The organism is Maricaulis maris, assembly GCF_036322705.1.
Lineage (GTDB): Bacteria > Pseudomonadota > Alphaproteobacteria > Caulobacterales > Maricaulaceae > Maricaulis > Maricaulis maris_B.
Genome location: NZ_AP027270.1, coordinates 1,340,492 through 1,395,927 on the forward strand (window position 1 = coordinate 1,340,492; position 55,436 = coordinate 1,395,927).

Sequence of the window (55,436 nt, forward strand, 5' to 3'; positions counted from 1 at the left end):
CGCGAGAATGGCGAGTTCACACTGCGCCGCGGCTTCGAGCTGACCGAACAGGACAAGGTGCTGGTGGTGGAGGACATCGTCACCACCGGTCTGTCGTCGCGCGAATGTATCGAGGCGATCAACAAGACCGGCGCCCGTGTCATCGCCGAGGCCTGCCTGGTCGACCGCTCGGGCGGCGAGGCCGATGTCGGCGTACCGCTGATCGCGCTGACCGAATACAAGGTGCCGGCCTATCCGGCCGATCAATTGCCGCCGGAGCTGGAAGCCATCCCCGCGACCAAGCCGGGCAGCCGCGGCCTCGCCTGAGGCCCTCAGGCAAACACATAGGAGCAGGCCGGTGAGCATTCGTCTCGGCGTCAATATCGATCACGTGGCCACGATCCGGAACGCCCGGGGCGGCGATCATCCGGATCCCGTGCGCGCGGCCCGGCAGGCGTCTGAGGCAGGCGCCGACGGGATCACCGCGCACCTGCGCGAAGACCGTCGCCATATCCGCGACACGGATATCGACCGGCTGATGGCCGAGATCGACCTGCCGCTCAATCTGGAAATGGCGGCAACGCCGGAAATGCTCGACATCGCCCTGCGTCACAAGCCGCATGCGGTCTGCCTGGTGCCGGAAAAGCGCGAGGAGCGCACCACCGAGGGCGGGCTGGATGTCGCCGCCGGTCACAATGTGATCGCGCCCTTTGTGCGTCAGCTGCGCGAGGCCGGCAGCCGCGTCTCGCTCTTCATCGAGCCCGACCCGGTCCAGATCGCCGTCGCCGAAGCCATGGGCGCTGCCGTGGTGGAGCTTCACACCGGCGCCTATTGCGAAGCCTGGCTCGCCGGCGATACGGCCCGGCTCGAGCATCACCTCAAACGCCTCCAGGCGGCCTCCACGATCGCCCATGAGCGCGGGCTAGAAGTCCATGCCGGGCACGGCCTGACCTACGACACCGTCAAACCGATTGCCGCCATCCCGGAAGTGATCGAGCTCAATATCGGCCATTTCCTCATCGGCGAAGCCATCTTCCGCGGCCTGCGCGAAGCGGTCGGGACGATGCGCGGGCTGATCGAGGAAGCGCGGGCGGGGCAGGACTCGTGATCAGTTGGCGTGACATATTCCCTTCCCGCGAAACATGGGCAAGGTTCAGCACTCTTGGAGGTGTCGCGGCGATCCTGATCGCGATTGTGTCCGCTTTGGGTCTGGCGGTTCTGCGATATGGGGCCGAGCAGCTCGCCTGGGCTGGCCTTGCGATCGTTTTGATGGCCTGTTTGTATCTGGTCTGGCGGACCCACTCCTTGGGTTTTTCGGTGACTGGCGCTGTCCTGCTGGTTGGAGTCGCGATGCATTTGGCGTTCGGTACCAATTTCGGCGACATTTTCGTCCAAGTGATTGCTGCCATCTACGTATTGCAGGCGGCTTGGTACGCGCGCTTCCTGCCACAGCGAAAAATGCGACTATGATCATCGGCCTCGGCTCCGACCTGATGGATATTCGGCGTATCGAGAACTCGATCGAACGCTTCGGGGACCGCTTCATCCAGCGTGTCTTCACCGAGATCGAGCAGGCCAAGTCGGACAAGCGGCGGATGCGGGCGGCCAGCTATGCCAAGCGCTTTGCCGCCAAGGAGGCCGGCGCCAAGGCGTTGGGTACCGGGATTGCGCGCGGGGTCTCCTGGAAGGAGATCGGCGTTGTCAATCTGCCCGGCGGCAAGCCGACCTTGGAATTCAAGGGCCGGGCGCTGGAGCGCGCCCTGGCGCTGACCCCGCCCGGCCATGAGCCCTTTGCCCATATCACCATCACCGATGACCATCCCTGGGCCCAGGCTTTTGTCGTGCTGGAAGCGCGGCCGCTGGGTCACCATCTCGACGGGCTCGCTCATGGCTGATCCGATCGCCCAGCTGGAAACCCGGATAGGCTATGTCTTCACCGACAAGAGCCTGATCGAGCGCGCCCTGACCCATGGCAGTTTCGCCGAGGGCCGCAAGACCATCCCGACCTATGAACGGCTCGAATTTCTCGGCGATCGCGTGCTTGGCCTGATGACCGCGGAAGCGCTCTTCAAGTCCTTCGACAAGGCCGATGAAGGCGCCCTCGCGCCACGGCTGAACTCGATGGTCCGCAAGGAGACCTGCGCCGATGTGGCGCGTGCGGTCGATCTCGGCGCGGCGCTGCGGATTGGCCGTTCGGAAGAGAAGGGCGGCGGTCGCAACAAGAATTCCATCCTCGGCGATGCCTGCGAGTCGCTGATGGCGGCGATCTACCTCGATGGCGGCCGCCCGGCGGTCCAGGCCTTCTTTGATCATCATTGGGGGCCGCGCATCGAGGCGCTCAAGGCCAAGCCGCTGGACGGCAAGTCGGCGCTGCAGGAATGGGCCGCGAAGACCGGCCATGGCGTTCCGCGCTATACACTCACCGAACGATCCGGGCCGGATCACCGCCCCGTTTTCACCGTGCAGGTCACGGTCACACCCCTTGCGCCCGAGACGGGCGAGGGCAGTTCCAAGCAGGCGGCCGAGCGGGCCGCCGCCGAGGCGCTGCTGAAACGCGAAGGACAGCATGTCTGATACTCCCAAACGCTGCGGCTTTGTCGCCGTCATCGGTTCGCCCAATGCCGGCAAGTCGACCCTGGTCAATGCGCTGGTCGGCGAGAAGGTCACCATCGTCACCCACAAGGTGCAGACGACCCGCTTCGCCGTGCGCGGCGTGGCGCTGGCCGGTGAGGCCCAGATCGTCCTTGTCGACACGCCCGGCGTGTTCGCGCCCAAGACCCGGCTCGACAAGTCGATGGTGGCGGCGGCCTGGACCGGAGCCGGTGAGGCAGACTCGATCATGCATGTGGTCGATGCCGGCGCCCGTGCCCGCATGGAGCATGGCGGCTCCAAGAGCGGCGATAGCCGCATGGTCGAAGATGATGACCGCGTCACCGAAGGCCTGCGCAAGAGCCAGCAGAAGGCCATTCTCGTGCTCAACAAGGTCGATCTGATGCCGCGCGACCAGCTGCTGGCGATGTCGCAGGACCTCTACGAGACCGGCGTCTATTCCGAAGTCTTCATGATCTCCGCCAAGACCGGCTCTGGCGTGCCGCAGCTGCGCGCCTTTCTCGCCGACCTGATGCCGGAAGGCGTCTGGCACTATCCGGCCGACCAGGTCGCCGACCTGCCGGCCCGGATCCTCGCGGCCGAGATCACCCGCGAGAAAGTCTATCTGCGCCTGCACGAGGAATTGCCCTACGCCTCGATGGTCGAGACCGAGGTCTGGAAGAAGCTGCGCGACGGTTCGCTGCGCATTGAGCAATCCATCATCGTCGAGCGCGAGACCCAGAAACCCATCGTGCTGGGCAAGGGCGGCAGCGCCGTGAAAGCCATCGGCGAAGCCTCCCGCCGCGAACTTGAAGAGGTGCTGGGCTGCAAGGTCCACCTCTTCCTCAATGTGAAAGTCGACGCCAAATGGATGGCGCGGCGCTCGCACTACAAGGATGTGGGTCTGGATTTCGACGTCTGATCGGTGCGCGGCCTGGTTATCAAGGGCTTGATACTCAGGTTTCCAAATGTCAGGCGGCAAAAATATCTGTTTCCAGTAGACGGTACACATTCATCTTCGGAGTGATGAGCGGAGCTAATGTTCGTTGCATAAACTTTCGGGCTGAGTTTCCACACTTTGTAAGTGCTAGTTTTCGTTTCACTTCGGTGTAAATCAATCCGGAAGCTGCTTTAATGTCGTCGGGCGCCTTCTTGCGGCTGTGTAGACCAGCCACCGCTGTATCAAAGGCTGCATGGACTTCGTCCACCTTTTCGGGCGATCCGACGTGTTCGCAAAGTGCAGAAAGTACCTCTTTGTCGAATAAATATGATTCAATATTGCGCATCGATAGCACGTTTATTCATTCACGCTTCTTCTCAGCTACATCTTCTTTGCTGTGGTCGTCTCGATCAATGAGCCGGATTATTCTTGATCCTGCAAGTAGTACGCTCAAGCCGTATAGGAAGCTTTGTCGATCGCCCTCTACTTCGTGACAGTTCCCCACGCCAAGAAATTTGATCGACGGATACTTGGAACAAAATATTGCTTCGTAGCATGAAGCATCAAATCCCGCGTCGGTTCGGGACATCTCGCCTTCGCACAATACGACTGTTTCTGGCGCCACGAGTGAAGCGAAATCGTCGAGCGCAACATTTAGAACCTCGTCCCAAAATCTTCTGTCTGGCACTTCGGGTTCGAGCGTTACGCTGGAGTCAAAATCGCATTTGCCAAAATCCAGAAAGACAACCTGATCTGAGTTTTCTTTATATAAGTCACGTGCTCGCCGCATCATCCCAATGGAGTGGGTGGCGAGCCATAGTTGGCTGCGATCTGGTACAAGCTTGAACAACTCTTCTAGCAGCTTCGCTTGTAACCTCGGGTTCATGTGCGCCTCGGGCTCGTCAATGCAATAAACCGTCTCGTTAAATGCTTTGCGTTTCACGATAATGTCGAGGATCAAGTCGAATGCGGCTTTCTCGCCACCGGAGAGGTTCTGATATGGAAATCTTTTGCTAGTTCCTTTATCAAAAAAGAAGGTGCCGTCTTCGAGCGGGTCTCCAAAGTCATTCAGAGTTAGGTCGCCAAACAGGCGCTTCATTGACGCTCGAATGTCGCCAATAGTCTTCCGTCTAAATTCACCAATAGTTGTGTCTTCGCTTTCATCCTTGTAAACGGATGCAAAGACCTGTGAAATCATTCGGCTGTAATTCTTTGATACTGTCGCATCATTGTCGCTGAACCTGTTAATACTATTTTCGTCTAAGGGGGAGCCTAGGTGTGAACTCTCATAAGGTTGTTCATCGGGATTGAGTCCTTGAGACTGGTTGTTGCGACACAATCAGCAGGAGGATCGCCCCCGATGAACAGCCATAGAAATGCCAGAACCACACCGTTTTCGCGAGCCCTGATTGTCGAACGCCGACTGTCGGGCGAGAGTGTTGAGGTGATTGCCGCCTCTTTGGGCATCTCCGTCCGCACCGTCTACAAGTGGATTTCGCGTCACCGCGAGGGCGGGTGCGCGGCGCTTGAAGATGGCGCAAGCGCGCCCGCCCGGCCTGCCGGGGCTTACGATAACTGGTGGGTTGAGGCGGCCGCGCAGCTGCGCCGGGATTACCGCATGACGGCGTCCGAGATCGCCGAGCGGCTGCGGCTGGCGCGCTCGACCGTGGCCCGTTGGCTCAAGCGGCTCGGCCTGGGCCGGCTGGGCGCGTTGACACCGCGTGCGCCGGTAATCCGCTATCAGCGCGAAAGGCCTGGCGAGCTCATCCATCTGGACATCAAGAAGCTGGGACGCTTCGAAAAACCGGGTCATCGCGTCACCGGACAGCGCAAGGGCAACCGCAATCGCGGTGCCGGCTGGGAGTGTGTCCACGTCGCCATCGATGACGCGACCCGGCTGGCCTATGTCGAGGTCCTGCCCGACGAGAAACGCGCCACCACGACCGGCTTCATGGTCCGGGCGCTGCGCTGGTTCAAGGCGCGCGGCATCATCGTCGAACGCATCATGACAGACAATGGCAGCCCCTACGTCTCGCGCCTGTTCGCAAAGGTGCTGGGCTGGCTCAAGATCCGCCACATCCGTACCCGGCCTTACACCCCGCGCACCAACGGTAAGGCCGAGCGCTTTATCCAGACCCTGCTCAGAGAATGGGCTTATGCCATCCCCTACCGCTCATCGGACAGCCGAAATCTCGATCTCCAGCGCTATCTCGACTGGTACAACACCGCCAGACCGCACTATGCTCTCGCCAAGCAATCGCCAGCCAATAGGCTCAACGACCTGCTGAACAACGTCTTGAGAAACGACAGCTAGGCGATTCAACGAAGTTACTTGGAAAGCGGGATCGTTTCGGTAGGCAGACCTCGCGTAAAAGGCTTTCTTCCGATCATCTTGCTCCGTTGGGATACTGTCATGTAGTTCAACGTCGATGCCGCGTTGGACCGCTTGGGTTACGTTTTGGCGCATAACAGCAACGTCGGCGTCATCAGCTGCGGCAATAGACTTTACGTAGTAGGCTGGATCCCAGTTCACGCCATTGCCCTTTATTTTTGTTCGGAACCAAACGTTCAAAGCTTCAAAGAATGACGACTTCCCGCATCCGTTAGGCCCGGCAATTACCACTAAACGCGTCTCTGCAGGTATGTTCATCACCTGAAAATCAGTGAAGCGTTTGAATTTCTTTATTCTTATGTTGCGAATTTTCATGTCAGACCTCACCGTAGCGACCCGGGAAATAGTTTTGGCTGTCAGTTGGTCGCTAGATTCTTCCCAGACCCGAATATAAGACTACAACTTAACCGAGAGCGTTGGAAAGGCATCCGGCTCACCCACGGTGTCCCGGGAACAAGACTCACCTACAACCGCCCGCATGGAATGGCGTGATCAAGGCATAATCCTTGCCGTGCGGCCGCATGGCGAGACCTCGGCGATTGTCGAGGTGTTGACCCGTGAGCAGGGCCGGCATGCCGGGTTGGTGCGTGGCGGACGGTCTCGCTCGATGCGGCCGATCCTCCAGCCAGGCAACCAGATCACGGCGAATTGGCGGGCGCGGCTGTCGGAACATCTCGGCATGTTCCAGATCGAGGCCGACGACCTGACGGCCGGCCTGGTGATGGAAGATCGCACCGCGCTGGCCGGTCTCAACGCCGCCCGGGCCATCGCTGTCATGTCGCCGCCCGAAGGCGAGGGTCACCCGCAAGGTCCATGCAGGCTTTCATCTCCTGCTGAACGCCTTCGACAATTTGCGCGTTGAGCTATTTTGGGGTCCCGGTGCCCGGCGAGACGAATTGCGTGCCATCGCGACCCGGCCCGGCGATGGCCGCCTGATAGGACTCTTCGGTCGGCCAAGCGAGCAGGCTGCGTTGATGCCCGTCCGCAGTCGGGAAGAGGCCGCTCATCGAGCTTAGGTATTGCGGTTCAGGTCGCGCGATTCCACCTGTCAGTTCGGCGATCCATTCCGCGAGCTCGTAATAGTCGTCGAGATTGGCTTCATCGCCCGAGAAAACCTGGCAACCAGGCAGGTCCATGAAGCTCGTGCATTCCTCCGGGGTATGCTCGCTGAGGGAAAGATCCAGCAAGCGCTCGGTTTCATCTTGCAGATGGTCGATCTCGGTGATCAGCCGCGGTATGGCGATCTGGGTCAGGGAATGCTGCACCTGGGTCCATGTGCGCAGACCTCTGAGCGTTTCTTCCGCATTTGCCAGCGCGCCATCCCCGAGCATTTCCAGGTCGAGGCCCACGGCAAAGAATGACACCTGCTGCATCATGGCCATCATTTCCCGGGGCATAGTGGGGCCGCCTCCGGGGCTGTTTGTCTGACTGGCCTGAAAGCCCCGCTCGAGAACCTCTTCAACGCTGCCGGCCGACCACATCAGTTCGGAAATGTCCACGCTGCCCCGGGTCAGCGGCGGATTGGAGGCATAGGCCCGGGCCCATGCCTGCACCATCAGGTCAGTGCCATCAAGAAATCCGATGGAGCCCTGCAATTGCTCGATATAGGTCGTGTAGAGATCTTGCCACAGGTCGATATCGGACTGGTCATGGGGCGGAGAATTGACCATCATCCCGATGGAGACGGGTTCACTCAACTGGGTCAGGAAATAATACTGACCGCGTCTAGCCTCGATCAGGGCGACGCCTGACTCAGCTCCCTCCTGGAGCGTCTGTCTTCGTTCACCGGCGAGCTCTTGCATGCAGACCAATTGATCGGAGAAGTACTCGCGTACGCGGGTAACGTCTTCGGAAAATTCGCTGGCGAGATCGGTCAGCTCGGCCGGCGTCATGCTCGGGGTGATGGTTTGTCGCAGATTGACGATCTCGAAGTCCGGGATTGCCGTCATGCACGGCCCGGAACCGCCCAGGTCCAGCGTGACCGTTTCCAATTCCATCGGTTCACGTACCCGCAGGTAGTACTCGCCAACCGTTGGTCCCCGCGTCCAGAGGCTGGTTTCGTAGGCTGGCCGGAGGGTAAGGATGTAGTCATCGCCCGGATCCCAGTCATAGTCGGAGACATCCAGAACCACCTGGGTATCGCGCCAGCTGATCACGCTCTCAAGGGCTCGGTGCCGACCGATCCCGGGCGGTTCGGCCATGACGAGTCCGGGCTGATCCCCAAAATCGCGGCCGTTCAGGATCAGCCGGTTATCGTCGACATAAAGAACGGCGGCGACGTTTTGATCTCGCAGCTCCGGATCATCCAACAAAGTGATGACAGGGACGCGTGCGCACCAATTTGTAACCGCAGCGTCGTCGGTGAAGCGGGGTCGGTGACTTTGTCGCGTTGCGTCTGAAGGCACATATCCCTGGTCGAGCCAGTAGGGGTTGTCCGGGTCATCGATTTCGTCTGATTCAACACCGCTGCCAGAGATCTGGCACATCGAGCGTACGGGGACGGACTGAAACTCCCGTTCCCGGGAATTGCGCCCGCCATAGCTGGGGTGAGTCCCCTGATACATGCGTCCCGCCATGACTTCACACAGCTGGCGATTGCGGTCAGTGGGCTCGGCGCGCAGTTCTCGCAGCACGTCACGGTGCTCGCACCAATAGTCGGATCGCGCACCCGTGAAGGCACCATAAAGCGTCTGGATATCGCGCCCTCGGACATCCGTTTCCGCTAGCGGCGCTACCGGCCCGCCATCGCTCTCGGCGATCAATCCGACCGGTTCGACATAACTGGGAAGGCCATACGAACCGCCTTCCTCAAAGCCCCAGACGGTGTTGGGATTGGCCAGGTCTTCCTGACCGAACAGGCTCGCGAGGCTGTGCGCGAATGAGATCATCTCGCCGCGCGCGACCTGTGTCCCGTCGGGTTCATCGCGGCCATAGAGCCATAGCCGGGCCGCATAGGCGACCAGTTCCGCGCGATCACCGAGAGCCTGGGTGGCGCTCGAGATTTGGTATTCCGCCAGGGTCGGGCCGTCGAGGGGAACAGCAAAATCCACGGCGGCAATGAAGGCGAGCGAGCGCTCGGGATTGGGACCCAACAGACCGATCATCATCGACTGGTTGGTTGCCCACATATTCCAGCAATCCTCCCGGTCGATGACGGCAAAATCCGGTGCGGACGCCGAGAGCGGGGCCTGATAAATGCCAAAGCCGCCCGCGTCATTGGGTCCGAGGGCGCGGATCACCTCTGACCACCCGGCGCCGGCGCACTGCCGCAGTCCCGCCAACTGGGTTGGGACATCCAGTGCCTGATCGGACGCGCCGGCAGCGTAGCTGCTCAGGCTGAAATTTCTGTCCAAGGCGTCCTGGAAGCGCTCATCCCCGATGCCCGGGGTGACGGGGCCGGCCTCGTCGGCACCGACGTGACGGTATTGCATCGGCACAGCAACATCGCCCGGCCCGGCAACGGGTGAGGACATGGGGTCCGCCCGCGTCAGGAGTATTTCCATCCAGCGGTGTTGGTTTACCAGGGATTCAGAGCCGTGGATGAGCCCGGCGAGGCCGCCGATCACGATGTGCTCTGGCAGGCTGGCGGGCTCCTGCTGTGGGTCTGGCGCGTTCCAGCGCTCCCACATGTGACCGATCGCCCAACGGTCCTGGAGGAAGTGCTGAGCATAGCCTTCATAGGCCAGTGCCAGCAACTCGGCCTCTTTCAATTCGTTGGAAAACTGGTCGCGCTCAGCGTCGGTCATCGTTTCGCGCATCTCGCGGGCCCGCCGGGCGAGTGCGAGCGCATTGCGATGGTGATGCGCGTACATCTCGGTCGCCTGCGATCCGAAATGGACCGAATTCAAGCCTCCCAGCCAGCCGAAAAACTCATGGCAGCGCGACGTGTAGGACGAATCCTGGAAGGCCGGACAGGTCGTGTTCTTGTTGAGCCAGTCATAAAGTCCGTAGCTATAATCGGGCAGGCCGGCGAAGTGCCCCGGCGGCGGTATCCGGCGCTCTTCGACGGCGGTCTCCGGATCATCCCCGGCGCGGGCCGTGTCGGCCATCTCATCCGCCCGGAAGTAGCTGGCATTGAGATCCACCACATCCAGAGTCGCGCTGCCGCCTCGCCCGAACAACCGGCGCAATTCACCGGTCGGGTCGAGATGATCAAAGGTCACGTCGCTGACATGGCTGTGTTCCGGCAAGCTCGCAGACGGCGCCTCCTGATAGATCGACATCCAGGGATGGCCGGTGATGACGCGGGTATCCCAGGCCGTCAGCGCAAGTCCGATTGCGGCTGCGACGGTCAGCGTTGCAAGTTTGCGGTTCATGGCTGACCGTCCTCGGGGCGACAGGGGCCTCCCGCTGTCAAGAACACGGCATCAAAGGCCGCCAGCTCATCGGCGAGCCCGGACAGCCGGACAAATTCATCCTTGCAGGATTGTTCGACGGCTGCCGCTGCGACGCAGGCGCCGAGCGTGTTGCCGCCATCGGCGCAAGCGACGATGCCGCCCAGAGCGTTGCCCCAGCGGACGACCGCGTCATTGCGTTCCGGGTCATAGTAGATCTCGATCCCCGGTGCCCCATGCCCGCCGGAGATTGATCCCGCATTCACGCAAGTCGGTGATCCGCCACAGGGTTGGCGTGGTTCCACGGTGGGAAGCGACCCCACGGTCATTCCAGCCGGAACGGGCAGGGCAGGATCCATGGTCGCCGGGGCGGTTCCGGCTTCAGTCCGGTCAGGCGACTTGCCAGGCAACAGCGTTTCTTCCGGTTCAACCGGCGCCGGCAAGGCCGTGTCCCGTCCGAGATCAGCTTGCTGTTCAATCTGCGGAGGGGGAAGTTTGTCGGCGATTTCTGTCTCTTGCGTGTCGTCGCCACCACCGCAAGCCATCAGAAAACTGGCCAAGAGTCCGACAATGGCAGGCCGGATTTTGCCTGATGCAGCCATGCGTTCCCCCCAAGTTTTCAGGCCAAACACTAGCAGCAGGCGTGAGTAGTGCAAGCCAGAGGCGAGGGCGGTGTTGAAAGGCTATGAAACTATAGAGCTTGCCGTGCGCACGCTGCGCCGCTTAGAATTGCGATGATCTACAAGATTGCTGCCGGTCAGGTCGCGGCCTGTCTCAGGAATACTGACTAAACATTTTGATTGAAGACACGGATGGGACGCATGGCTGATTTTTCATTGACGGGATTTCTCAAGATAGCAACGTCTACGCTTTTTGCAGTGACGGCTTCTGCCTCGGTCATGGCCCAAAGTGCCGACCCGAAGGCGACTGAGGATGACATGCTGAGCGCCCAGGTGATTGAAGCGCTCATCCTCGCCGGCGCCGATCATCCCATCGATCTGGAGGGCTCAGACTATGTCGGGGTTCTCGAAGCACAGGGGCTTTCGCCCAGCCTGCCCGGGGTGTTGGCGAGCCTGTTCGGATCGCTGCCAACGGCCAGCGACGGGGCAGGTGCCCCCAATCATGCCGAACTGATGGATAGCTGTGAGAGCGCGTCGGGGGAGTGCAGTCTGAGTGTTCTCTATATCGACATGTTTGACGGCGAGAGATCAGAGTCCGCCGTGATTCTGACCTTCACACTCCTTGATGGACGGTTGGCGCCGGGCGTCCCCGTTCGACTGGATCTGGCGGGCTAGAATTCAGGCCGTTTCGACTGTCCGGCCTGTTTTAGATGGCGTGTCGACACGGAAATACCGCTCCGGTCCGACATTTGCCGGATGCGGCTTTGCCAAGAGTCACCTACAACCGCCCGCATGGAATGGCGTGATCAAGGCATAATCCTTGCCGTGCGGCCGCATGGCGAGACTTCGGCAATTGTCGAGGTGCTGACCCGTGAGCAGGGCCGGCATGCCGGGTTGGTGCGTGGCGGACGGTCTCGCTCGATGCGGCCGATCCTCCAGCCAGGCAACCAGATCACTGTGAATTGGCGAGCGCGGCTGTCGGAACATCTCGGCATGTTCCAGATCGAAGCCGACGACCTGACGGCCGGCCTGGTGATGGAAGATCGCACCGCGCTGGCCGGTCTCAACGCCGCCTGCGCCATCGCGGTCATGTCGCTGCCCGAACGCGAGGCCCACCCACAGGTCCATGCCGGCTTTGAGCTACTGCTGAACGCTTTCGACAATCCCGATATCTGGCCAGCGCTCTATGTGCGCTGGGAGGCGGGTCTGTTGTCGGATCTCGGCTATGGGCTCGACATGTCGGCCTGTGCCGTTACCGGCGTGACCGAGGACCTCACCCATATCTCCCCACGCACCGGCCGCGCTGTCTGCCGCGAGGAGGCCGCGCCCTACGCCCCCAAACTCCTGGAACTCCCGCCCTTCATGGCAGGCTCTGGCAAGATCGAGGATGGCGACATCGCCCGCGGTTTGGCGCTAACCGGCTATTTCCTCGAACGCCGGGTCCTCTGGCCGATCGACAAGCAATTGCCGGAAGCGCGGGGAAGGTTGATGGCGGAGCTGGAACGGGTGGGGCGGTTGTGATGGCAGTGAAATGGAGCCGCCTTCCATACACGCCTGACCTTGTCCTGTTTGAGACAGGCGTCGGATGTGTTTCGCTTGATCCTCCCAATATCGCATCCAAGCTTGGCATGTCGTGTGATTCCGGGCTCGATGAGCTTGATCATTTTCAGGTTCTGGTTTTGGAACGCGATGGTGAGCGGATTGGCTTTCTTCGTCACAGTGGAACTCCTCGATTGGAATTCAGCACGGTCTGCGACCTAGGTGTGAACTCTCATAAGGTTGTTCATCGGGATTGAGTCCTTGAGACTGGTTGTTGCGACACAATCAGCAGGAGGATCGCCCCCGATGAACAGCCATAGAAATGCCAGAACCACACCGTTTTCGCGAGCCCTGATTGTCGAACGCCGACTGTCGGGCGAGAGTGTTGAGGTGATTGCCGCCTCTTTGGGCATCTCCGTCCGCACCGTCTACAAGTGGATTTCGCGTCACCGCGAGGGCGGGTGCGCGGCGCTTGAAGATGGCGCAAGCGCGCCCGCCCGGCCTGCCGGGGCTTACGATAACTGGTGGGTTGAGGCGGCCGCGCAGCTGCGCCGGGATTACCGCATGACGGCGTCCGAGATCGCCGAGCGGCTGCGGCTGGCGCGCTCGACCGTGGCCCGTTGGCTCAAGCGGCTCGGCCTGGGCCGGCTGGGCGCGTTGACACCGCGTGCGCCGGTAATCCGCTATCAGCGCGAAAGGCCTGGCGAGCTCATCCATCTGGACATCAAGAAGCTGGGACGCTTCGAAAAACCGGGTCATCGCGTCACCGGACAGCGCAAGGGCAACCGCAATCGCGGTGCCGGCTGGGAGTGTGTCCACGTCGCCATCGATGACGCGACCCGGCTGGCCTATGTCGAGGTCCTGCCCGACGAGAAACGCGCCACCACGACCGGCTTCATGGTCCGGGCGCTGCGCTGGTTCAAGGCGCGCGGCATCATCGTCGAACGCATCATGACAGACAATGGCAGCCCCTACGTCTCGCGCCTGTTCGCAAAGGTGCTGGGCTGGCTCAAGATCCGCCACATCCGTACCCGGCCTTACACCCCGCGCACCAACGGCAAGGCCGAGCGCTTTATCCAGACCCTGCTCAGAGAATGGGCTTATGCCATCCCTTACCGCTCATCGGACAGCCGAAATCTCGATCTCCAGCGCTATCTCGACTGGTACAACACCGCCAGACCGCACTATGCTCTCGCCAAGCAATCGCCAGCCAATAGGCTCAACGACCTGCTGAACAACGTCTTGAGAAACGACACCTAGGGGGTGGCGCTGGCAACGGGATTGAAGAACGCTTGGCGAGTGTTTTGCCGGAACTCGCCCAATCTTTCGTGAGGTATTCAGAGCGCTGGTGAACGTATTGGAGTCTTGACTTTTTGTCTGTTCTCCGGTACGTCGTCCTACTATCCGATGAGGTGGGAACAGCCACCCCACACACCCGAAAGGGTAGAGGCTTCGAGCCGAGAGATCGCGGTTGGCAACGCGCTCGGATATGCATGGGGTCGCGCAATGCGCGGCCCTTTTTCTGTTTCCATTTCAGGCGATCCATAGATGGCCCGCTGCGCGATACCGTTGGATGTCGGTGTGCGAGACAGTGTAGGCACTGCGCAGGTTATAGGTCCCATGCTTGTTGAGCCGGATCCCGATGGCGACAAGGACAGAACTGTCCAGGCCCGGGACATTGCGGACAAGGTAGAAATTGTCCGCATTGCCAGGCTTTTGCCCGATGTATCCCGGGTCTTCGATCACCAGGCCAAGGTTGGCCACGACGAGGTTGTAGTCATCAGGATGATCGACAGCGAAATGGCGATGGGCGGCCTTGCTTGCCCAGACGTCTGCATCGACAAGCTCGGTTCCCAACCGCCGATTGATTTCAGCAGTTTTCAACAGTCCGATGCGGATGGCCTTGTATCTCATCGATCTCCTGGGGCGGGTCGTTTGATTGATTGTGGATATTATAGGTTGTGTTAGCACAATTAGAAGGCGAGTTGTCTGCACCCCCATTCCCCACAGCTAATCCTGTGTCCGGCCCCTGCGCAGCTCGCCAGCCCTGCCTATACTGATCCAAACGCGAATCAGTCAGGTGGGCTTCATGGGCGATCATTTTGATCCCGACGGCGGGCATATCATCGAGGAGAAGTTCGACGAGGCGCTGTCGCGGCGATACCTTGCCTACGCGCTTTCGACGATCACCCAGCGGGCCCTGCCCGATGCCCGCGACGGGCTGAAACCGGTCCACCGGCGTCTCCTCTACGCCATGCGCGAGCTGAAGCTGAACCCGGACCAGGCCTTCAAGAAATCGGCCCGTGTCGTCGGTGACGTGATCGGTAAATACCACCCGCATGGCGACCAGTCGGTCTATGAAGCGCTGGTCCGCCTGGCCCAGGATTTCGCCTCGCGCTATCCGCTGGTCGAGGGGCAGGGCAATTTCGGTAACATCGACGGCGATGGCGCCGCCGCCATGCGATACACCGAAGCGCGCCTGACCAAGGCGGCCGAGTTCCTGCTTCAGGACATCGACCAGGGTACGGTGGATTTCGAGGAAACCTATGACGGGTCCGAGCGCGAACCGCTGGTCCTGCCGGGCGCTTTTCCGAACCTTCTGGCCAATGGTTCGACGGGGATTGCCGTGGGCATGGCGACCTCTGTGCCGCCGCATAATGTCGCCGAGATCTGTGCCGCCGCGATGGCGCTCATCGACGAACCGGAAACTCCCACCGCCGCCCTGCTGACGCATATCAAGGGCCCGGACTTGCCGACCGGCGGCACCATCGTCGAACCCGCCGAAGCAATCCGCTCGGCCTACGAGACAGGACGCGGGGGCTTCCGTGTTCGCGCGAAGTGGGAAAAGGAAGATATCGGCCGAGGCATGTGGCGCATCGTCGTCACCGAGATCCCGTACCTGGTGCAAAAGTCAAAGCTGGTTGAGCGCATTGCCCAGCTGATGGACGCCAAGCGCCTGCCGCTGCTCGACGATGTGCTCGACGAGAGTACCGAGGACATCCGTCTGGTTCTTGAGCCGAAGAGCAAGCTGGTCGATCCGGACATGCTGATGGAGAGCCTGTTCAAGCTGACCGACCTTGAAACCCGCATCTCATTGAATCTCAATGTTCTTGACCCGAATGGCGTGCCACGGGTGATGGGCCTGCGCGAAGTGCTGCAGATCTGGCTCGAGCACCGCCGTGATGTTGCGGTTCGCCGGGCCATAACGCGTCTGGCCAAGGTCGAGGACCGCCTCGAAGTGCTGGCCGGCTATCTGATCGTCTATGCCGATCTCGACGAAGTGATCCGGATCATCCGCTTCGAGGATGAGCCGAAGGCCAAGCTGATGGCGCATTTCGAGCTGTCGGAGCGCCAGGCCGAAGCCATTCTGAACATGCGCCTGCGCGCCTTGCGCAAGCTGGAAGAGCTGGAAATCCGCAAGGAAGACACCAATCTCCGGGGCGAACGCAAATCCCTGCAGGCGCTGATCGGTTCGACCGCGCTGCAATGGGACAAGGTACGCGGTGAAGTCGTCCACCTTGGCGAGGTCTATGCCGAGACGACGCCGCTGGGCAAGCGCCGGACCGTGTTCGGCGACGCGCCGGATATCTCGGGCGATGCACCGATCGAGGCTTTCGTCGTGCGCGAGCCGATTACCGCCGTCCTGTCCGAACGTGGCTGGGTCCGCGCCTTGAAGGGCCATATCAACGACGTCACCGAATTGAAGTTCAAGGAGGGCGACAGGTCGGCCTTCGCGGTCAAGTGCGAGACCACTGACAAGCTCTTGATGTTCGCCACGGACGGCAAGTTCTACACGCTGGAGGCCTCCAAGCTCCCCGGCGGGCGCGGTCATGGCGAGCCGGTGCGCCTGCATGTTGATCTGCCCGACGATGCCGCACCGATCGGCCTGTTCAAATTTGATCCCGAACGCACCCTGCTGGTCGCGTCCGACGGCAATTCCGGCTTCCGTATCCAGGAAAAGGACTGCGTCGCCATGAAGAAGGGCGGCAAGCAGATCCTCAACCTCGCCGAGGGCGACGAGGCTTTCCTGTGCATTCCGGCAACCGGTGACCGCGTGGCCCTGATCGGCGAAAACAAGAAACTGCTGGTCTTCGAGCTTGAGGAAATCCCGGTCATGAGCCGTGGCAAGGGTGTCCGGCTCCTCGGTGGCAAGGGAGCCAAGCTGGCCGATGCCACGGTGTTCAACGCCGAGGACGGCCTGACCTGGCTCGACGGCGCCGGTCGGCGCTTCAACCTCGATGATTGGCATTTGTGGACTGCCAAGCGGGCGCAGGCCGGCAAGATGGCACCGCGCGGATTCCCGCGCTCGCTGCGCTTTGCGCCGCGCGGCTCGGAATTCCTCGCTTCACAGGCGAAAGCGGGATAGGTAGTGATTTGAACGGGCACCACCCGACCGGGCGGTGAACCCAACCCAGTTTTGCCCCCTCAAGGAGAGACAGGCATGGATACCGGCGTCATTCTTCTGATCGTGATCATCGCCCTCGGCGTATTTCTGGTCATGGTCTACAACCGCCTCGTCGCGCTGCGGCAGACCTGCAACCAGGCTTGGGGCGATATCGACGTCCAGCTGAAGCAGCGGCACGACCTTGTGCCAAACCTCGTCGACACCGTGAAGGGCTATGCCAGCCACGAAAAAGAGACGCTTGAGAACGTCGTCAAGGCGCGCCAGACCGCGATTGACGCCACCTCCGTCAAGGATCTGGCCGGGGCCGAGAACATGCTGTCCGGTGCGCTGCGTCAGCTGTTTGCCCTGTCGGAAGCCTATCCTGACCTGAAGGCCAACCAGAACTTCATGCAGTTGCAGTCCGAGCTCGCCGATCTGGAAAACAAGATCGCCGCCGCTCGCCGCTTCTTCAACAATGCGGTCAATGAGTACAACACGTCGACCGAGCAGTTCCCGGCCGTGGTGATTGCCAATTCGATGGGCTTCAAACAGCGGGAATATTTCGAGGTTGGCGATGCCGAGCGGGCTGCCCCGAAGGTGCAGTTCTAGGTCATGAGCTGGGGAACGGCCGGGCTCCGCACGCATATCTGGAACAATAATCTGCGTTCCATTGTGCTGCTGGCCTTCTTCCCTGTTCTGCTGGTCGGCGTGGGATACGCGCTGACGATCCTGCTCACCGGGTTCACGGATCCGGCGCAGCTGGTTCCGGTCAATACGGGCGGCAGCTTTTCCGTGGGCCCGATCTGGGCGGCGGAATTCGCGCGCCTGCCCCAGATCGGTGTCTGGTCCCTGATCATCGCCGGTATCTGGTTTGTCATCGCCTGGTTCTTTCACCAGGCGATGATCAATGCCGCAACCGGTGCCAGGCCGGTTGCCCGCAAGGATGAGCCGGAACTCTATAACCTGCTGGAAAACCTGTGCATCTCGCGCGGCCTTCAAATGCCCAAACTGGCCATCATCGAGAGTGAGGCGCTGAATGCCTATGCCTCGGGTGTACGCGAGGGGCAGTATACGGTGACGGTCACGCGGGGCTTGATGCAACGCCTCGACACGGCGGAACTCGAAGCGGTGCTGGCCCACGAGCTCTCGCATATCCGTCATCAGGATGTCCGCCTGCTGGTGGTCTCGATCATCTTCGTCGGCATCATCTCCTTTGCTGCCGAGATCGTCTTCCGCCGGATATTCTGGGTTGGCATGCGGGCCGGCGGCGATCGTCGCTCCGGGGGACGCAGTGGCGGGATGGTCATTGTCGTCGCCCTGGCCATCCTGGCCATCGCCTATCTCCTGGCCATCGTCATCCGTTTCTCGCTGTCGCGGCAAAGAGAATACATGGCTGACGCCGGCGCGGTGGAACTCACCCATAACCCGGACGCAATGATCGGTGCGCTCGAGAAGATTTCCGGCCATTCGGACCTCAAGAACGCGCCGGAAGAAGTCCGTGAGATGTTCATCGACAATCCCGCAACGGGGTTCATGGGCATGTTTGCCACCCATCCGCCCATCGAGAAGCGTATCGAGATGCTGGTCGAACACGCCGGCGGCCGGCTGGTGGCCCGGGGCACGAGTGTGCCGCAAGTCTAGCATCCCTCGCGCCTGACGCCTTATTTGCCGGCTGCCATGGTTCAACCCGGGCCTGCGGGGTAGGCTGTCGACCAGGGGCAATGATTGCCTCGGGGGAGACTGCCATGAAAAACCTGTTCCGGACCGCCGCGCTGGCCTCGTTATGCGGGCTCGCGGCCTGTTCCACGCCGGGCTATCGCAGCCTTAATCCGAGCTGCCTGGAGGCCAATGGCCAGCCGAAATATCAGCGGGATGGTCACCAGGATACGACCTATGTGATCGCCCGGTTCGCCGGTCATTCGGACGAGGACGCGGCGCGGCTGGCGTTTTTCAATCAGGCGGCGGACGATCTCGCCCTGCGCTATGCGGCGCCACAGGTCAGCGTCTGGGGGCTGGTCGGGGGCTGGTCCTATCGTCACCGGATCAATGCGGTCCTGCACTCCTTGCATGGCGGAAACCCCGAGGCGGTCGCCCAGCGCCGACTCGACCTCGCCGAGCTGATCGAGCAGCGAAATCGCACCACGCCCCGTGCGGATTGGCAGACTGGCTTTCTCATTCACGCGCTTGGCGACAGCTATGCCCACACCAATCCGGCGGGCGAAGCCTATGGTGAGCTTTACGGCCACGTCTTCGACGGGCACTGGCCGGATCTCGTCGGCAATCGTCGGGAGCTTTACATCGATTACATCGAAGCCCTCTTCGATGCGCTGGAGATGCCGACCGCCAGCGACCGCATGGCCCTGTCGCAATTGAAGCGCTCGCTGCGCGCCGTGCCGGATGGCGATATCGAAGGCTTTCGCACGGCCATATTGGCGATGCGGGACTATTATTCCGGCACCCCGCGTCTGGAATGTGATGCGCTGGCACGAACGCTCAACATGCGCGATGTCAGCCGCTTCCTACGCGAGGTCGAGGCCGGGTTTACCCGCGAGCCGGCCGGCAGCTAACCCGCCGGCCTAGTGCGACGGGTCGGTGTCGGTTGCGGGTGGGGCGCTGTCTTCTGCGTCGGCCGGAGGCGGCGTGCTGCCCCCATTGTCGCCGTCATCCCCGGCTTGCGTGTCTTCTTCTTCCTCGTCTTCCAGCAAGCCGGCAAAGCTTTCGCGGAAGATAAACCACACCGATGTGAAGAGCGCGGCGATGACCGGGCCGATGATGATGCCGACGGCGCCAAACAGTGTCAGCCCGCCGAGCGTGGAGATCAGCACCATCAGGTCGGACATCTTGGCGTCCTTGCCGACGAGGACCGGTCGCAGGAGATTGTCCGAGGTCGAGATCACGATCACGCCCCAGGCGGTCAGTCCGACCGCGGGAATGAGATGCCCGGTCGCGCCAAGCCAGATGGCCGCGGGGACCCAGATCAGCGGCGGCCCGATCATCGGGATGATGGAGAGCAGCGACGCGACCGCAGCCCAGAAGATGGCCCCGGGAACGCCGGCGGCGAACAGGCCGATCCCCGTCAGGCTGCCTTGCACAAGGGCGATCAGGAAGGAGCCCTTCACGGTCGCGCGAATGGTCGAGACAGCCCGTTCGGCCAGCAATTCGCGCGCTTCGGTCGTCATCGGCAGCAGGCTGACGGCCGAGCGCGCAGCCTTGCGTCCGGTCATGAGGAAGAAGAAGAGCGCATAGACCAGTATGAAGAAGTTCAGCGTCGCGATCAGGAACCCGCCGGTTCCGGCCCGAAGCGAGTTGACCAGGACCCGCCCGACCGTGCCCGCCAGATTGCCGATCTGGGCCGTGATCGTGGCCTGGTACTCAATCATCTCGTCGCGGAAGGGGAGCCAGTCTGGCAGACCGTCCAGCCCGTTCTGGCGGATCTGGCTGACCTGCTCCTGGACCCAGGGCGTGACCATTCCGGTCACCTCGATCGCCTGCTCGGCGACGAGGCCAAGCAGGATGGCCGCGGGGATCACGAAAGCGAGGACAGCCACGGTGACCAGAAGGCCCGCGGCCAGTCCGCGTCGCTTTCCGAGGCGCGCCGTCAGCCAGTCATGTGGCCGCGCCAGGAAGAGCGTCACGACGGCAGCCAGGAAGAGCGCGGCCAGATAGTCGCGGATCATCCACAGGAAGATGGCGGAGATGAACAGCGCCAGCGCGGCAATGAAGGCACGCTGCAGCTCGAGTTTGCGGTGGGGGCTCATGATCTAGCCATAAAGCCAGTTCGGCAGCCCGGTGGCGAGCCATGGCAGGGTAGCCACGGCGATGATCGCCAGGATCTGGATGATCACAAACGGGATGGCGCCGCGATAAATGTCGGTCGTCTTGACCGATTTGGGGGCCACGCCGCGCAGATAGAACAGCGCGAAGCCGAAGGGTGGGGTCAGGAAGCTGGTCTGCAGGTTCATGGCCATCAGCACACCGAGCCACACCGGGTCCACGCCCATCATCAGAAGGATTGGCGCGACGATCGGGACAACCACGAAGGTGATCTCGATGAAGTCCAAGAAGAAGCCCAGGATGAACATCACCAGCATGACCACCGCGACCGCTCCGAACACGCCCCCGGGAACGGCCTGCAGAGCCGCGGCGACCGTATCGTCGCCGCCCAGCTCCCGGAAGATGAGCGAGAAGAGTGAAGCCCCGATCAGGATCACGAAGACCATCGCCGAAATGGTCGCGGTCGAGGTCATGACGTCATCCAGCACGCCGGAGCGTTTCAGGCGGAGAAGGCTCCAGCCTGTTCCCAGGAGGGTGAGTGTCACCAATGCGCCGGCAAACACGCCGCCAAGGGTGCCCAGTTCGGTGACATAGAGACGTCGTTCGGCGCCGATATTGGCAACCACCACGAGGGCAATCAGGCCAAGCAGCGCGGCCAGACCCAGATAGCTGACCAGCTGGCCGAGCTTTGGATTGCCCTGAGCGCCGGCATTGCGGGCACCGGCGATGAAGGTCGCACCGACGGCGCCAACGCCGGCTGCTTCGGTCGGAGTCGCCAGACCGGTCAGGATGGAGCCAAGCACGCCGATAATCAGGGCGAGGGGCGGGATGAGGGCGTGCAGAAGTCCGCCGAGGCTGACCGTCCCTTCGGCCGGTGCTGCCGGTGCGCTGTCGGGACGCAGGATCGCGACGACGATCTGATACCCGATATAGAGGCTGACCAGCAGGATGCCCGGAATCAACGCGCCAGCGAACAGGTCCCCGACCGAAACGATATCGGGCGAGAAGATGCCCTGCGCGCGCTGGGCTTCCTGATAGGCGTTGGAAATCTGGTCCCCGAGCAGCACGAGGACGATGGAGGGCGGGATGATCTGCCCGAGTGTACCCGACGCCGCGATCGTGCCGGTCGCAAGGGCCGGGTCATAGCCGCGCTTGAGCATGGTTGGCAGCGACAAGAGGCCCATCGTGACAACCGTGGCGCCGACAATGCCGGTCGACGCGGCGAGCAGGCCACCGACGATGACAACGGAGATGCCGAGGCCGCCGCGCATGGTCCCGAACAGCGCGCCCATCGCTTCCAGCAATTCCTCGGCGATCTTCGACTTTTCCAGCATCACTCCCATGAAGACGAAGAGTGGTACGGCGACGAGAATCTGCCGGTCCATCTCCATCAAATTGCCGTAGATGCGCTGCGGAAAGGCGCGGAAATGGATCGGGTCAAACTCGCCGATTGCCATGCCGATCAAGGCAAAGGCGAGGGCAACGCCGGCCAGGGTGAAGGCGACCGGGTAGCCGCGCAGCAGGGCTGCGAAAGCCGCGAGAAACATCAGGAAGGGCAAGAGTTCGATGAAGTGGGTCACGGCTCAGATCTCCCCCTCGATCACGGTTGGCAGCGGCGGCGGGTCTTGTCGACCCAGCGTCATCGCGGCCCGTGCAGCCATCGAGAAGCCTTGCAGGATCATCAGGATCGCAAAGAGTGGAATGGCGGTCTTCAAGAGGAAGACGAAGGCAAGCCCGTCACTCTCGCGGGAGCTCTCGAGGATCCGCCAGCTCGACGAGAGATAGCCGGTCGAGGACCAGAGGATAAGCGCACTCATCGGCATGAGCGCGAAATAAGTGCCAAGCAGGTCGATCCAGGCCCGGCCCCGCTCTGTCATTCGGGCAAAGAAGACATCCACCCGGACGTGACCACCATGCAGGAGCGCCGCGCCCGAGGAGAGCAGGAAGAGGAGCGCGTGCATGTAGATCACGCTCTCGGCCAGCTTGGTCGAGGCGTAACCGAAGACATAGCGCTGGATCACGATGATGGCGGTGGCAATCACCAGGCCGAGGGCGAACCAGCGCGCTGCGCCGCCAATGCTTTCGGTGATCGCGTCAAACAAGCGGATTGCGTGACGCTGGAGTGACCAGACCGGACCGGGCAAGCCGATGAACCGTCCTGTCAGACCGCTGATGAGGGGTAGAAGCAGGAGTGGCGACAGCCATAGACCCGCGCGCCCGAGCCATGTCCCGATCGCTTGGGCGATACCGGGCAAGTGAGCGCCCGACCAGTCGGCAACACCGCCGCCGGTTATCATGTCGATCACTAACAGGAAGACCGACAGGACCAGTATGACCGCGAGTAGCCCGTCCCCCTTGCGCATGATCAGCCGCCCAGAACGCGTTCGCGCTGCACCATGTAGGGCATTTCCGAGATCCGGCCCCAGCCGCGCATGGTGTCGCGCGCGGCGAGATAGCTGTCATAGACGCGGCGTGTAAACGGATCGGCATTGCCTGTGTCCGCTACGACCTGCTCGGAGATTTCACCGATCCGGGTCCAGATCTCGTCCGAGAACTGGCGCAGCTCGACACCGTGCTCATTGACCAGCACATTGAGGGCAAGGCCATTCTGGTACTGGAATTCCGCAATAGAGATATTGTTCGCGGTCCGGCAGGCCGAGGCGATGATCGCCTGATGATCGCTGGCGAGCCCATCCCAGACCGTCTTGTTGATGCCAACCCCGAGGCAGGAGCCCGGCTCGTGGAAACCCGGACCATAATAGTAGGGTGCTTCGCGATAAAAGCCGAAGGCGAGGTCATTCCACGGGCCGACCCACTCGGTACCATCAATCGCTCCGGACTGGAGCGCGGGATAGATCTCGCCGCCCGACAGGGTCACCGCGGCGCCGCCGAGCTCGCGCAGGACGTTACCGCCAAGCCCGGGAATTCGCATCCGCAAGCCCCGAAAATCTTCCAGCGTGTTGATTTCGCGTTTGAACCAGCCGCCCATCTGGTGGCCGGAATTGCCGGCCTGGAACGGCTTGATGTTGAACTGGCCGGACAGCTCGTCCCACAACATCTGACCGCCACCGGCTTCGACCCAGCCCATGATCTCATAAGCGGTCATACCCATCGGGACGGCGGTAAAGAAGTTGAAAGCCGGTGACTTGCCTTGCCAGTAGTATTCGGCTCCGTGGTACATGTCGGCCGTGCCCTCGGACACGGCATCGAAGGCCTCGAAGGCCGAGACGATCTCGCCCGCCGCATAGACGCGGACTTCCAGCGATCCGCCGGACATGCGGTTGATATAGTCGGCGACATTATTGGCGGCAGTCCCCAGGCCGGGGAAATTCGCCGGCCAGGTGGTCACCATGCGCAGGCGTTTGACGCCGCGATTGACTGCCGGTGCGGCCGGACCGCTGGCCGTGTCCTGTCCGGTTTCACCGCAGGCCGTGGCCACCGTCGCCGCAGCGACGGCACCGCCGCTGATGAATGTGCGTCGATCCATATCTATCTCCCCCAGAGATCCCGCCAAGCATCAGGGCTCACGCGAAATCGTCGTATTCCTCATTGTCGTCATGGTTAGCGAGTTCGGCATAAGGCTGCCAGCCCGAGGGCGTCAAAACTTGCAGCGGCTGATACTGCGCCTTGTAGCTCATCTTGCGGCTCTTGCTCACCCAATAGCCCAGATAGACAAAGGGCAGACCGGCCAGTTCAGCCTGCCGAATGGCGTCAAGGATCATGTAGGCGCCTGGGCTGCGGCGTTCCCAGTCGGGATCGAAATAGCTGTAGATGAGCGACAGGCCGTCCTTGAGCACATCGGTCAGGGCCGCAGCGCGGAGCACGCCGTCGCCGTCGCGATACTCGGTAACATGGGTGCGCTGGGCCCCGTCCTCGACCATCATGACGTATTCCCCGAAGGACATGCCGACCATGTCGCCGTCACCGTGGCGGCTGTCGAGATAGCGCGTCAGAAGATCGAACTGCTCCATGGTCGCGGTCTGGGCGTCGATCGAAACGTGCCAATCACGGTTGCGGTTGACGATTTTCCGCCAGCGCCGCTTCCAATCAAAAGCTTCCGCGTCGATGCGGACGGACTTGCAGGCATCACAGGCTTCACAGGCAGGGCGGTAAAGCACGCCCTGGGAACGTCGAAAGCCGGCATGCGTGAGCGCATCGTTGAGAGCCGGGCCTTCGCCGACCTCGATCCGCGTGAATACCTTGCGCTCGAACCGTCCGGGCAGGTACGGGCACGGCGCGGACGCCGTGAGGAAGAAGGGAATTTGCTTGGTTGCAAACGGGTGGGTCACGCCTTTCGCCTCATTCCTTGCGTCCGGATCTTGCCGTAGCAGGGTCTCACACTCAAGCGAGACCCAATGCGTAAAGCAGGCTGACATAGACCGTGTAGGCAATCCAGAAGAGAACCACCATCGGCGAGCCGGCGCGCAGGTAGTCGGCAAAATTGTAATGCCCCGGGCCCATCACGAGCAAGTTGGTCTGATATCCGATCGGTGTGGCAAAACAGGTGTTTGCGGCAAACAAGACCGTCATTGCGAACAAGGTCGGGTCGGCACCGATCTGGTTGGCAGCCCCCACCGCGATCGGGGTGAACAAGATCGCGGTCGCACTGTTGGAGAGCACGTTGGTGAGGATTGCCACCAGCAGGAAGAGCGCTGACATCAGGACCACAGGCCCGAATGGCGCAAAGACCGACACAACGCCTGTCGCCATCAGATCGGCCGCGCCGGTCACCTGCATGGCGGTGCCCAGCGCGATGGCCGAGCCGATCAGGAGATAGACACGCATGTCGAAGGCGCGTGCGGCCTGGCGGGTATTGAGACAGCCCGCCATGATCATCGCCACAGCTCCGAGGAAGGAAGCCAGTACAATCGGCAGCAGACCCGTGGCCGCGGTCAGGACAACACCGCCAAAAATGGCCCGGGCAAAATTGGAGCGCCGCGGATCGGCGATCGAGGTCGTTGCCCAATCCATCACCAGCAGGTCGCGGTCGGCTCGCAGTCCCCGCAGAGAGGCCGAGGCGCCGAACAGAAGCAGGGTGTCGCCAGCCTCAAGCCGAATCTCACCCATGCGTGAGCGGATCATCCGGGAACGGCGCTGGATCCCGAGCACGATACACCCAGTGACATGGCGAAAGCCGATCTGCCGGATGGTGCGCCCGATGAGGCGCGACCCCGGCGCAACAACGGCCTCGGCCATGACCAGGCTATCGCCCGGCGTCGGGTTATCACCCGGTCCCGAGGCTTCCAGCATGCCGCGCATGAAGTCGGCCCGCTTGGCCAGGAGATTGGTCAGGGTTTGACGGGTCGCGGCGACGATAACGAGATCGCCGGCTTTCAGCTCGATCTGGTCGAAGGGCGGAAGCAGCGCATGTTCGCCGCGCTGAATCATCCGCACGGTCATGTCGGGCAGGTCGGCAAACATGCCGGCGACCGGCTTCTTGCCGATCAGCGGGTGGTCGCTCGTGACGTCCAGCTGGGCGATGTATTGCTTGCCGCCGCCGCCCGCGATCTCGGCTTCCATCGACGCTCGGTCGGGTAGCAGGTGCGGGAGGATCACGATGATATAGACAATCCCGACGGCGGCCAGAAACAGCCCGGGGATCGACGGGTCGAAAAAGCTCAGTTGTTCCCCGGTGACGCTCATCAGCGTGTCGGCGACAAGCAGGTTGGTGGATGAACCAATCAGCGTCGTCATCCCGGCAAGGATGCACATATAGCTGAGGGGGATCATCAGCTTGGACGGGCTTTTTTCCATCCGTTTGGCGATCGCCACCAAAATCGGCACGAACATCACCACGACGGGCGTGTTGTTGATGAAGGCGCTGATCACGAAGACAAAGGCGAACATGCCAATAAGCGTCGCCTTGGGGTGCTGGTCGTAAGCGTCGAGAAGGCGCTGGGTCGGACCCTCCATGGCGCCGGTCTGGAATATGCCCTGACCGACAATCAGCAGGCACAGGATGGTGATCAGGGCCGGGTTGGCAAAGCCCGCGAGCAGGTCAGCCGTCGTCGGATTGCTCGCTTCCAGCGGGAAGAGGTGGAAAAACGCCATCAGGATGGCGACAATCGAGGCCGAGACGATCTCGATCGGCACCCGGTCCCAGACATAAAAGACAATCGCCAGCGTCAGTCCGCCGAGGATTGCCCACATTTGCCACACATCAAGTGACGCTGATTCAATCATCGCAAGATTCAGGAAGCCGTGGATCCGATACATCCACAGCAAACGCTAGCATGCAGGATATCGGCTTGCGAAGCCTTTGTGTCGGTTCGACCGTGGAAAGCGCGAGGGCGATGCGGCCTGGTTAGAGCTCGTGGCCGCTCGGCATGACAGGGGCTTCCCGCAGCAGCACGACCGAGATGCGCCGATTGCCCGGCATGTAGGGATCGTCGGGATAGAGCGGTTCGGAACCCGCCTTGCCGCGCACCTCATAAATCCGGTCGTCACTGATCCCCGCGCGCTGGAGAACGGCGCGGGCCGCGTTGGCGCGGTCGGCCGAGAGTTCCCAATTGGTATAATCCGCACCGGGCGAGGAGGGGGCACTGTCGGTATGGCCGGCAATCGAAAGCCGGTTCGGGAGGCGTTCGGCGATCCGTGCGACGGCGCGCAGCAAGGTAATCGCCCGCTCATTGGGGACGACAGCGCCCGGGTCAAACATCGGACGGCCCTCCTGGTCGACCAGCTGGATGCGCAGACCTTCCGGGGTTTCGTCAATCAGGACGTGGTTGGAGAGCTCCGCCAGTTCCGGCATTTCCTGCATGGCCTGACGCAGGGACATGGCGGCTGAATGAAGTTCTGCGGCGTCGCGGCGTTGTTGGGCCTCGGCCATCGCGGACGCCGTGATCTCGGACTCCGACTCGATTGCTTCCGGTGACCCTTCCGGGGCTTCCTGACGGTCGCGGTCATTGAGTTGCGGCGCGCTTGGGGCGAGGCGCTGGCGCATCGAGCTGTCACCGGAACCCTGCACGCCATCATCGCCCGGCGACGTGCCGGCAAGCGGCGCGCCCGATCCGGAATTTGACGGCGAGACGCTGGCCGGGGCGAAATAGTCAGCGATGCCGCGTTTTTGTTCGGGGGTTGTGGTGTTGATGAGCCACATCAGCAGGAAGAAGGCCATCATCGCGGTCACGAAGTCGGCGTACGCGACCTTCCAGGCACCGCCGTGGTGTCCGCCACCGCCGCCCTTGACGACTTTCTTGATGACAATCGGCCGATCAGAGGCTGCCATGTCCACCCACCTTGTTTATCTGCTACTGCCTCTAGTAGACCCTTATCCTTAAGGTCCGGTTTCGAAACCCGGACTCCTCCGTTCAAGAGAAGGACATGCCTTGGCCGACAGCCGCAGATTCCGTGACGCGCTCGGGCGCTACCCGACGGGTGTTGCCATTGTGACGACCTTTGCCGATGGCAAGGCACTCGGCATGACGGTGAATTCCTTTGCCTCGGTCTCGCTTGATCCGCCACTTGTGCTGTGGTCGGTCGAGAAAGGATCGGACCGCCACGGACTGTTTACGCGGGCGACACATTGGGGCGTGAATGTGCTCGCTGCGGACCAGTCAGAGCTGGCCAATGCCTGCGCCATGAAGGCCGATATCGAGGCCTGCGGCGGTCTGTGGGGCGGCGATGCCGTGCCGTTGCTTGAGGGCGCCGTGGCCCGGTTCACCTGTCAGGCCGAGGCGGTTCACCCCGGTGGCGATCACGACATCCTGGTCGGACGCGTGATCGCACTCGATACACCGCGTGACGCGCCGTCACTGGTGTTTCACCGTTCGTCCTATTCCGAGGCTGGCTGAAGCGTCAGCACGTCGAGGCCTGCCGGGGCATCGTTCAGGGTCCAGCCCGTGGGGATGCTGATATACTCGCCGCGGCCCCACATCGGCGCCAGGTCATCATAGTGACGTGACATGACATTGCCGGACTGGCCGGTCGTGATCATGAAGCGGGACGTATCCGGATCGGCCATGTCGTAGAGCGCCCGGTAGGAGGCGCCATGGCGAACGTCATAGCCCGGCCGGCGATAGGAATGGTGGGCAACATTGACGGTCGACCCGTCGCCCGGGACCGGCGTTGTGATCGTGAACCAGTCCGAGAGAATTGGGAAATCCGAAAACGGACGGTGTGCGTGGCGGGCCTGGTGGACATCGCCCCAGCGCCAGCTTGCGAAATCCTGGCCATAAGCAGCCGTGCTGGCCGCCATCGCCCGGTCTAGGGCCGGGCCGGTCAGGTCCTGGCATGTTTCCACGCCCTCGGTCGTGATGTCATCGCACCAGTGGCCGAGATCACCGGTCAGAGCATCCATCATGAAGACCCGGCGGTCGCCGTGCCAGGCCGGAAGCAGATCGCCAAGCTCGTCGCCATAAATCGCGGCGGACAGTTCCTCCATCCAGGCTGAATAGATCAGCGGTTCAGGCCGGTCGACAGCCATGTCGGCATTCCAGCGGGCCAGAAGCGCCAGTGCACCATTGGCGGCGTCGGTCTGCGGCTCGGCCCGGATCAATGTCGGCAGAAGCCGCAAGGCGGTATCACTGACCGTATCGATCTGCAGGGCCTGCATGCTGTCCATGTCATGGATGGGTTGCGCATCGATGCCGTCATAGATGCGGCGGATCCGGGAAACACCATACCATTCCGAGGTGATGTAATGCGGATACGCGTCCGGCACGATCTTGTTGTTGGCCGTCGCGACGAAGCCGCGATCCGGGTTCAGCGTGTGTGGCAATTCCTCGAACGGGATCGTCGAGACCCAGGCGCCGGTCTCGTCGCGAACCGGAATCCGGGCTGGTGCGTAGAAGCCGATATCGCCATCGCGATCGGCAAAGACCATGTTCTGTTGTGGTGCGACAAAGCCGCGGATCGCCGAGACAAATCCGTCCCAGCCATCGGCCTCGATGATGTGCAGGCCGACACCGGTGGTGGCATCATCAGGCTCGTCGAGCATCCATTGCAGGGCAAAGAAGTCACTGCCCTCCGGGACGGGGTAGTCAAAATGCTTCGGGTCCAGCACTGGCCCGGTCGCGGTCTCGCGACGCAGGATGATGACGTCCTCGCCAAAACGGACACGGATATGCTCCTCGCGTTGCCCGATTACGTCGGCCTCGGAGACCGGGTGCAAGTCGCCGACATCCGGCCCCGTATTGGTAAAGCCCCAGGCGATCTCGTCGGTACGGCCCAGGGTGACAAAGGGTGTTCCCGGAAGGGTGGCGCCGACAACGGAGCCATTTGGCGTGGTCAGACGAGCCAGATACCAGATCGCCGGAGCAGCCAGACCCAGATGCGGGTCATTGGCGAGGATTGGCAGGCCGCTCGCCGTCCGCGAGCCGGACAGGACCCAATTATTCGAGCCGTCCCGGCCCGTGTCTTCCGGGCCGATCGAGGGCGGGATCACCTCTGCCGGCGGCAGGGAGGAGGCCTCGATGCCGATATCGGCCATGGTCAGCGATCGGGGGGCGTCGTCGGGATAGCGGCCAATGAACTCGGCTGTGCGTTGGGCGCCGAGTCGTTCGGTCAGCGCCGCCATGCTCGATTCCTCGAAGGCATTGCCGAACAGGTCGAGCGCAATCGCCTTGTAGACGACGACCGTGTCGGCGGGTTGCCACGGCTCGGGCTCGAACATCAGGATCTGGAATTCCGGCGGCGGCACAAAGCCGGGCGCAGAGATCACGGCATTGATGCCGTCGGCATAAGCTTGCAAGGCATCCTGAACATCCGCGGGCAGGTTCGAAACAGCTGTGTCGGACGCCGGGCCCAGACCCATGGTCCTGAAGAAGATATCGGTGGAGAGACCGGGCTCGCCGAGAATCTCGGCCAACCGTCCACGCAGGGCGCGGCGGGTGATTTCCATCTGCCAGAGACGGTCCTGCGCATGCGCCACGCCCATGGCATAAAACCCGTCGCGATCACTCTGCGCGAAAATGTGCGGCACACCGTTCGCGTCACGCGCAATGCTGGCCTCGGCCTCGAGTCCGGCGAGCTGTATCGTACCCGTAGTCTGGGGCAGCGAGGCGTAGAGCCGGTTGGCAAAGACGAGGGCGCCGACAAGGACAAGTGCGACAAGTCCTCCGACCGCCCAGCCGAGATAGCGCAGAATACGATTGATCATGATGACTTGCTCCCCAATCGTGACGAGACTAGCAAGGGGCGAACGAATTGGGGAGAGCGCAATGGCACGCTGCACGTTTTTGGGATTGGGTGTGATGGGCTTTCCAATGGCGGGCCATCTTGTCTCTGCCGGCCATGAGGTCACCGTTTGGAATCGGACAGCGAGCAAGGCGCAGGACTGGGCAAGCCGACATGCCGGGACGGCTGCCGATACGGTTGAGTCTGCTGTGGCTAACGCCGACTTCGTGCTGATGTGTCTGGGCGATGACCCTGATGTGCGTCGGGTGGCAGAGCAGGCGATTCCCGCGATGAAGCCGGGTTCGGTCCTGGTCGACCATACGACGGCGTCGGCCGAGCTGGCCCGCGACCTGGACATCGAGGCGCGTGACGCCGGAATCGGATTTGTCGATGCGCCGGTGTCCGGCGGGCAGGCCGGAGCCGAGAACGGTCAACTGGCGATCATGTGTGGCGGCGAGGCGGACACGTTTGCCGCGGCAGAACCGATCATGGACAGCTATGCCAAGGCGATCACGCTGATCGGTCCGGCCGGCTCCGGCCAGCTCTGCAAGATGGTCAACCAGATCTGCATCGCTGGCGTCGTCCAGGGCTTGTCGGAAGGGCTTCACTTTGCCCAGCGGGCCGGTCTCGATCCGGCGCTGGTGATCGGGGCGATCTCGAAGGGGGCGGCCCAGTCCTGGCAGATGGAGAATCGCTGGGAGACCATGGTCGCCGGGAAGTTCGACTACGGTTTCGCGATCGACTGGATGCGCAAGGATTTGCGGATCACCTTGGACGAGGCGCGGCGCAATGGCGCGACCCTCCTGGTCGCGGCGCAGGTCGACCAGTTCTATGCCGACGTCCAGGCGATGGGCGGCAATCGCTGGGATACGTCGAGCCTGATCGCGCGTCTCGAGCGTCCGAAAGACGGAGCCGACACGTGAGTGAACCCAGGGGCTCGATCGCCAATGACCCGATGGTCATGGATGTCTGGAAACGGCTGACCAAGCTGTTTGCGGTGTGGCGGCTGATCGTGATCGCGGGCTTCACGCGTCGGGTCATGAAGCAATACTCCAATGATCAGATGACGACCTTGATGCGGTCAGGGCATTGGAAGATCGCGCTGGGCCTGCTGGGCGGGCTGAGCGATGCCCAGGTCGAATTTCTCGCGGTCTGGGCCCGGCTGAATGCGGAGCGGTCCGAGCGTATTTTCCGCGCGACCGCCCTGATCATGGTGACGATTCCTGTCGCCGCAGTGTTCGGCCTGTCCGAGCTTGATCCGGAGATCTGGGTCCGATTTGGTTTTGAGAGAGTGGATATGCTTCTCGTGGTTCTCGGTGTCTGGATGGTGGCCTGTGCGATCATGATGGCCGCTGCCTGGAGGGCACGTGACCTGTCGGATCTGCTCGAGCTCGAGCAGGGGCGACGGGCGCTCAAGCGGGCCAAAGCCGCCCTTCAACGCCCGTGAGTATAGAGCTCCTCTTTGTCATTCTGGACTATGCCGGAATCGGCTTCTTTGCCTATTCAGGCGGCATGCTGGCAGCGCGCAAGGGACTGGATCCCTTCGGCGCCGTGATCATTGGCGCCGTGACGGGCATGGGCGGCGGGACCCTGCGTGACATCCTGCTTGGCTCGCTGCCGGTCTACTGGATAGCCGAGCCGAAATACTTGCTGGTCGCTGTCTTTGGCGCCTTGCTCGGCTATTTCACCTCGCCCTGGGCGCAGGCCATTGCGACCCGGCGGGCGGCACTGATCTGGGCGGACGCGATCGGACTGTCGGTGTTCTGTGTAATTGGCGCCCAGGCAGGGCTCGCGGCTGGCGCGCATTGGACCATCGCACTGCTGACCGGAATGATGAGCGCAGCTTTCGGCGGCCTGCTGCGCGATATCATCGTCAACGACGTGCCTCTGGTCTTGCGCGAAGACATTTATGCCCTGGCGGCCCTGGCCGGAGCGGCGGCCTATGTCGGCGGTATCACGCTGGGCCTGAATCCGAGTGCTGTGACCCTCGGCTCGGCCTTGCTGGCCCTGGTCCTGCGGGGCTGTGCCATCCAGTTCAAATGGTCCCTGCCGGCGATCAAGCTCTCGGACTGACCGATCTGGCAGCCAGCTCCGTTCCGGGCATCTGTGCCCGGAACGGAGCCTGCCGGTTCCGTGCTGGCTAGCCGAGGCTCGCCGGCCGCGGCTTGACCAGATGGATCATGGCGATGCCGTGATCTTCGTCCTCGAACAGGCGGTCGTCGAGCCAGCCGTGCTTGGCATAAAAGCGACGGGCCTGGTCGTTCTGGCGGAAGCAGTCGAGCCCGATCCGGTCAGCTGCTGCGAACAGCTTGCGCTCGCCATCGGCCAGGAGCAGGGCTCCGACGCCCGAGCGGTGGTGGTCGAGATCAACCATCATCAAATCGATCCGCGCCGGCTGGATGGCGCAAACACCGATCCGGATGCCGGCATGTTCAGCGACCGTCAGGGTCGCGACATGCTGGCGGTAATAGGCGCCAATGGCCCCGGATGCGATGTAGCCTTCGACCGCGTCTGTACCGAGGATCGCCGGGTATTTGACCCTGATGGTTTTCGCCGACAGGGCTTCAAGCGGGTCGGCATCGTCCAGGGTTGCCGGCCGAAGTGATACGTTGGACAAATGTTTCAATGTCTTGTTCCTGATAAAGAAAAACTGTTCGCGCGCGACGCGGGTCGCGGGCGGTGTTTCAATCAAGCCAGCCGGCCCGCTTGTAGGGGCGGGCTGGCTGTATCAGGACGTCGAAACGAGGCGCATAAACGCTCCAGCTGAAACAAGGCGTTCCGGATAGGTCAGTTCGCGGCTGCGGCCAACTGACGAATTTGTGAGATCAGCCAGTGGCGGCCGCGAGGGCGGCGCGGATATCGTCCAGCAGGTCGCCGGCATCTTCCAGCCCGACCGAGAGGCGGACCAGATTGTCCGGTGTCGGGCTTTCCGGGCCCTCGATCGGTTTGCGGTGCTCGACCAGGCTTTCCACCCCACCCAGCGAGGTCGCCTGGATGAAGAGCCGGGTGCTCGCCGCAAACTTCGCCGCCGCCGGATAACCGCCGGCGATCCGAAGCGAGAGCATGCCGCCGAAACCATTGGTCATCTGTCCCGCCGCGATGTCGTGGCCGGGATGACCGGCTAGTCCCGGATAGAGGACCGCGTCAATTCCGGGCTCGCCCTGAAGCGCGTTGGCGATCGCCAGGGCACTCGCACTCTGGCGCTCGAAGCGAACCCAGAGCGTCCGCAGGCCACGCATCAGCAGCCAGGTCTCGAAGGCGCCCGGGACCGCACCGGTCTTGGAGTGGATCTCGCCGATCTCGGCCCAGCGCTCATCAACGGCCCGGGTCGCAAGGACCCCGGCCAGAACGTCGGAATGACCATTGAGATACTTGGTGGCGGAATGCATGACGATATCGGCGCCGAGCGCCAGCGCCTGGGTGGTGCAGGGCGGAGCGCAAGTCGAATCGATCCCCAGCGTCGCGCCAACGGCATGGGCGATATCTGCTGCCTTGGCGATGTCGACAATCGCCCAGGACGGGTTGGCCGGGCTCTCGATCCAGATCAGATCGGTCTCCGGTCGCGCCGCTGCGGTGAGGGCGTGAAGGTCACCGGGTTCGACCAGGTTGAGCGTGATCCGCTTCTTCGCCGCGGCCCGCTGCAGCAGGAGTTTCGCGCCGTAATACATTTCGGTCTGCGCGATGACATGACCGCCGGTCGGCACGCTCTCGACCACCGCCGCGATCGCCGCCATGCCGGAGGAAAACAGCTTGGCCTCCGGAGCGCCTTCCAGCATGGCGAGGACCCTGGCCGCCTGAAACTCCGTCGGCCCTCCCGGACGGCGATAATCGGTCTCGCCGATCAGCTGATTATCCGAGCCACGGGCATAGGTTGTCGCTGGATGGATCGGCGGGATGACCGCCCCGGTCAGGCGGTCGATCTCATGCATGGCCTGGACGGTGAGGGTGGTGCGGGAGGCGTTAGTCATGCAGCGCTATCGCCGCCCGTTTCGCGAAATACGTGATGATCCCGGCTGCACCGGCCCGTTTGAACGCCAGCAGGCTTTCCATCATCACCCGCTCGCCATCAATCCAGCCATTGGCCGCGGCGGCCTCGATCATCGCGTACTCGCCGGAAACCTGGAAGGCATAGACCGGCACCGGGAAGGTGTCGGAGAGGGCGCGGACGATGTCGAGATAGGGCAGGCCCGGCTTGACCATCACCATGTCAGCCCCCTCGGCGATGTCGAGTTCGACCTCGCGCAGGCATTCATCGCGATTCGACGGGTCCATCTGGTAGGTCTGCTTGTCGCCCTTCAGCGCTGCCGCCGAGCCGATCGCCTCGCGATAGGGACCGTAAAAGCCCGAGGCGTATTTGGCGGCATAGGAGAGGATCATCGTGTCGTGATGGCCGGCAGATTCCAGCGCCTCACGAATGGCGCCGATGCGGCCATCCATCATGTCGGACGGCGCCACAACGTCGCAGCCGGCGGCGGCTTGCAGAAGCGCCTGCTCGATCAGACGCTCAACGGTCGCGTCATTGGCGATGCGGTCACCATCCAGCACACCGTCATGGCCGTGTGTGGTGAAGGGGTCGAGGGCGACATCGCAGATCACGCCCACATTCGGCGCGGCATCCTTGATGGTCCTGATGGCATTGGGCACCAGCCCGTCGGGATTCAGGGCCTCGGAGCCGGTATCGTCTTTGCGGGCCGGATCGATATGCGGGAAGATCGCCATCGCCGGAATTCCCAGAGCCTGGGCCTCTTTCGCCGCCTTCGCCAGTGCGGAAAGCGACAGGCGTTCGACACCCGGCATCGCTGCGACGGGCTCGACCGGATCGGCGGTATCGGAGACCACGACCGACCAGATCAGGTCATTCACCGACAGGGCATTTTCGCGCACCAGGCGGCGCGACCAGTCGGCCTGTCGGGTCCGGCGAAGGCGGGTGTTGGGATACATGGCGGCCTCTGGTCTTTTGCGATTGCAATGACATATCAAACTTGCCGCCGCGGCAAACCCGCGTTACGGCTCCGGCCAAAGCCGTCGGACAAGATTTGTCCGTCAATCACACGATTAGCAACAGGAGTACTGCTGTGGATTTCGCTCTCACAGAAGATCAGGCCCTGATCCGCGACATGGCGAGAAAATTCGCCGATGACCGTTTGAAGCCGCACGCGGCCGAATGGGACGAAACCAAGCATTTCCCCGTCGAGGCCATGCGCGAAGCCGCCGAGCTCGGTTTTGCAGGCATTTACACGCGCGAGGATGTGGGCGGTTCCGCGCTGTCGCGGCTCGATGCTGCAATCATCTTTGAAGAATTGTCCCGTGGCTGCGTTGCCACGGCGGCCTTCCTGTCGATCCACAACATGTGCGCCTGGATGATCGACACATGGGGCAGCGAGGAACAGCGCCAGCGCTTCCTGCCGTCGATGATGACGATGGAAAAGATCGCCTCCTATTGCCTGACCGAGCCGGGCGCCGGCTCCGATGCCGCCAGCCTTCGCACCAAGGCGGTGCGCGATGGTGATCATTACGTCCTCAACGGTGCTAAGGCGTTTATTTCGGGTGCCGGCACGTCGGACTATTACATTGTCATGTGCCGCACGGGCGGCGACGGCCCCAAGGGCATCTCCACCATCGTGGTCGAGAAGGACACGCCGGGCCTCTCCTTTGGCGCCAATGAGAAGAAGATGGGCTGGAATGCCCAGCCGACCCGCGTCGTCAATTTCGAGGATTGCCGCGTTCCCGCCACCAACCTGCTGGCGGAAGAGGGGATGGGCTTTACCCTGGCGATGAACGGTCTCAATGGCGGCCGCATCAATATCGGTGCCTGCTCGCTCGGTGGTGCCAGCGAAGCCTTCGACGTGGCCAAGGAGTATGTCGGAACGCGCAAGCAGTTCGGCCGCGAGATCGGCCAGTTCCAGGTTTCCCAGTTCAAGCTCGCCGACATGGCGACCGAGCTGGAGGCTTCGCGCCTGATGCTCTACCGCGCTGCCGCTGCGCTGGACGCCAAGGACCCGTCGGCGGCCAAGTATTGCGCCATGGCGAAGCGGTTCGCGACGGATCAGTGCTTCGATATCGCCAACCAGGCGCTGCAGCTGCATGGTGGCTACGGCTATCTGAAGGATTACCCGCTCGAGCGCATCGTCCGCGATCTCCGCGTCCACCAGATCCTGGAAGGCACGAATGAGATCATGCGCGTGATCATTGCGAAGGATGTGATGAGGTAGGAGCGCTCTGGGCTTTATCCAATCACAAACACGACGAGGACATCAGGAATCCACATGACTGACGAACCCGAAATCATCGCCCGCAAGACCGGCCAGGTTGGCCGCATCACGCTCAATCGTCCCAAGGCGCTGAATGCGCTGACCCATGGCATGTGCCTGTCGATGATCGAGGCGCTGGAGGCTTGGCGCGAGGATGACGGCGTGCAGGCCATTGTGGTCGACGGGGCCGGGGAGAAGGGCTTCTGTGCCGGCGGGGATATCCTCAAACTGCATGACAGCGGCAAGGCCGGTGATGATCAGGCCTGGCTGTTCTGGCGTGACGAATATCGCCTCAACACGCTGATCCACCACTATCCCAAACCCTATGTCGCGCTGATCGACGGCATCACCATGGGCGGCGGTGTCGGGGTCTCCGTGCACGGCTCGCACCGGGTGGCCGGCGACCGGACGATGTTCGCTATGCCGGAGACCGGGATCGGCTTTCACCCGGATGTCGGCGGCGCCTATTTCCTGCCGCGCCTTGCCGGCGAGATCGGCACCTGGATGGGGCTGACCGGCGCCCGTCTGAAAGCGCCCGACTGTGTCGCATCCGGGCTGGCCACGCATTACTGCCCGTCCGGTCAGTACGAAGCGCTCATCGCGGCACTGGAGACGGCGGATCTGACTGGCGAGGACGCGCTGGAAGTCCTGCTGGAGGAATTCTCCGGCGATCCGGGTGACAGCGACCTCTCTGTGACCCGAGGCCTGATCGATGCCGCCTTTGCCGGTGACAGTGTCGAGGCCATTCTCGATCGGATCGCGGCAGCGGGAGACGACTGGTCGGCCAAGCAGGCCAGTATTCTCGCCAGCAAGTCACCGACGGCGTTGAAGCTCACCTTGGCTTGCCTGCGCAAGGGCGCTGACCTCTCCTTCGAGGACGTGATGCGCCAGGACTTGCGGGTTTCGAGCTGGTGCCTCACCGGCAAGGATTTCTACGAAGGCGTGCGGGCTGTGATCATCGACAAGGACCACTCGCCGAAATGGTCACCTGTCGCGGCTGACAGCGATATCGCCAAGGCGTTTGCGCCTCTCGACGAGGCCCATGAGATGAGCTTTCTCGACGACGCTTGACGGACAGCTCACACAGACCACCAACAAGACGCCACAAAGACCACCACTATCAACGGGGAGAAACACCATGGCCCGCATCGCTTTCATCGGACTGGGAAATATGGGCTCCGGCATGGCCGCCAACCTGATCAAGGGCGGTCATGAGGTGCATGCCTTTGATTTGAGCGCCGACGCTGTCGCTCATGCGGTGGAGCAGGGCGCGGTCGCTGCTGCCTCGGCGGAAGACGCGGTCACCGGCGCTGACGCCGTTGTTACGATGCTGCCGGCTGGCAAGCATGTGCGGGCCGTCTACGAAGGACAGATTTTCGGCGCTGCGGCGCCCGGCACGCTGTTCCTCGATTGCTCGACGATTGATGTCGACAGCGCCCGTCATGTTGGCGGTCTTGCTGTCCAGAGGGGCTTTCGCTTCGTTGATGCGCCGGTTTCCGGTGGGGTCGCTGCGGCGTCCGGCGGAACGCTGACCTTCATGGTTGGCGGGTCGGAAGACGATTTCGCGGCGGCCGAGCCGATCCTTGACGCCATGGGCAAGGCGGTGATCCGCGCCGGTGATGTCGGCGCCGGGCAGGCCGCGAAAATCTGCAACAACATGCTGCTGGCGATCACCATGATCGGGACCTGCGAGGCCTTCGCCCTGGCCGAAAAGCTTGGCCTCGATGCGCAGAACTTCTTTGAGATCGCCTCGAAGGCATCCGGCCAGTCCTGGTCGATGACGTCCTATTGTCCGGTGCCGGGTCCGGTCCCGACGACGCCAGCCAATAATGGCTACAAGCCGGGTTTTGCGACGGCGATGATGCTGAAGGATCTCAAGCTGGCGCAGGACGCGGCCCAGACCGCCGGTGCGACCACGCCGCTGGGCGCACAGGCCGAGGCGCTGTACGCCATGTTCGACAATCTCGGCGGCGGTCCGTCCGACTTTTCCGGTATCTACAAGCTTCTCGACGGAAGCTGGGAACGCCGGTGATTCCAATTTGACGTCGCCTGTTAAGGGGATTTTTGGGCTTTCTCGCTAGCATCCGCTCTGTAAGTCAAAAAAACGATCATTAAAGATTGGGTGGAGTGTGTGTGATGGCGATGGCAGAAAGCGTGGCACCGGAAGCGGTGCCGAGTTCCGATTATCTTGAGCTTCTTCAACTGGTGGAACGTCTTCACCGGCAATTGCTTGATGTGGTCAAGGATGAGCTCGACCGTGAGGGTCTGGACGACCTCAACAGTGTCCAGGCGCTGCTCCTGTTCAATATCGGCGACCAGGAACTGACGGCCGGCGAGTTGCGGACTCGCGGCCACTATCTCGGCTCCAACGTCTCCTACAATCTCAAAAAGCTTGTCGATGCCGGTTATATCCGCCACGAGCGCTCAGCGGTCGATCGGCGCTCCGTGCGGGTCAGCCTGACGGAGAGCGGTCATGCCGTGTGCGCTCATCTCAACAAGCTGTTTGACCGGCAGGGCAGCTCCCTGAACCCGGTTGGCGGCGTCGATGTCGACCAGCTTCCCGGCATCAATACGGCGCTGGCACGGATCGAACGCTTCTGGGCCGATCATATCCGTTTCCGGATGTAGGGCTGTGTTTTCTTGAACTGAGTGTAATCCGTTGGGTGCGGCGCTTCGTCCATTATACGGACGAGTGTTGACGCGCTATATGTCGACTCATCGTCAGATCGGCATGTATAGATCGTCTCGAAAGGCCCGCCCCATGGATTACCAAGCAGCGTTTCAGGATGCCGTCCGCCGCGTGAAAGCGGAAGGGCGATATCGCGTCTTTGCCGACCTTCTTCGTCGCAAGGGTGAGTTCCCGGTTGCGCGCTGGCGCGCCGAGGACGGCAAGGTCCGCGATGTGACCGTCTGGTGTTCCAACGACTATCTCGGCATGGGGCAGGTCCCGTGCGTCGTCGAGTCGATGAAAAAGGCGATCGACGACGTGGGTTCCGGTGCCGGTGGCACGCGCAATATCTCGGGCACGACCCATTATCACGTCGAGCTCGAGCGCTCGCTCGCTGACCTTCACCAGAAGGACGCCGCGCTGCTCTTCACGTCCGGCTATATCGCCAATGAGGCGACGCTGGCGACGCTCGGCAAGATCCTGCCGGGCCTGGTCATGTTTTCCGACGAGCTCAACCATGCCTCCATGATTGAAGGCGTGAAGGGGGCCCGCTGCGAGAAGCGGATCTGGCGCCACAATGATGTTGAGCACCTCGAAGAGCTGCTGGCCGCGGCGCCGAAAGACGCACCCAAGGTTATCGCGTTCGAGTCTGTCTACTCCATGGACGGGGATATCGGGCCGCTTGAAGCCGTATGTGATCTCGCCGAGAAGTATGGCGCACTGACCTATCTCGATGAGGTCCATGCGGTCGGGCTTTACGGCCTGCGGGGCGCGGGCATTGCCGAACGTGAAGGCCTCATGGACCGGATCGACATCATCGAGGGCACGCTCGGCAAGGCCTTTGGCGTGATGGGTGGTTATATTGCGGCCGATGGCGCGATCATCGATGCCATTCGTTCGCTGGCACCGGGTTTCATTTTCACGACCGCACTGCCGCCGGCCCTGGCTGCCGGCGCGCGCGCCAGTGTCGAGTATCTCAAGGCCGCGCATCACCTGCGCGAAAAGCACCAGGAACGGGCGGCGACGCTCAAGGCCAAGCTGGCGGATGCCGGTTTCCCGGTCATGCCGTCCGAGACCCACATCGTTCCGGTCAAGGTCGGTGATCCGGTCCTTTGTAAACGCATTTCGGACATGCTTCTGGAAGATCACGGGATTTACGTCCAGCCGATCAATTATCCGACGGTACCGCGCGGCACGGAGCGCCTCCGGATCACGCCGACCCCCCTGCACACCGACGTGATGTTTGACCAACTCGCCGAGGCGCTGGATGATGTCTGGGAACGGGCGAGTGAGCAGACCGGGGTGGCCCGGGCCTGACCTGCGGCGCCCTGATGCCGAGGTAGCCCGATGTCCGGCGAAATTTTCGTCGAAATCCAGAGAGTTGGAAACGCCCTGCGCGTCGCTGCCATTGACGGGGTGACGGCAGAGGAGGTCGTGTTCCAAGTCCCCGCCAACACGTCGCGCTCAAGCATTGATGACTTGGCGCGCGCCAAGCTCGCATGGAAGCAGAAACGTGCCGCCTCCAACGAGAAACGGCCGGACACAGGGCCCGGCCGTCGCGGTATTCAGGTCTAGCCGGAGCCCGGCCGGCCTTAGCCGTCCTTCTTGCCGCGGCCGAGACCGATATCCTTGGCAAACTGCGAGCGCTTGCGGGAATAGGCCGGAGCCACCATCGGATAATCCGACGGCAGGTTCCATTTGCGGCGGTAGTCGTCAGGCGACATGTTGTATTGCGAGCGCAGATAACGCTTCAGCATCTTCAGCTTCTTGCCGTCTTCTAGGCAAACGATGTAGTCGTCGGCGACCGATTTGGACACAGCGACCGCCGGCTTCGTCTTCGGCTCCGGTTTCACTTCCGATTCCGTGACTTCCTTCATCGTCGCATGAACTGATCTGATCAGATCAGGGACATTATCGGCCGGCACGGAGTTGTGCGAGAGGTAGGAGGCGACAACGTCAGTCGTCATTCGCAGCAATTCTTCTTTGTCGATCTCGGGGTAAATGTCATCGGCCATGAGGCGAGCCTTTCCGTAAAACGCTGACTTCCTGTCGTCACAAATGGTGACTGCATTGATTATTTCAATGGTGGATCGATATTATGAGTTGATATTCAGTTCAAGTCTGGAATGTTGAATATATTTCGCGATCGGCAGCGCAGTCAGAGTTCCCGTAATAAACCTTGTAATAAGCCAGACCGCGGCGTCACCTGCAGAGGTGCCAATTGTCGGCTTGCCCCGGTCGGAGCAGCGCCTTATCAAACGGGTCGCAATACATGAGGATGTGGGATGCCTGACAGCCAAACCGAAACCGGCAACGAACGCGCGTTTTTCACGCGCTCGATCGTCGACAGTGATCGCGAAGTGGCACACGCCATTCACGAGGAAATCCAGCGTCAACAGAGCCAGATCGAGCTCATTGCGTCGGAAAACATCGTGTCGCGGGCTGTCCTTGAGGCGCAAGGCTCACCGCTCACCAACAAGTATGCCGAGGGTTATCCCGGTCGCCGCTATTATGGCGGCTGCGAGCATGTCGATGTCGTGGAGACCCTCGCCATCGAACGGGCCAAGGCCTTGTTTGGCGCGGCCTATGCCAACGTCCAGCCGAATTCCGGAAGCCAGGCCAACCAGGGTGTCTTTCTGGCGCTTTTGAAGCCGGGTGACACGATTCTCGGCATGTCCCTCGATGCGGGGGGACACCTGACCCATGGTGCACGGCCGAACATGTCCGGCAAGTGGTTCAAGGCTGAAAGCTATGGCGTGCGCGAGAGCGATGCCCGGATCGACTATGATGTCGTTCGCGCCAAGGCTCATGAAGTCCGTCCGCAATTGATCATCGCCGGTGGTTCCGCCTATCCGCGTGAAATCGATTTCGCCGAGTTCCGCAAGATTGCCGATGAAGTGGGAGCCTATCTGCTGGTCGACATGGCCCATGTAGCCGGGCTGGTTGCCGGTGGCGTCTACCCGAGTCCGGTGCCGCACGCCCATGTCTGCACCACGACCACGCACAAGACGCTGCGAGGTCCCCGCGGCGGCATGATCCTGTCCAACGACATCGAACTCGGCAAGAAGTTCAATTCGGCGATCTTCCCCGGCCTGCAAGGTGGCCCGCTGATGCATGTCATCGCCGGCAAGGCCGTCGCCTTCGGTGAAGCCCTCCGGCCTGAGTTCAAGGATTACGTCAAACAGGTCGTCATCAACTGCCAGGCCATGTCCAAGGCGATCACGGATGGCGGCTATGCCATTGTTTCCGGTGGCACAGACAGTCACCTCGCTCTCGTCGATCTGCGACCCAAAGGCCTGAAGGGCAATGTGGCCGAGGAAGCGCTGGAGCGCGCCTATATCACCTGCAACAAGAATGGCGTGCCGTTTGATCCCGAAAAGCCGACCGTTACGTCCGGTCTCCGGGTCGGCTCGCCGGCCGCCACCACGCGCGGGTTCGGCGAGGCCGAGTTCACGCTGGTCGGTGAACTGATGGTCAAGGTGCTCGACTCGCTGGTCGATCATCCCGAGGGCAATGCCGAGGTCGAAGCCGAGGTCCGCGAGACGGTGAAGGCGCTAACCGCGCGCTTCCCCATCTATCCCGAACTGGCCTAAGATACCGGCATGCGTTGTCCTTTCTGCGGTCATCCCGATACCCAGGTGAAAGATTCCCGTCCGGCCGAGGACGGGAATTCCATTCGTCGCCGTCGTCAGTGCCCGTCCTGTGCGGCACGCTTCACAACGTTTGAGCGTGTGCAGTTGCGTGAACTCACGGTGTTGAAGAAATCCGGGCGTCGGGTGCCCTTTGACCGGGACAAGCTGAACCGGTCCATCCAGCTGGCGATGCAGAAGCGCAACATCGAACCGGACCGGATCGACCAGATGATTTCCGGGATCGTCCGGCGGCTCGAATCGACCGGGGAGACGGATGTGACGTCCGACCGGGTCGGTGAGCTGGTCATGGAAGGCCTGAAGAACCTCGATGCTGTGGCCTATGTCCGATATGCATCGGTTTACAAGGACTTCCACAAGGTCGAGGATTTCCGCGAGTTCATCACCGATGAAGCGCTGAGTGCGCATTTCGGGGCGCGCGAAGACGACGACGGATGACCGGCGCGGGCAGACCGCGTGTCACGCTGAAGCTGGCGACCTCGCTCGATGGAAAGATCGCGCTTTCCAACGGGGCCTCCCAATGGATTACCGGACCGCAGAGCCGGGCAGTCGTTCACCGGATGCGGGCGGCGCATGATGCCATTCTGACCGGGATCGGGACCATTCTCGCAGATGACCCCAAACTGACAGCGCGGCCCGAGGGTGGGTGTGAGCGTCAGCCGGATATCATCATCATGGACAGCAGTGGACGCACGCCCGGGAATGCCGCCGTGTTCAAAGGGGGGGATCGTTCTGTGACCCTGGTGCCCCATCGTGATCTGTCCCGCGCCATGGCCGGCCATGGGCGCGTGATGATCGAGGCCGGGGCGCAGATTGCAGCGTCTGCGATCCGGGTCGGGCTGGTGGATCAGATTGAATGGTTTCGCGCGCCAATCGTGCTCGGCGGGGACGGTTTGCCGGTTCTCGCAGCTCTGGGCCTTGAGACACTGGGCGAGGCCCCCATTTTCAGGCGCACCGGCGTCATTGAACGGGGCGCTGATCTGCAAGAAAGCTATGAGCGGGTGCGTTGATGTTTACCGGTATTGTTACGGCCAAGGGGCGGATCCGCCAGATCAGCGGTGAGGGCGTTCGTCGCTTCGAGATTGAAGCCGCCTACGATCCTGACACGATCACACTGGGGGCCTCGATTGCTCATGCGGGCGCTTGCCTGACCGTTGTCGACAAGGGGCCGGAGGGCGAGGGCGCCTGGTTCGCTGTTGAAGTCTCCCCGGAAACGCTGCGGCTGACCACGCTGGGTTCTTGGCGTGAGGGCGACGCGGTCAATCTCGAGCGCGCACTGGCGATCGGCGAGGAGTTGGGCGGCCATCTGGTCACCGGGCATGTCGATGGCGTCGGCGAGCTGGTTGACCGCCGCCTCGAGGGCGACTGGATTGTCCTGACCGTCCGGCCTCCCGTGGCGCTCAACAAGTTCATTGCCAAGAAGGGCTCGATCACCGTCGACGGCGTCTCGCTCACGGTGAACGAGGCGAGCCGCGACACGTTCGATCTGATGATCATCCCGCATACTGCCGACGTCACGACGCTTGGCGCGCTGCAAATTGGCGCGCACGTCAATCTTGAGGTTGACCTCATGGCACGCTACGCCGCGCGTCTGAGCGAATTCTCGCCGACCTGATTTTGGAGACGCGCGTGAGCGACATCCCACTTTCCCCCATCGAGGACGTTATCGAGGATGCGCGCAATGGGCGCATGTTCATCCTCGTCGACGCCGAAGACCGCGAGAATGAGGGCGACCTGGTCATACCGGCCAAGTTCGCGACTCCGGACGCTGTCAATTTCATGGCCAAGCATGGTCGCGGCCTGATCTGTCTGGCCTTGACCCGGGAGCGCACCGATCAGCTCGGCCTCAAGCTGATGTCGACCGAGAACCGCTCGCGGCACCAGACGGCCTTCACCACCTCGATCGAGGCGCTTGAGGGCGTGACGACCGGTATCTCGGCTCATGATCGCGCCCGTACCATTGAAGTTGCGACAGATCCGTCCAAGGGCGCGGAGGACATTGCGACACCGGGTCACATTTTCCCGCTGGTCGCGCGGGATGGCGGCGTGCTGGCGCGTGCCGGTCATACCGAAGCGTCCGTCGACGTGGCCCGGCTCGCCGGTGCCGGCTCGGCCGGCGTGATCTGCGAGATCATGAACGAGGACGGGTCAATGGCCCGTCTGCCGGACCTGATCGCCTTTGCCCAGTTGCACGGGCTGAAGATCGGCACGATTGCTGACCTCATTGCCTATCGCCGCCAGAATGATCGCTTCATCGAGCGCCGGATCGAAAGCGAATTCACCTCGCAGCTTGGCGGGCCGTTCAAGCTCTTCGTCTTCCGCAACACGCTGGACGGGTCCGAGCATGTAGCCCTGGTCAAAGGGGAGCCGAATGGCGACTCGCCGACCACGGTCCGGATGCACAAGGTCAGCTTCGTTGACGACGTGCTGCATGAGAGCGGGCCGCGTGGCGCCTTGGTCGAGGCGGGTATTCGTGCGATTTCCAAGGCAGACGGGCCGGCCGTGATGGTCTTCATCCGCGAAACCTCGCATACCGCTATCATGGAGAGGCTGGGGGCCCACCCGGTCCTGCCGCAGGACGAGCGCGAAGCGCGGCGTCTGCGCGAATACGGTGTCGGCGCGCAGATCCTGCTGGATCTCGGTGTGCGTGACATGGTCCTTCTGACCACCAAGCCGCAGACAATCGTCGGGCTTGAGGGGTATGGTCTTTCGATCCGCGAGGAGCGGCATTTTCCGGAGGGTGACGCATGAGCGCGCCGAAATATCTCATCATTGCGGGCACTTTCTACCGCGACATTGCCGACGCCCTGATCAAGGGGGCTCGCGAGGCCGTCGAGGCCAAGGGCTGTGCCTTTGACATCGTCGAGGTTCCCGGCGCCCTGGAAATTCCCGGCACGATCGCCCAGGCCGAAAAGGCCGGCGCCGGCTATGACGGCTATATTGCCCTCGGCTGCGTCATTCGCGGTGAGACCAGCCACTATGATTATGTCTGCGGGGAATCAGCGCGGGGGATCATGGATCTGAACCTGCGTGCGATTCCGGTCGGAAATGGTATCCTGACGGTCGAGAACCGCGCCCAGGCGTTGAAACGCGCGGTCGACAAGAATAAAGGCGCAGATGCGGCGAATGCAGCGATGATGCTGATCGAGCTGCGTAACCGCTTCAGGAGCGCATGAGCATGGCCACTGCCAGCAAGGAAAACCCGTCTGAAAGCCGCGCCCGCCTGCGTCGTGCTGCCCGTCTCTGTGCCGTCCAGGCACTCTATCAGATGGAAATCGGCGGCCTTGGCGCCACGGCGGTCATCCGGGAGTTCCGGGATCACCGCTTCGGAGCCGAGGGCGAGGGCGCCGAGTTCGTTGCCGCCGATGAGGACTTCTTCGAAAGCCTTGTCGCCGGTGTCGTCGAAAGGCAGGCCGAGGTGGATCCCGCCATGGATGCCCTGCTGGCCGACAACTGGCGCCTTGAGCGTCTCGACGCGACGGTTCGGGCCATCCTGCGGGTTGGCGGCTTCGAGCTCCTCTACCGCAAGGACGTGCCGGCCCGTGTGGTGATCGACGAATATATCGATATCGCCAACGCGTTCTTTGAAGGCTCCGAGCCTAAATTCATCAACGCAGCCTTCGATCGCTGCGCCCGTGACGCCCGCCCGGACGAATTCTAGGCGATGGCCGGGGACGGCGAGTTCGACTTCATCCGCAAACGGCTCCTGCCGTTGATGGAGGGCGATCCCGCCGGTCTCGACCTGGCTGACGATGCCGCGCTGCTCTCCCATGGCCCTTGCGAAGAGTTCGTGTTGGCGTGTGACACCCTGATTGCCGGGGTCCACTTTCTCGAAACCGACGCCCCGGCTGTTATTGCCAGCCGCGCCCTGCGCAGCAATCTCTCCGATCTTGCAGCGATGGGGGCGACACCGCGCGCCTATCTCTCCGCCCTGTCCTGGCCGGCCGCTTTGCCGGATGCCTGGCGGAGCGCGTTTGTTGACGGGCTGGCGCATGAGCAGGCGCGGTTCGGTCTCGTGCTGGTTGGCGGTGACACGACCGCAACGCCCGGACCGTTGACCATCAGCCTGACATTGGTCGGATCGCTTCCGGTCGGCACGGCGCTGCGGCGCGCCGGGGCCAGCGTGGGCGAGGATGTCTGGGTTTCCGGGATGATCGGTGACGCCACGCTCGGTCTCGAGGTCGCACGGGGTGACGTCACCATGCCCACAGCCTGCCGCCGGGCTTATGAGGCGCCGGAGCCGCGGCTCGGGCTGGGTCAGGCCCTGCGCGGGGTCGCGACCAGTGCGGTCGACATCTCCGACGGGCTGTTGGCCGATGCGGGTCACATCGCCGCGGCGAGTCGGTGCCGACTGGTTCTCGACGTTGATACGGTCCCGGTCTCACCGGCGGCTGCCGGCTGGCTCGCCGCTGGCGGGGCGCTGGAGCGGCTCATGTCCGGCGGCGATGACTACGAGCTCCTGTTCACGGCGCCCCCGACGCAACGCGCAGCGATCGCCGCGATCGGTCGGGACCTGGCGCTCGAGCTGACGCGGATCGGTCGGGTCGAAGCCGGTTCCGGCATTCTCGCCCGCCGGGCCGATGGCACCCGTCTCGAGACGGTGCGGACCGGATTTACGCATTTTTGAGGCAATCCTGTCAGTCTCCGAGGCGATTGAGAGGCTGTCATGCGCTATCTGTTTGCTTTGCCGGTTTGGGCTGTCGCGGTTTTGCTGGCGCCGGTGCCGGCTTTTGCCTTGGTCTCGCCACCGCCCGAGCCCGCACACGGGGCCGGCGATAGTGGTGGGGGCAATCGCATCCTGACGCTCTTCAATCGGGCCGGCTCGGAAGAGGAGGACGCCGCCGAGGCTGAGGAGGAGGAGGATCCCCGCTCTTTCACCATTCCGACGGTGGTGGCGCCGCTGCAGAGAGACGGCCATCTGACCGGCTATGCCTATGTCCAGATTCGCGTCCGGGTGGCCGACGGACAGAATATCTGGAGCGTTCGCGAGGACGCCCACTACGCGCTTGATGCTGCGGTGCGGGCGGCTTTCCGCAATTCTGTGTCCAATGCCGAAGGGACCGATCTCGACGCCGGGCGGGCCGTCGATGTCTGGCGGGCAGCGCTCATCGAGCACTACGGAGCGCAGGCGATCGACCGTGTGGAGATTCGCCAGGCGGACATCCGCCTGTTCCGTTGATCAAACTATATTGCAGTGCAGCAAGTTAATGTTTTGACTTGTTAAAGAGTGCGTATTGCACCGCCCCAAACCATTGGGCATAGTCCTTCCCAAGAACAAGAAGAATAGCGGGGGAGGTGTCTAAGGTCGGCGTGGTCACACGTGCATGCTTTCCCGTATTCCTTCCGAGACCATAACGAAGTGAACAAACGGGGCTGGAATCCATGAACATGCTTTTATTGGCCATTGCGGCCGCTGTTCTCGCCATCATCTACGGGGTCGTTCAGACCCAGCGGTTGATGTCGGCGAGTGCGGGCACCGAGAAGATGCAGGAGATCGCATCGGCCATCCAGGAAGGCGCGAACGCCTACCTCAAACGTCAATACACCACCATTGCCATCGTCGGCGTTGCCGTCTGTGTCCTGCTCGCGGTTTTCCTCGGCTGGCAGGTTGCGCTCGGCTTTGCGATCGGGGCGGTCCTGTCCGGGGCGGCCGGCTTCATCGGCATGCTGGTCTCGGTTCGCGCCAATGTGCGCACGACCCAGGCGGCCAGCACGAGCCTCGCGGCGGGGCTGGCGGTTGCCTTCCGTTCCGGAGCCATTACCGGCATGCTTGTGGCCGGTCTCGCGCTGCTGGGCGTGGCGGGCTATTACTGGATCCTGACCGGGCCGATGGGCTTTGTTCTCGGTAGCGACGACAGCGGCCGGATCATCATCGACTCGCTGGTTGCGCTCGGCTTCGGCGCCTCGCTGATCTCGATCTTCGCCCGTCTCGGCGGCGGTATCTTCACCAAGGGTGCGGATGTCGGCGGCGACATGGTCGGCAAGATCGAAGCCGGTATCCCGGAGGACGATCCCCGCAATGCCGCGACCATCGCCGACAATGTCGGCGACAATGTCGGTGACTGTGCCGGCATGGCGGCCGACCTGTTCGAGACCTATGCGGTGACCGTTGTCGCCACCATGGTGCTCGCCGCAATCTTCTTCACCGGCGGCCTGGCAAGCGAGATGGTGCTCTACCCGCTGATGATTGCAGCGGCTTGCATCGTGACCTCGATCATCGGCACCTTCTTCGTCAGCCTGGGCAAGGGCACCAATGTGATGGGCGCGCTCTACAAGGGCCTCATCGTGGCCGGTGTGCTGTCGATCGGCGCCCTGTGGCTGGTCACCAGCTACACCATCGGCATGGGCGATATCGCCGAGGTCAACGGCAAGATGATCACCGGGATGAACCTGTTCTGGTCCGGCATTATCGGCCTGATCGTCACCGCGGCCATCATCTGGGTCACCGAATACTACACCGGCACCGAATTCCGTCCGGTACGCTCGGTTGCCCTGGCTTCGGAGTCCGGACACGGCACCAATGTCATCCAGGGCCTCGCGGTCTCGCTGGAATCGACAGCCCTGCCGGCGCTGATCATCATTGGCGGCATCCTGGGCACCTACACCCTCGCGGGCCTGTTCGGGATTGCCATCTCGGTGACGACCATGCTGGCCCTGGCCGGTCTGATCGTGGCCCTCGATGCCTTCGGTCCGGTCACCGACAATGCTGGCGGTATCGCTGAAATGGCGGGCCTGGACGAAAGCGTGCGCAATACGACCGACACGCTGGACGCCGTGGGTAACACCACCAAGGCAGTCACCAAGGGCTATGCGATCGGCTCTGCCGGCCTCGGCGCCCTGGTCCTGTTTGCGGCCTATACCACCGATGTCGAGCACCTGCTCGGGATCCAGCCCGACTTCTCGCTGGAAAACCCCTATGTCATCGTCGGCCTCCTGTTCGGTGGCTTGCTGCCTTACCTGTTCGGCGGCATGTCGATGATGGCGGTCGGCCGTGCGGCAACCGCCGTGGTGGCCGAAGTGCGGCGTCAGTTCCGGGAAATCCCCGGGATCATGGAGTACAAGGCGAAGCCGGATTACGGCCGCGCCGTGGACATCCTGACCAAGGCAGCGATCCGCGAGATGATCGTTCCCTCGCTGCTGCCGGTGCTGTCGCCGATCGTGCTCTACTTCGCGATCAATCTGATCGCCGGCCAGGCGCAAGCCCTGGCAGCGGTCGGGGCGATGCTGCTCGGTGTCATCGTCAACGGCCTCTTCGTCGCGGTCTCCATGACCGTCGGCGGCGGTGCCTGGGACAATGCCAAGAAGTATATCGAAGACGGCCATCACGGTGGCAAGGGATCGGAAGCCCACAAGGCCTCCGTGACCGGTGACACCGTCGGTGATCCCTACAAGGACACCGCCGGCCCGGCCGTCAATCCGATGATCAAGATCACGAATATCGTGGCCTTGCTCCTGCTGGCCTTCCTGGCTCACTAGTCGCAGGCATCATCAAGACTGTCCGAGAGCTCCGGCCAACGGCCGGAGCTCTTTCTTTTGCGCAAGACCTCGCAGCGACTTTGCCATCTGTTTTCCGCGTCGACATAAGCGGCCTGGCAGGCGCGCCAGATCAGACTGTCCTCGCAGGGTATGACCCTTTCGTGCGCTTCCGGTCGGTGGGTGAAGGCCCATGACAGAGGGTGGCGATGTTCTGGCAGGGGGGCGCCGGTCTCGCGGGCGAACATGATGGCCACATAATCCTCCATGACCTGGTCGCGCTCCCAGATCGGGTAGTCATCCGGATCGTCAAAATCGTCCTCCTCCCTCGCCGGTGATGCGAGCGCCTTCGGTGCCATTTCCGGTCGTTGATCGCGCAGCCTGCGGCGGCGCGCATGCCTGCGTTTGCGCATGATGTCTCCTTTTCATTCAAACGGGCACGCGTTGACGGGCGCCACGACGGCGTCGCCTGGCGTTTTGGCAGAAGAGGGTGTGCGGGATACCGGCCGGAGCCGATAAAGCGCTGATTTGTAACGGTAGCCCAGACAAGCATCCCGCACGCGGAGATTTCCCGGGTTGCCTTCCAGCCCCCGAATCGAAATCTGCAGGATCAGGGCGGTCAATCGTTGTGCCGCGAGTCCTGCCGATGGCCGCACCGGGTCTGGCGGTGGTCAACTCCACCTAACCGGATGCGCTCCGCCATCCCCGCACCCCCGGATAACCGGTCCGAGCCTCGAGTGGCGCGGGAACGGGTGGATTATGGGTCGGGTGAAATGGGGGGCGGACAAGTATTATCCCTATCCCCGCGACAACCACCGTCATCCCGGCCCAGGCCGGGACCCGGACCGCGACGCAAGTTGTTGCCATGCTTGGCGAAATCGGGCCTGCGAGAGTGGGGCCTGACCTGTGCCGGGATGACGGTTATGAGCGTGATGGGTGGGGGATAAACTCCCACGTTTCTTCCCCACAACGTGGAGAAGTGGCGCTCAGGAGCCTTGACGAAGGAGGGTCGATGGGGTCCGAGCGCAAGCGAGGATGGGGCGGGCGAGGAAGGCCCATGCCGCCTTCGGCGTCACCCCTCCGTCCCACCCTTCGGGCGCGCGACCTCCCGATGAAATGGGTAGGAAAAGAAGCGACAAGCTTGCGTCACCTCCCCCCACAAACCCAAACACATTTTCCCGGATGGCACCGCGCGCTTCCGGGTAAATGAGAGGAGAGGAAAGGCTTGGCGCTGACCTACTGGTCGCGACGCGGGCCACCGGCACCGCCGGGCAGGTTCTGCTCGCCGCCGAACTGCTCGGTCGGCAGGCGGCCGACATTGCCGAGCAATTGCTCGAGCAGGGTCAGCTCGCGACCGCGGGTCGGGGTCTCACGGTTCGCATAGGCCACCACACGGCCATCTTCCAGGCCGTATTCGGAGACATCGCTGACCACGCCGTCTTCATTGAAGGTGACGGCGATGATGCGGCGGTCGCGGATTTGCGGCCGGAGATAGGCCAGGCTCTCGCGGGTCGCCGAGATGTAATACCAGGTGTTGTCTTCGAAGGTGCCGCGGGTCGAGGGATTGCCCAGACGCGACAGCACGGTGGTCTCGGTGTCCTCGGCCACCACGATGGTGGGGACGTCCTGGGTGGTGTAGCGATAGCCATGCGAGCGCAGCACCGGATTGCAGGCCGAGGCGCCAATCGCGCAGGCGGCAATCAGAACAGTAAGGCTAACGCGACGCTTCATCAGGAACTCCTGCGAGATGGGGTCGGCCCCGCGCGACGTGATGACGCGTGTGGCCCTGTCTTGACCTAACCAAGGGCGAGCTTAGCTTCAAGCGCCAATTCTTGGGAGAGCGGATCGCATGTTGAACGGACTTTTCGGTCGCAAGCCGGAGAAAGCCCGCGCAGACGCGCTGTACCGGCATGTCGTGGCGGCGGCGCGGTCGCCGCACCTTTATGCAGAGCTGGGCGTCCCGGACACGGTCGAGGGCCGGTTCGAGATGGTGATCCTGCATGTGGCGCTGGTCGTTTTGCAATTGCAAGCGCTTGAAACCGAGGAGGCCAAGGCGCTCAGCCAGGCCCTGTTCGACACCATGTTCGACGATTTTGACGCCGCCATGCGCGAGATGGGGGTGGGAGATTCGGGCGTCGGCAAGAAAATCCGCTTCATGGCCGAGGGCTTTTACGGTCGCGCCGAGGCGCTGCAGAAGGCGACGGCGACCGACGGAGACGACGAATTGCAGACCGTGCTCGCCCGCAACGTGTTCAATGCCGAGGCCGATGACGCCCGCGCGCCAGCCCTTGCCCTATACGTCAACTCGGTGCTTGGCGGGCTGCAGGCACAGGGCGGGGCAGCCCTCCTGAAAGGCGAGGCTCCGGTTTTCAAGGCAGGCTGATCGCCGCCTTGCTGCCTTGCATTGCCAGAGTCATGGTCTAAGTTCCGCGGGCTTTCGGGCGCTCAGCGCCCCTGCGAGGGACATGGCACCGCATCTCATGACAGGCATCCCCACGATTTCGGTCGACGCCATGGGCGGCGATCTCGGACCCGAGGCGGTCGTCGAGGGTATCGGGCAGGCGCTCAAGCGCTGGCCCGACCGCAAGGCGACCTACATCCTTCACGGCGACGAGGCCCTGCTGGGGCCACTTCTCGCCAAACACCCCAAGGTCGCCGCGGTCTGTGAGCTTCGGCACACGGATACGCTGGTCCAGATGACCGACAAGCCGAGCGAGGCGGTGCGCCGCGCCCGCGGATCGTCGATGTGGAATGCGATCCAGAGCGTCAAGTCGGGTGAGGCCGGGGCCATCGTGTCGTCGGGCAATACCGGTGCGCTGATGGCGATTTCCAAGGTCATCCTGCGCATGAAGAAGGGCGTTCACCGTCCGGCGATCTCGGCCAACTGGCCAACGCCGAAAGGGCATACGGTGGTTCTCGATGTCGGGGCCAATGTCCAGTGCGGGGCGACCCAGCTCGTCGAATTCGCCATCATGGGCGAGGCCTATCATCGGGCTGTCTTTGGCGGCACTGCGCCGACTGTCGGCCTGCTCAATGTCGGCCAGGAAGAGCTCAAGGGCAATGATACGGTGCGCGAGGCCGATCAGCTGATCCGCCAGTCCGGCCTCGACATGGCCTATCAGGGCTTCATCGAGGGCAATGACATTTCCGCCGGCGGCATTGATGTGGTGGTGACCGACGGCTTTACCGGCAATATCGCGCTGAAGACCGCCGAAGGCACGGCGCGCCTTGTGGCGGGCTGGGTGCGCGAGGCGCTGACCAGCTCGCTGATCGCCAAGCTGGCCGCCGGCCTGCTGTCGCTCGGTGCCCTCGATCGCCTGCGCCAGCGCATGGACCCGCGCTACATCAATGGCGGCGTCCTGCTCGGCCTCAAGGGCATTGTCGTCAAGTCGCATGGCGGCGCCGACGGGGAGGGCTTCGCCTCGGCGCTGGGCCTCGCCTATGTCATGGCGCAAAGCGATTTCCTGGCCCAGATCCGGGCCAATCTCGACAAGTTCGCCAGTTTTGAAGAACAGGAAGTCGCAGCAGTCTCATGACGGATCTGAGTGCGCGTATTGCCGGTATCGGCTCCTATCTGCCCGAGCGGATCCTGACCAATGACGAGATTTCCGCCATGGTGGATACCAGCGACAGCTGGATCCGCGAGCGTACCGGGATCCGTCAGCGCCATATCGCCGGTGAGGGTGTCACCACCTGTGATCTCGCCGAGCGGGCCGCCCGTCGCGCGCTCGAAGATGCCGGTCTGACCGGCGAGGATCTCGACCTGATCGTGGTCGCCACCACGACGCCGGATTTCACCTTCCCCTCTGTCGGGACCATGCTGCAGGCCCGCCTCGGCGCGACCAAGGGCGCGGCCTTTGACGTCCAGGCCGTGTGCACGGGCTTCGTCTATGCCCTCGCCATGGCCGACAACATGATCGCCCGCGGTCAGGCCCGGACCGCGCTGGTGGTCGGGGCCGAGACCATGTCGCGACTGCTCGACTGGACTGACCGCTCGACCTGCGTGCTGTTCGGTGACGGGGCCGGGGCCATGGTGCTGCAGGCCGAGGAGCCGGCAGCGAGCGGTAAACAATCCGGCATCCTGGGCACCTATCTGCGCTCGGATGGCCGTTTCAAGGACCTGCTCCATGTCGATGGTGGCCCGTCCTCGACCGGTACGGTCGGGCATCTGCGCATGGTCGGAAACCAGGTTTTCCGGCACGCCATCACCAATATCGCCGAGTCGATGACAACGATTGCGACCCGCTCGGGCGTGACCATCGACGAGGTTGACTGGTTCGTGCCGCACCAGGCCAATCAGCGCATTCTCGAAGGCGTGGCGCGCCGCCTGTCGATCCCGACCGAGAAAGTCATCTCGACCGTGGCCGACCATGGCAACACCTCGGCAGCCTCGGTCCCGCTGGCTTTTGACCGCGCTGTGCAGGACGGGCGGATCAAGCGGGGCGACCTGGTTTTGATGGAAGCTTTGGGTGGCGGATTCACCTGGGGCGCGGCCCTGGCCCGGTTCTGATTATTATATTTCGCGGTTTCTTGCACTTATCCAAGACCTTGGCGTTGACCTGACCCGCTTTGGGGGCGTAGCTTGGCGTTCTCTATCTGGGGATGCCTATGTCCGATAAAACCTTGACGCGCGCTGATCTGGCAGAATCTGTTTACCGGGAGGTCGGCCTCTCCCGTCAGGAATCGGCGGATCTTGTTCAATCCGTTCTTGGAATGATCTCGGACAC

The 55,436-nt window shown here is 62.5% G+C and carries 57 protein-coding genes and 2 pseudogenes (2 of these 59 running past the window's edge); 39 read left to right on the forward strand and 20 right to left on the reverse strand.

All coding sequences use genetic code 11. From position 1 onward, the window contains the following. The 6 genes in view from pyrE to era are tightly spaced (at most 31 nt apart) and all read left to right on the forward strand, a layout consistent with a single transcriptional unit that may run on beyond the window. Nucleotides 1–306, forward strand: partial view of an orotate phosphoribosyltransferase gene (gene pyrE / locus AAA969_RS06220; RefSeq protein WP_338244725.1) — the 3' portion only. 279 nt of this gene lie to the left of the window's left edge; only the last 306 of its 585 coding nucleotides appear in the window; its start codon lies off the left edge, out of view; its stop codon occupies nt 304–306. 31 nt (nt 307–337) lie between these two features. Continuing rightward, nucleotides 338–1,087 carry a pyridoxine 5'-phosphate synthase gene (locus tag AAA969_RS06225; protein ID WP_338244727.1) on the forward strand — a complete coding sequence of 250 codons (750 nt, stop codon included), beginning with the start codon at nt 338–340 and terminating at the stop codon, nt 1,085–1,087. Continuing rightward, the gene (locus AAA969_RS06230) at nt 1,084–1,449 is read left to right on the forward strand and encodes a hypothetical protein (RefSeq protein ID WP_338244729.1); all 366 of its coding nucleotides are present in this window, start codon (nt 1,084–1,086) and stop codon (nt 1,447–1,449) included. Before AAA969_RS06225 ends, AAA969_RS06230 begins: the two co-directional genes overlap by 4 nt. Then, complete coding sequence (gene acpS, locus AAA969_RS06235) at nt 1,446–1,874, forward strand: holo-ACP synthase (RefSeq protein ID WP_338244731.1); 429 nt, start codon at nt 1,446–1,448, stop codon at nt 1,872–1,874. The genes AAA969_RS06230 and acpS overlap by 4 nt, the downstream gene beginning before the upstream one ends. Continuing rightward, the gene (gene rnc / locus AAA969_RS06240; RefSeq protein ID WP_338244733.1) at nt 1,867–2,553 is read left to right on the forward strand and encodes a ribonuclease III; all 687 of its coding nucleotides are present in this window, start codon (nt 1,867–1,869) and stop codon (nt 2,551–2,553) included. The genes acpS and rnc overlap by 8 nt, the downstream gene beginning before the upstream one ends. Beyond that, the gene (era, locus tag AAA969_RS06245) at nt 2,546–3,490 is read left to right on the forward strand and encodes a GTPase Era (RefSeq protein ID WP_338244735.1); all 945 of its coding nucleotides are present in this window, start codon (nt 2,546–2,548) and stop codon (nt 3,488–3,490) included. Before rnc ends, era begins: the two co-directional genes overlap by 8 nt. A gap of 49 nt (nt 3,491–3,539) precedes the next feature. Here era and AAA969_RS06250 read toward each other — a convergent pair whose 3' ends face one another. Together AAA969_RS06250 and AAA969_RS06255 are read right to left on the reverse strand one after the other, a co-directional pair. Beyond that, complete coding sequence (locus AAA969_RS06250) at nt 3,540–3,854, reverse strand: hypothetical protein (protein WP_338244737.1); 315 nt, start codon at nt 3,852–3,854, stop codon at nt 3,540–3,542. A 15-nt stretch (nt 3,855–3,869) separates the two neighbouring features. After that, entirely contained in the window at nt 3,870–4,706 is an 837-nt protein-coding gene (locus tag AAA969_RS06255) for an AAA family ATPase (RefSeq protein ID WP_338244739.1), read from the reverse strand. 162 nt (nt 4,707–4,868) lie between these two features. Here AAA969_RS06255 and AAA969_RS06260 point away from each other — a divergent pair, with 162 nt between their 5' ends. Further along, the gene (locus tag AAA969_RS06260; protein WP_338244741.1) at nt 4,869–5,822 is read left to right on the forward strand and encodes an IS481 family transposase; all 954 of its coding nucleotides are present in this window, start codon (nt 4,869–4,871) and stop codon (nt 5,820–5,822) included. A 150-nt stretch (nt 5,823–5,972) separates the two neighbouring features. On the opposite strand, the pseudogene AAA969_RS15080 reads toward AAA969_RS06260, so the two are convergent. Further along, nucleotides 5,973–6,215: pseudogene (locus AAA969_RS15080) on the reverse strand (AAA family ATPase); the annotation flags it as partial. 163 nt (nt 6,216–6,378) lie between these two features. On the opposite strand from AAA969_RS15080, the gene recO (AAA969_RS06265) reads away from it, so the two are divergent. Then, on the forward strand, nt 6,379–6,762 hold the full coding sequence (gene recO, locus AAA969_RS06265) for a DNA repair protein RecO (RefSeq protein WP_338244743.1): 384 nt from the start codon (nt 6,379–6,381) through the stop codon (nt 6,760–6,762). Between the two features lies 1 nt (nt 6,763). On the opposite strand, the gene AAA969_RS06270 is transcribed toward recO (AAA969_RS06265), so the two are convergent. Together AAA969_RS06270 and AAA969_RS06275 are read right to left on the reverse strand one after the other, a co-directional pair. Next, nucleotides 6,764–10,216, reverse strand: a complete 3,453-nt coding sequence (locus tag AAA969_RS06270; protein ID WP_338244744.1) for a hypothetical protein — start codon at nt 10,214–10,216, stop codon at nt 6,764–6,766. Next, nucleotides 10,213–10,500 carry a hypothetical protein gene (locus AAA969_RS06275; protein ID WP_338244746.1) on the reverse strand — a complete coding sequence of 96 codons (288 nt, stop codon included), beginning with the start codon at nt 10,498–10,500 and terminating at the stop codon, nt 10,213–10,215. Before AAA969_RS06275 ends, AAA969_RS06270 begins: the two co-directional genes overlap by 4 nt. A gap of 555 nt (nt 10,501–11,055) precedes the next feature. Between AAA969_RS06275 and AAA969_RS06280 the strand changes: the two genes are divergently transcribed. The 3 genes from AAA969_RS06280 to AAA969_RS06290 all read left to right on the forward strand — a co-directional run bounded on the left by AAA969_RS06280 (nt 11,056) and on the right by AAA969_RS06290 (nt 13,653). Beyond that, the gene (locus AAA969_RS06280) at nt 11,056–11,529 is read left to right on the forward strand and encodes a hypothetical protein (protein WP_338244747.1); all 474 of its coding nucleotides are present in this window, start codon (nt 11,056–11,058) and stop codon (nt 11,527–11,529) included. Nucleotides 11,530–11,646: 117 nt separating this feature from the next. Then, entirely contained in the window at nt 11,647–12,375 is a 729-nt protein-coding gene (gene recO / locus AAA969_RS06285) for a DNA repair protein RecO (RefSeq protein WP_338244749.1), read from the forward strand. Nucleotides 12,376–12,699: 324 nt separating this feature from the next. Next, entirely contained in the window at nt 12,700–13,653 is a 954-nt protein-coding gene (locus AAA969_RS06290; protein ID WP_338243076.1) for an IS481 family transposase, read from the forward strand. 273 nt (nt 13,654–13,926) lie between these two features. Here AAA969_RS06290 and AAA969_RS06295 read toward each other — a convergent pair whose 3' ends face one another. After that, complete coding sequence (locus AAA969_RS06295) at nt 13,927–14,307, reverse strand: hypothetical protein (protein WP_338244751.1); 381 nt, start codon at nt 14,305–14,307, stop codon at nt 13,927–13,929. A 175-nt stretch (nt 14,308–14,482) separates the two neighbouring features. Here AAA969_RS06295 and parC point away from each other — a divergent pair, with 175 nt between their 5' ends. The 4 genes from parC (at nt 14,483) to AAA969_RS06315 (ending at nt 19,344) form a co-directional block, all read left to right on the forward strand. Continuing rightward, nucleotides 14,483–16,759: a DNA topoisomerase IV subunit A gene (gene parC, locus AAA969_RS06300; RefSeq protein ID WP_338244753.1), complete on the forward strand. Its 2,277-nt coding sequence runs from the start codon at nt 14,483–14,485 to the stop codon at nt 16,757–16,759. 75 nt (nt 16,760–16,834) lie between these two features. Next, nucleotides 16,835–17,386, forward strand: a complete 552-nt coding sequence (locus tag AAA969_RS06305) for a LemA family protein (protein ID WP_338244755.1) — start codon at nt 16,835–16,837, stop codon at nt 17,384–17,386. A gap of 3 nt (nt 17,387–17,389) precedes the next feature. Next, the gene (locus tag AAA969_RS06310; RefSeq protein WP_338244758.1) at nt 17,390–18,418 is read left to right on the forward strand and encodes a M48 family metallopeptidase; all 1,029 of its coding nucleotides are present in this window, start codon (nt 17,390–17,392) and stop codon (nt 18,416–18,418) included. A gap of 104 nt (nt 18,419–18,522) precedes the next feature. Then, complete coding sequence (locus tag AAA969_RS06315) at nt 18,523–19,344, forward strand: hypothetical protein (RefSeq protein ID WP_338244760.1); 822 nt, start codon at nt 18,523–18,525, stop codon at nt 19,342–19,344. 9 nt (nt 19,345–19,353) lie between these two features. Here the strand turns inward: AAA969_RS06315 and AAA969_RS06320 are convergent, their stop codons facing one another. From AAA969_RS06320 to AAA969_RS06350, 7 genes are all read right to left on the reverse strand, one after another. Beyond that, nucleotides 19,354–20,535, reverse strand: a complete 1,182-nt coding sequence (locus tag AAA969_RS06320) for an AI-2E family transporter (RefSeq protein WP_338244762.1) — start codon at nt 20,533–20,535, stop codon at nt 19,354–19,356. Nucleotides 20,536–20,538: 3 nt separating this feature from the next. Further along, the gene (locus tag AAA969_RS06325; RefSeq protein ID WP_425325036.1) at nt 20,539–22,098 is read right to left on the reverse strand and encodes a TRAP transporter large permease; all 1,560 of its coding nucleotides are present in this window, start codon (nt 22,096–22,098) and stop codon (nt 20,539–20,541) included. A gap of 36 nt (nt 22,099–22,134) precedes the next feature. Then, entirely contained in the window at nt 22,135–22,914 is a 780-nt protein-coding gene (locus AAA969_RS06330) for a TRAP transporter small permease subunit (RefSeq protein ID WP_338244766.1), read from the reverse strand. Between the two features lie 2 nt (nt 22,915–22,916). Further along, complete coding sequence (locus AAA969_RS06335) at nt 22,917–24,038, reverse strand: TRAP transporter substrate-binding protein (RefSeq protein WP_338244768.1); 1,122 nt, start codon at nt 24,036–24,038, stop codon at nt 22,917–22,919. Nucleotides 24,039–24,075: 37 nt separating this feature from the next. Continuing rightward, complete coding sequence (locus tag AAA969_RS06340) at nt 24,076–24,840, reverse strand: arginyltransferase (protein ID WP_338244771.1); 765 nt, start codon at nt 24,838–24,840, stop codon at nt 24,076–24,078. 52 nt (nt 24,841–24,892) lie between these two features. Further along, nucleotides 24,893–26,701: an SLC13 family permease gene (locus tag AAA969_RS06345; RefSeq protein WP_338244773.1), complete on the reverse strand. Its 1,809-nt coding sequence runs from the start codon at nt 26,699–26,701 to the stop codon at nt 24,893–24,895. A gap of 154 nt (nt 26,702–26,855) precedes the next feature. Beyond that, on the reverse strand, nt 26,856–27,779 hold the full coding sequence (locus tag AAA969_RS06350; protein ID WP_338244775.1) for a flagellar motor protein MotB: 924 nt from the start codon (nt 27,777–27,779) through the stop codon (nt 26,856–26,858). Between the two features lie 100 nt (nt 27,780–27,879). On the opposite strand from AAA969_RS06350, the gene AAA969_RS06355 reads away from it, so the two are divergent. Then, nucleotides 27,880–28,344: a flavin reductase family protein gene (locus AAA969_RS06355; protein WP_338244777.1), complete on the forward strand. Its 465-nt coding sequence runs from the start codon at nt 27,880–27,882 to the stop codon at nt 28,342–28,344. Here AAA969_RS06355 and AAA969_RS06360 read toward each other — a convergent pair. Then, complete coding sequence (locus AAA969_RS06360) at nt 28,326–30,650, reverse strand: penicillin acylase family protein (RefSeq protein ID WP_338244779.1); 2,325 nt, start codon at nt 30,648–30,650, stop codon at nt 28,326–28,328. The two genes, AAA969_RS06355 and AAA969_RS06360, sit on opposite strands and share 19 nt — an antisense overlap. Before the next feature lie 61 nt (nt 30,651–30,711). On the opposite strand from AAA969_RS06360, the gene AAA969_RS06365 reads away from it, so the two are divergent. Genes AAA969_RS06365 through AAA969_RS06375 form a run of 3 tightly spaced genes read left to right on the forward strand, consistent with a single transcriptional unit; the run spans nt 30,712 to nt 32,740 of the window. Beyond that, nucleotides 30,712–31,590, forward strand: coding sequence for an NAD(P)-dependent oxidoreductase (locus AAA969_RS06365; RefSeq protein ID WP_338244781.1), 879 nt, complete (start codon nt 30,712–30,714; stop codon nt 31,588–31,590). Beyond that, complete coding sequence (locus tag AAA969_RS06370) at nt 31,587–32,114, forward strand: hypothetical protein (protein ID WP_338244783.1); 528 nt, start codon at nt 31,587–31,589, stop codon at nt 32,112–32,114. Before AAA969_RS06365 ends, AAA969_RS06370 begins: the two co-directional genes overlap by 4 nt. Further along, the gene (locus tag AAA969_RS06375) at nt 32,111–32,740 is read left to right on the forward strand and encodes a trimeric intracellular cation channel family protein (protein WP_338244785.1); all 630 of its coding nucleotides are present in this window, start codon (nt 32,111–32,113) and stop codon (nt 32,738–32,740) included. The genes AAA969_RS06370 and AAA969_RS06375 overlap by 4 nt, the downstream gene beginning before the upstream one ends. 67 nt (nt 32,741–32,807) lie before the next feature. Here AAA969_RS06375 and AAA969_RS06380 read toward each other — a convergent pair whose 3' ends face one another. The 3 genes from AAA969_RS06380 to hemB all read right to left on the reverse strand — a co-directional run bounded on the left by AAA969_RS06380 (nt 32,808) and on the right by hemB (nt 35,608). After that, nucleotides 32,808–33,284, reverse strand: a complete 477-nt coding sequence (locus AAA969_RS06380; protein ID WP_338244787.1) for a GNAT family N-acetyltransferase — start codon at nt 33,282–33,284, stop codon at nt 32,808–32,810. A gap of 208 nt (nt 33,285–33,492) precedes the next feature. Next, the gene (locus AAA969_RS06385) at nt 33,493–34,635 is read right to left on the reverse strand and encodes a trans-sulfuration enzyme family protein (protein ID WP_338244789.1); all 1,143 of its coding nucleotides are present in this window, start codon (nt 34,633–34,635) and stop codon (nt 33,493–33,495) included. Continuing rightward, nucleotides 34,628–35,608, reverse strand: a complete 981-nt coding sequence (gene hemB, locus AAA969_RS06390; RefSeq protein ID WP_338244791.1) for a porphobilinogen synthase — start codon at nt 35,606–35,608, stop codon at nt 34,628–34,630. The genes AAA969_RS06385 and hemB overlap by 8 nt, the downstream gene beginning before the upstream one ends. A 134-nt stretch (nt 35,609–35,742) precedes the next feature. Here hemB and AAA969_RS06395 point away from each other — a divergent pair, with 134 nt between their 5' ends. From AAA969_RS06395 to AAA969_RS06420, 6 genes and pseudogenes are all read left to right on the forward strand, one after another. Next, nucleotides 35,743–36,879 carry an isobutyryl-CoA dehydrogenase gene (locus tag AAA969_RS06395; protein ID WP_338244793.1) on the forward strand — a complete coding sequence of 379 codons (1,137 nt, stop codon included), beginning with the start codon at nt 35,743–35,745 and terminating at the stop codon, nt 36,877–36,879. 54 nt (nt 36,880–36,933) lie between these two features. Next, nucleotides 36,934–37,989: an enoyl-CoA hydratase/isomerase family protein gene (locus AAA969_RS06400; RefSeq protein ID WP_338244795.1), complete on the forward strand. Its 1,056-nt coding sequence runs from the start codon at nt 36,934–36,936 to the stop codon at nt 37,987–37,989. A 55-nt stretch (nt 37,990–38,044) separates the two neighbouring features. Then, nucleotides 38,045–38,950, forward strand: a pseudogene (mmsB, locus tag AAA969_RS06405) (3-hydroxyisobutyrate dehydrogenase); the annotation flags it as partial. Nucleotides 38,951–39,054: 104 nt separating this feature from the next. Further along, complete coding sequence (gene ldtR, locus AAA969_RS06410) at nt 39,055–39,546, forward strand: transcriptional regulator LdtR (protein WP_338244797.1); 492 nt, start codon at nt 39,055–39,057, stop codon at nt 39,544–39,546. A gap of 133 nt (nt 39,547–39,679) precedes the next feature. After that, the gene (hemA, locus tag AAA969_RS06415) at nt 39,680–40,903 is read left to right on the forward strand and encodes a 5-aminolevulinate synthase (protein WP_338244798.1); all 1,224 of its coding nucleotides are present in this window, start codon (nt 39,680–39,682) and stop codon (nt 40,901–40,903) included. A 30-nt stretch (nt 40,904–40,933) separates the two neighbouring features. Further along, nucleotides 40,934–41,161, forward strand: a complete 228-nt coding sequence (locus AAA969_RS06420; RefSeq protein ID WP_338244800.1) for a DUF6898 family protein — start codon at nt 40,934–40,936, stop codon at nt 41,159–41,161. Between the two features lie 17 nt (nt 41,162–41,178). Here the strand turns inward: AAA969_RS06420 and AAA969_RS06425 are convergent, their stop codons facing one another. Further along, the gene (locus AAA969_RS06425; RefSeq protein WP_338244802.1) at nt 41,179–41,601 is read right to left on the reverse strand and encodes a MucR family transcriptional regulator; all 423 of its coding nucleotides are present in this window, start codon (nt 41,599–41,601) and stop codon (nt 41,179–41,181) included. A gap of 270 nt (nt 41,602–41,871) precedes the next feature. Between AAA969_RS06425 and glyA the strand changes: the two genes are divergently transcribed. The 10 genes from glyA to AAA969_RS06475 all read left to right on the forward strand — a co-directional run bounded on the left by glyA (nt 41,872) and on the right by AAA969_RS06475 (nt 50,712). Beyond that, nucleotides 41,872–43,179 (forward strand): serine hydroxymethyltransferase, encoded by a 1,308-nt coding sequence (gene glyA / locus AAA969_RS06430; protein WP_338244804.1) that lies wholly within the window; start codon nt 41,872–41,874, stop codon nt 43,177–43,179. A 9-nt stretch (nt 43,180–43,188) separates the two neighbouring features. Continuing rightward, complete coding sequence (gene nrdR / locus AAA969_RS06435) at nt 43,189–43,674, forward strand: transcriptional regulator NrdR (protein WP_338244806.1); 486 nt, start codon at nt 43,189–43,191, stop codon at nt 43,672–43,674. Further along, entirely contained in the window at nt 43,671–44,246 is a 576-nt protein-coding gene (locus tag AAA969_RS06440) for a RibD family protein (RefSeq protein WP_338244808.1), read from the forward strand. Before nrdR ends, AAA969_RS06440 begins: the two co-directional genes overlap by 4 nt. Beyond that, nucleotides 44,246–44,851 (forward strand): riboflavin synthase, encoded by a 606-nt coding sequence (locus AAA969_RS06445; protein ID WP_338244811.1) that lies wholly within the window; start codon nt 44,246–44,248, stop codon nt 44,849–44,851. The genes AAA969_RS06440 and AAA969_RS06445 overlap by 1 nt, the downstream gene beginning before the upstream one ends. Nucleotides 44,852–44,865: 14 nt before the next feature. Further along, entirely contained in the window at nt 44,866–45,987 is a 1,122-nt protein-coding gene (ribB, locus tag AAA969_RS06450; protein ID WP_338244813.1) for a 3,4-dihydroxy-2-butanone-4-phosphate synthase, read from the forward strand. Beyond that, entirely contained in the window at nt 45,984–46,412 is a 429-nt protein-coding gene (ribH, locus tag AAA969_RS06455) for a 6,7-dimethyl-8-ribityllumazine synthase (RefSeq protein ID WP_338244815.1), read from the forward strand. The genes ribB and ribH overlap by 4 nt, the downstream gene beginning before the upstream one ends. A 2-nt stretch (nt 46,413–46,414) precedes the next feature. Then, complete coding sequence (gene nusB, locus AAA969_RS06460) at nt 46,415–46,897, forward strand: transcription antitermination factor NusB (protein ID WP_338244817.1); 483 nt, start codon at nt 46,415–46,417, stop codon at nt 46,895–46,897. Nucleotides 46,898–46,900: 3 nt separating this feature from the next. Further along, nucleotides 46,901–47,863, forward strand: a complete 963-nt coding sequence (gene thiL / locus AAA969_RS06465; RefSeq protein ID WP_338244819.1) for a thiamine-phosphate kinase — start codon at nt 46,901–46,903, stop codon at nt 47,861–47,863. Between the two features lie 39 nt (nt 47,864–47,902). Then, a complete protein-coding gene (locus AAA969_RS06470; RefSeq protein ID WP_338244821.1) occupies nt 47,903–48,415 on the forward strand; it encodes a hypothetical protein in 513 nt (170 codons plus the stop codon). A gap of 203 nt (nt 48,416–48,618) precedes the next feature. After that, nucleotides 48,619–50,712: a sodium-translocating pyrophosphatase gene (locus AAA969_RS06475; RefSeq protein ID WP_338244824.1), complete on the forward strand. Its 2,094-nt coding sequence runs from the start codon at nt 48,619–48,621 to the stop codon at nt 50,710–50,712. Here AAA969_RS06475 and AAA969_RS06480 read toward each other — a convergent pair. Both AAA969_RS06480 and AAA969_RS06485 read right to left on the reverse strand, forming a co-directional pair. After that, nucleotides 50,709–51,122: a hypothetical protein gene (locus AAA969_RS06480; protein ID WP_338244826.1), complete on the reverse strand. Its 414-nt coding sequence runs from the start codon at nt 51,120–51,122 to the stop codon at nt 50,709–50,711. The two genes, AAA969_RS06475 and AAA969_RS06480, sit on opposite strands and share 4 nt — an antisense overlap. An 823-nt stretch (nt 51,123–51,945) precedes the next feature. Next, entirely contained in the window at nt 51,946–52,440 is a 495-nt protein-coding gene (locus tag AAA969_RS06485; protein WP_338244828.1) for an outer membrane protein assembly factor BamE, read from the reverse strand. 118 nt (nt 52,441–52,558) lie between these two features. On the opposite strand from AAA969_RS06485, the gene AAA969_RS06490 reads away from it, so the two are divergent. From AAA969_RS06490 to AAA969_RS06505, 4 genes are all read left to right on the forward strand, one after another. Further along, complete coding sequence (locus AAA969_RS06490) at nt 52,559–53,092, forward strand: ubiquinol-cytochrome C chaperone family protein (RefSeq protein ID WP_338244830.1); 534 nt, start codon at nt 52,559–52,561, stop codon at nt 53,090–53,092. A gap of 97 nt (nt 53,093–53,189) precedes the next feature. After that, entirely contained in the window at nt 53,190–54,245 is a 1,056-nt protein-coding gene (gene plsX, locus AAA969_RS06495) for a phosphate acyltransferase PlsX (protein ID WP_425325037.1), read from the forward strand. Then, nucleotides 54,242–55,219, forward strand: a complete 978-nt coding sequence (locus tag AAA969_RS06500) for a beta-ketoacyl-ACP synthase III (RefSeq protein WP_338244834.1) — start codon at nt 54,242–54,244, stop codon at nt 55,217–55,219. Before plsX ends, AAA969_RS06500 begins: the two co-directional genes overlap by 4 nt. Before the next feature lie 98 nt (nt 55,220–55,317). Next, nucleotides 55,318–55,436, forward strand: partial view of an integration host factor subunit alpha gene (locus AAA969_RS06505; protein WP_338244836.1) — the 5' portion only. The gene runs 187 nt beyond the window's last position; 119 of the gene's 306 nt are visible here — the first part of the coding sequence; it begins with the start codon at nt 55,318–55,320; its stop codon lies beyond the right edge, outside the window.

What these genes read in the sequence shown, in the direction of transcription:
- acpS (WP_338244731.1), top strand. Translation starts at nt 1,446, where the DNA reads ATGATCATCGGCCTCGGCTCCGACCTGATGGATATTCGGCGTATCGAG.
- rnc (WP_338244733.1), top strand. Translation starts at nt 1,867, where the DNA reads ATGGCTGATCCGATCGCCCAGCTGGAAACCCGGATAGGCTATGTCTTC.
- AAA969_RS06335 (WP_338244768.1), bottom strand. Translation starts at nt 24,038, where the DNA reads ATGGATCGACGCACATTCATCAGCGGCGGTGCCGTCGCTGCGGCGACG.
- AAA969_RS06345 (WP_338244773.1), bottom strand. Translation starts at nt 26,701, where the DNA reads ATGTGGGCAATCCTCGGCGGACTGACGCTGGCGATTGTCTTTTATGTC.
- AAA969_RS06320 (WP_338244762.1), bottom strand. Translation starts at nt 20,535, where the DNA reads ATGAGCCCCCACCGCAAACTCGAGCTGCAGCGTGCCTTCATTGCCGCG.
- AAA969_RS06490 (WP_338244830.1), top strand. Translation starts at nt 52,559, where the DNA reads ATGTTGAACGGACTTTTCGGTCGCAAGCCGGAGAAAGCCCGCGCAGAC.
- glyA (WP_338244804.1), top strand. Translation starts at nt 41,872, where the DNA reads ATGCCTGACAGCCAAACCGAAACCGGCAACGAACGCGCGTTTTTCACG.
- AAA969_RS06350 (WP_338244775.1), bottom strand. Translation starts at nt 27,779, where the DNA reads ATGGCAGCCTCTGATCGGCCGATTGTCATCAAGAAAGTCGTCAAGGGC.
- AAA969_RS06270 (WP_338244744.1), bottom strand. Translation starts at nt 10,216, where the DNA reads ATGAACCGCAAACTTGCAACGCTGACCGTCGCAGCCGCAATCGGACTT.
- nusB (WP_338244817.1), top strand. Translation starts at nt 46,415, where the DNA reads ATGGCCACTGCCAGCAAGGAAAACCCGTCTGAAAGCCGCGCCCGCCTG.
- AAA969_RS06485 (WP_338244828.1), bottom strand. Translation starts at nt 52,440, where the DNA reads ATGAAGCGTCGCGTTAGCCTTACTGTTCTGATTGCCGCCTGCGCGATT.
- plsX (WP_425325037.1), top strand. Translation starts at nt 53,190, where the DNA reads ATGACAGGCATCCCCACGATTTCGGTCGACGCCATGGGCGGCGATCTC.
- AAA969_RS06420 (WP_338244800.1), top strand. Translation starts at nt 40,934, where the DNA reads ATGTCCGGCGAAATTTTCGTCGAAATCCAGAGAGTTGGAAACGCCCTG.
- AAA969_RS06310 (WP_338244758.1), top strand. Translation starts at nt 17,390, where the DNA reads ATGAGCTGGGGAACGGCCGGGCTCCGCACGCATATCTGGAACAATAAT.
- AAA969_RS06305 (WP_338244755.1), top strand. Translation starts at nt 16,835, where the DNA reads ATGGATACCGGCGTCATTCTTCTGATCGTGATCATCGCCCTCGGCGTA.
- nrdR (WP_338244806.1), top strand. Translation starts at nt 43,189, where the DNA reads ATGCGTTGTCCTTTCTGCGGTCATCCCGATACCCAGGTGAAAGATTCC.
- AAA969_RS06280 (WP_338244747.1), top strand. Translation starts at nt 11,056, where the DNA reads ATGGCTGATTTTTCATTGACGGGATTTCTCAAGATAGCAACGTCTACG.
- AAA969_RS06325 (WP_425325036.1), bottom strand. Translation starts at nt 22,098, where the DNA reads ATGTTTCTCGCGGCTTTCGCAGCCCTGCTGCGCGGCTACCCGGTCGCC.
- AAA969_RS06470 (WP_338244821.1), top strand. Translation starts at nt 47,903, where the DNA reads ATGCGCTATCTGTTTGCTTTGCCGGTTTGGGCTGTCGCGGTTTTGCTG.
- AAA969_RS06385 (WP_338244789.1), bottom strand. Translation starts at nt 34,635, where the DNA reads ATGACTAACGCCTCCCGCACCACCCTCACCGTCCAGGCCATGCATGAG.
- AAA969_RS06290 (WP_338243076.1), top strand. Translation starts at nt 12,700, where the DNA reads ATGAACAGCCATAGAAATGCCAGAACCACACCGTTTTCGCGAGCCCTG.
- ribH (WP_338244815.1), top strand. Translation starts at nt 45,984, where the DNA reads ATGAGCGCGCCGAAATATCTCATCATTGCGGGCACTTTCTACCGCGAC.
- AAA969_RS06260 (WP_338244741.1), top strand. Translation starts at nt 4,869, where the DNA reads ATGAACAGCCATAGAAATGCCAGAACCACACCGTTTTCGCGAGCCCTG.
- ldtR (WP_338244797.1), top strand. Translation starts at nt 39,055, where the DNA reads ATGGCGATGGCAGAAAGCGTGGCACCGGAAGCGGTGCCGAGTTCCGAT.
- hemB (WP_338244791.1), bottom strand. Translation starts at nt 35,608, where the DNA reads ATGTATCCCAACACCCGCCTTCGCCGGACCCGACAGGCCGACTGGTCG.
- AAA969_RS06425 (WP_338244802.1), bottom strand. Translation starts at nt 41,601, where the DNA reads ATGGCCGATGACATTTACCCCGAGATCGACAAAGAAGAATTGCTGCGA.
- AAA969_RS06365 (WP_338244781.1), top strand. Translation starts at nt 30,712, where the DNA reads ATGGCACGCTGCACGTTTTTGGGATTGGGTGTGATGGGCTTTCCAATG.
- AAA969_RS06500 (WP_338244834.1), top strand. Translation starts at nt 54,242, where the DNA reads ATGACGGATCTGAGTGCGCGTATTGCCGGTATCGGCTCCTATCTGCCC.
- recO (WP_338244743.1), top strand. Translation starts at nt 6,379, where the DNA reads ATGGAATGGCGTGATCAAGGCATAATCCTTGCCGTGCGGCCGCATGGC.
- AAA969_RS06315 (WP_338244760.1), top strand. Translation starts at nt 18,523, where the DNA reads ATGAAAAACCTGTTCCGGACCGCCGCGCTGGCCTCGTTATGCGGGCTC.
- AAA969_RS06445 (WP_338244811.1), top strand. Translation starts at nt 44,246, where the DNA reads ATGTTTACCGGTATTGTTACGGCCAAGGGGCGGATCCGCCAGATCAGC.
- AAA969_RS06480 (WP_338244826.1), bottom strand. Translation starts at nt 51,122, where the DNA reads ATGCGCAAACGCAGGCATGCGCGCCGCCGCAGGCTGCGCGATCAACGA.
- thiL (WP_338244819.1), top strand. Translation starts at nt 46,901, where the DNA reads ATGGCCGGGGACGGCGAGTTCGACTTCATCCGCAAACGGCTCCTGCCG.
- parC (WP_338244753.1), top strand. Translation starts at nt 14,483, where the DNA reads ATGGGCGATCATTTTGATCCCGACGGCGGGCATATCATCGAGGAGAAG.
- era (WP_338244735.1), top strand. Translation starts at nt 2,546, where the DNA reads ATGTCTGATACTCCCAAACGCTGCGGCTTTGTCGCCGTCATCGGTTCG.
- AAA969_RS06440 (WP_338244808.1), top strand. Translation starts at nt 43,671, where the DNA reads ATGACCGGCGCGGGCAGACCGCGTGTCACGCTGAAGCTGGCGACCTCG.
- AAA969_RS06475 (WP_338244824.1), top strand. Translation starts at nt 48,619, where the DNA reads ATGAACATGCTTTTATTGGCCATTGCGGCCGCTGTTCTCGCCATCATC.
- AAA969_RS06250 (WP_338244737.1), bottom strand. Translation starts at nt 3,854, where the DNA reads ATGCGCAATATTGAATCATATTTATTCGACAAAGAGGTACTTTCTGCA.
- AAA969_RS06255 (WP_338244739.1), bottom strand. Translation starts at nt 4,706, where the DNA reads ATGATTTCACAGGTCTTTGCATCCGTTTACAAGGATGAAAGCGAAGAC.
- recO (WP_338244749.1), top strand. Translation starts at nt 11,647, where the DNA reads ATGGAATGGCGTGATCAAGGCATAATCCTTGCCGTGCGGCCGCATGGC.
- AAA969_RS06295 (WP_338244751.1), bottom strand. Translation starts at nt 14,307, where the DNA reads ATGAGATACAAGGCCATCCGCATCGGACTGTTGAAAACTGCTGAAATC.
- hemA (WP_338244798.1), top strand. Translation starts at nt 39,680, where the DNA reads ATGGATTACCAAGCAGCGTTTCAGGATGCCGTCCGCCGCGTGAAAGCG.
- AAA969_RS06360 (WP_338244779.1), bottom strand. Translation starts at nt 30,650, where the DNA reads ATGATCAATCGTATTCTGCGCTATCTCGGCTGGGCGGTCGGAGGACTT.
- AAA969_RS06400 (WP_338244795.1), top strand. Translation starts at nt 36,934, where the DNA reads ATGACTGACGAACCCGAAATCATCGCCCGCAAGACCGGCCAGGTTGGC.
- AAA969_RS06330 (WP_338244766.1), bottom strand. Translation starts at nt 22,914, where the DNA reads ATGCGCAAGGGGGACGGGCTACTCGCGGTCATACTGGTCCTGTCGGTC.